General features: G+C 58.8%; 45 protein-coding genes and 1 riboswitch (1 of these 46 running past the window's edge). Of the genes, 26 read left to right on the plus strand and 19 right to left on the minus strand.

Annotation, left to right across the window (positions count from 1 at the left end):
• From TBK1r_RS00005 to TBK1r_RS00025, 4 genes are all read left to right on the plus strand, one after another.
• Positions 1-1,110, plus strand: a complete 1,110-nt coding sequence (locus TBK1r_RS00005) for a helix-turn-helix domain-containing protein (RefSeq protein WP_419580796.1) — start codon at positions 1-3, stop codon at positions 1,108-1,110.
• 712 nt (positions 1,111-1,822) lie between these two features.
• Positions 1,823-2,941 (plus strand): DNA polymerase III subunit beta, encoded by a 1,119-nt coding sequence (gene dnaN, locus TBK1r_RS00015; protein WP_145206945.1) that lies wholly within the window; start codon positions 1,823-1,825, stop codon positions 2,939-2,941.
• A 154-nt stretch (positions 2,942-3,095) separates the two neighbouring features.
• Entirely contained in the window at positions 3,096-4,082 is a 987-nt protein-coding gene (gene tal / locus TBK1r_RS00020) for a transaldolase (protein ID WP_145206946.1), read from the plus strand.
• A gap of 9 nt (positions 4,083-4,091) precedes the next feature.
• Positions 4,092-4,412 carry a DciA family protein gene (locus TBK1r_RS00025; RefSeq protein WP_145206947.1) on the plus strand — a complete coding sequence of 107 codons (321 nt, stop codon included), beginning with the start codon at positions 4,092-4,094 and terminating at the stop codon, positions 4,410-4,412.
• A gap of 30 nt (positions 4,413-4,442) precedes the next feature.
• Here TBK1r_RS00025 and TBK1r_RS00030 read toward each other — a convergent pair whose 3' ends face one another.
• A complete protein-coding gene (locus tag TBK1r_RS00030) occupies positions 4,443-5,822 on the minus strand; it encodes a sodium:calcium antiporter (RefSeq protein ID WP_145206948.1) in 1,380 nt (459 codons plus the stop codon).
• A gap of 109 nt (positions 5,823-5,931) precedes the next feature.
• Between TBK1r_RS00030 and TBK1r_RS00035 the strand changes: the two genes are divergently transcribed.
• Complete coding sequence (locus tag TBK1r_RS00035) at positions 5,932-6,639, plus strand: class I SAM-dependent methyltransferase (protein ID WP_145206949.1); 708 nt, start codon at positions 5,932-5,934, stop codon at positions 6,637-6,639.
• Between the two features lie 638 nt (positions 6,640-7,277).
• On the opposite strand, the gene TBK1r_RS00040 is transcribed toward TBK1r_RS00035, so the two are convergent.
• Entirely contained in the window at positions 7,278-7,910 is a 633-nt protein-coding gene (locus TBK1r_RS00040) for a hypothetical protein (protein WP_145206950.1), read from the minus strand.
• 496 nt (positions 7,911-8,406) lie between these two features.
• Here TBK1r_RS00040 and TBK1r_RS00045 point away from each other — a divergent pair, with 496 nt between their 5' ends.
• Positions 8,407-10,014, plus strand: coding sequence for a sulfatase family protein (locus TBK1r_RS00045; RefSeq protein ID WP_145206951.1), 1,608 nt, complete (start codon positions 8,407-8,409; stop codon positions 10,012-10,014).
• A 16-nt stretch (positions 10,015-10,030) separates the two neighbouring features.
• Here TBK1r_RS00045 and TBK1r_RS00050 read toward each other — a convergent pair whose 3' ends face one another.
• From TBK1r_RS00050 to TBK1r_RS00075, 6 genes are all read right to left on the minus strand, one after another.
• Positions 10,031-10,861, minus strand: coding sequence for a hypothetical protein (locus TBK1r_RS00050; RefSeq protein ID WP_145206952.1), 831 nt, complete (start codon positions 10,859-10,861; stop codon positions 10,031-10,033).
• 217 nt (positions 10,862-11,078) lie between these two features.
• Entirely contained in the window at positions 11,079-12,482 is a 1,404-nt protein-coding gene (locus TBK1r_RS00055; protein WP_145221845.1) for an aminotransferase class III-fold pyridoxal phosphate-dependent enzyme, read from the minus strand.
• Between the two features lie 203 nt (positions 12,483-12,685).
• On the minus strand, positions 12,686-13,429 hold the full coding sequence (locus TBK1r_RS00060) for a uracil-DNA glycosylase family protein (RefSeq protein WP_145206953.1): 744 nt from the start codon (positions 13,427-13,429) through the stop codon (positions 12,686-12,688).
• A gap of 4 nt (positions 13,430-13,433) precedes the next feature.
• Positions 13,434-14,144: a hypothetical protein gene (locus TBK1r_RS00065; RefSeq protein ID WP_145206954.1), complete on the minus strand. Its 711-nt coding sequence runs from the start codon at positions 14,142-14,144 to the stop codon at positions 13,434-13,436.
• Positions 14,145-14,779: 635 nt separating this feature from the next.
• On the minus strand, positions 14,780-16,174 hold the full coding sequence (locus tag TBK1r_RS00070; RefSeq protein ID WP_145206955.1) for a DUF1501 domain-containing protein: 1,395 nt from the start codon (positions 16,172-16,174) through the stop codon (positions 14,780-14,782).
• A gap of 58 nt (positions 16,175-16,232) precedes the next feature.
• Positions 16,233-18,890 (minus strand): PSD1 and planctomycete cytochrome C domain-containing protein, encoded by a 2,658-nt coding sequence (locus TBK1r_RS00075; protein WP_419580798.1) that lies wholly within the window; start codon positions 18,888-18,890, stop codon positions 16,233-16,235.
• A gap of 359 nt (positions 18,891-19,249) precedes the next feature.
• Between TBK1r_RS00075 and TBK1r_RS00080 the strand changes: the two genes are divergently transcribed.
• On the plus strand, positions 19,250-19,915 hold the full coding sequence (locus tag TBK1r_RS00080; RefSeq protein ID WP_145206956.1) for a carbonic anhydrase: 666 nt from the start codon (positions 19,250-19,252) through the stop codon (positions 19,913-19,915).
• A gap of 404 nt (positions 19,916-20,319) precedes the next feature.
• Here TBK1r_RS00080 and TBK1r_RS00085 read toward each other — a convergent pair whose 3' ends face one another.
• The gene (locus TBK1r_RS00085) at positions 20,320-21,678 is read right to left on the minus strand and encodes a sigma-54-dependent transcriptional regulator (protein ID WP_145206957.1); all 1,359 of its coding nucleotides are present in this window, start codon (positions 21,676-21,678) and stop codon (positions 20,320-20,322) included.
• Between the two features lie 369 nt (positions 21,679-22,047).
• On the opposite strand from TBK1r_RS00085, the gene TBK1r_RS00090 reads away from it, so the two are divergent.
• The 3 genes from TBK1r_RS00090 (at position 22,048) to TBK1r_RS00100 (ending at position 27,169) form a co-directional block, all read left to right on the plus strand.
• Positions 22,048-24,045: a SulP family inorganic anion transporter gene (locus TBK1r_RS00090; protein WP_145206958.1), complete on the plus strand. Its 1,998-nt coding sequence runs from the start codon at positions 22,048-22,050 to the stop codon at positions 24,043-24,045.
• A 52-nt stretch (positions 24,046-24,097) separates the two neighbouring features.
• A complete protein-coding gene (locus tag TBK1r_RS00095; protein ID WP_145206959.1) occupies positions 24,098-25,942 on the plus strand; it encodes a chloride channel protein in 1,845 nt (614 codons plus the stop codon).
• Positions 25,943-26,098: 156 nt separating this feature from the next.
• A complete protein-coding gene (locus tag TBK1r_RS00100) occupies positions 26,099-27,169 on the plus strand; it encodes a thiamine phosphate synthase (RefSeq protein ID WP_145206960.1) in 1,071 nt (356 codons plus the stop codon).
• A gap of 41 nt (positions 27,170-27,210) precedes the next feature.
• Here the strand turns inward: TBK1r_RS00100 and recJ are convergent, their stop codons facing one another.
• Together recJ and rpmG are read right to left on the minus strand one after the other, a co-directional pair.
• Positions 27,211-28,974, minus strand: a complete 1,764-nt coding sequence (gene recJ / locus TBK1r_RS00105) for a single-stranded-DNA-specific exonuclease RecJ (protein ID WP_145206961.1) — start codon at positions 28,972-28,974, stop codon at positions 27,211-27,213.
• A 126-nt stretch (positions 28,975-29,100) separates the two neighbouring features.
• Positions 29,101-29,265: a 50S ribosomal protein L33 gene (gene rpmG / locus TBK1r_RS00110; RefSeq protein WP_095736658.1), complete on the minus strand. Its 165-nt coding sequence runs from the start codon at positions 29,263-29,265 to the stop codon at positions 29,101-29,103.
• Positions 29,266-29,452: 187 nt separating this feature from the next.
• On the opposite strand from rpmG, the gene TBK1r_RS00115 reads away from it, so the two are divergent.
• Positions 29,453-31,351, plus strand: a complete 1,899-nt coding sequence (locus TBK1r_RS00115) for a sulfatase-like hydrolase/transferase (protein WP_145206962.1) — start codon at positions 29,453-29,455, stop codon at positions 31,349-31,351.
• 195 nt (positions 31,352-31,546) lie between these two features.
• Here the strand turns inward: TBK1r_RS00115 and TBK1r_RS00120 are convergent, their stop codons facing one another.
• Positions 31,547-32,377, minus strand: coding sequence for a 3'-5' exonuclease (locus TBK1r_RS00120; RefSeq protein WP_145206963.1), 831 nt, complete (start codon positions 32,375-32,377; stop codon positions 31,547-31,549).
• Between the two features lie 88 nt (positions 32,378-32,465).
• On the opposite strand from TBK1r_RS00120, the gene pepT reads away from it, so the two are divergent.
• The 8 genes from pepT (at position 32,466) to TBK1r_RS00155 (ending at position 39,951) form a co-directional block, all read left to right on the plus strand.
• Positions 32,466-33,713: a peptidase T gene (gene pepT / locus TBK1r_RS00125; protein ID WP_145206964.1), complete on the plus strand. Its 1,248-nt coding sequence runs from the start codon at positions 32,466-32,468 to the stop codon at positions 33,711-33,713.
• A 7-nt stretch (positions 33,714-33,720) separates the two neighbouring features.
• Positions 33,721-34,698 (plus strand): 4-(cytidine 5'-diphospho)-2-C-methyl-D-erythritol kinase, encoded by a 978-nt coding sequence (locus tag TBK1r_RS00130; protein ID WP_145206965.1) that lies wholly within the window; start codon positions 33,721-33,723, stop codon positions 34,696-34,698.
• 30 nt (positions 34,699-34,728) lie between these two features.
• Positions 34,729-35,280 carry a SpoVG family protein gene (locus TBK1r_RS00135; RefSeq protein ID WP_145206966.1) on the plus strand — a complete coding sequence of 184 codons (552 nt, stop codon included), beginning with the start codon at positions 34,729-34,731 and terminating at the stop codon, positions 35,278-35,280.
• A gap of 178 nt (positions 35,281-35,458) precedes the next feature.
• Positions 35,459-37,435, plus strand: coding sequence for an ABC transporter ATP-binding protein (locus TBK1r_RS00140; RefSeq protein ID WP_145206967.1), 1,977 nt, complete (start codon positions 35,459-35,461; stop codon positions 37,433-37,435).
• 367 nt (positions 37,436-37,802) lie between these two features.
• Entirely contained in the window at positions 37,803-38,894 is a 1,092-nt protein-coding gene (locus TBK1r_RS00145; protein WP_145206968.1) for a flotillin-like FloA family protein, read from the plus strand.
• Positions 38,895-39,008: 114 nt separating this feature from the next.
• Positions 39,009-39,251: a BON domain-containing protein gene (locus TBK1r_RS00150; RefSeq protein WP_145206969.1), complete on the plus strand. Its 243-nt coding sequence runs from the start codon at positions 39,009-39,011 to the stop codon at positions 39,249-39,251.
• Positions 39,252-39,371: 120 nt separating this feature from the next.
• Positions 39,372-39,494, plus strand: coding sequence for a hypothetical protein (locus TBK1r_RS38060; protein WP_372894983.1), 123 nt, complete (start codon positions 39,372-39,374; stop codon positions 39,492-39,494).
• 238 nt (positions 39,495-39,732) lie between these two features.
• Positions 39,733-39,951, plus strand: a complete 219-nt coding sequence (locus tag TBK1r_RS00155; protein ID WP_315860534.1) for a cold-shock protein — start codon at positions 39,733-39,735, stop codon at positions 39,949-39,951.
• Positions 39,952-39,989: 38 nt separating this feature from the next.
• Here TBK1r_RS00155 and TBK1r_RS00160 read toward each other — a convergent pair whose 3' ends face one another.
• Both TBK1r_RS00160 and TBK1r_RS00165 read right to left on the minus strand, forming a co-directional pair.
• Positions 39,990-41,441 (minus strand): DUF1501 domain-containing protein, encoded by a 1,452-nt coding sequence (locus TBK1r_RS00160; RefSeq protein ID WP_419580800.1) that lies wholly within the window; start codon positions 41,439-41,441, stop codon positions 39,990-39,992.
• Complete coding sequence (locus tag TBK1r_RS00165; protein ID WP_145206970.1) at positions 41,438-44,386, minus strand: DUF1553 domain-containing protein; 2,949 nt, start codon at positions 44,384-44,386, stop codon at positions 41,438-41,440. The genes TBK1r_RS00160 and TBK1r_RS00165 overlap by 4 nt, the downstream gene beginning before the upstream one ends.
• Before the next feature lie 389 nt (positions 44,387-44,775).
• Here TBK1r_RS00165 and TBK1r_RS00170 point away from each other — a divergent pair, with 389 nt between their 5' ends.
• Positions 44,776-45,855: a class I fructose-bisphosphate aldolase gene (locus tag TBK1r_RS00170; RefSeq protein WP_145206971.1), complete on the plus strand. Its 1,080-nt coding sequence runs from the start codon at positions 44,776-44,778 to the stop codon at positions 45,853-45,855.
• Between the two features lie 57 nt (positions 45,856-45,912).
• On the opposite strand, the gene TBK1r_RS00175 is transcribed toward TBK1r_RS00170, so the two are convergent.
• Together TBK1r_RS00175 and TBK1r_RS00180 are read right to left on the minus strand one after the other, a co-directional pair.
• Positions 45,913-46,635, minus strand: coding sequence for an SGNH/GDSL hydrolase family protein (locus TBK1r_RS00175; protein ID WP_145206972.1), 723 nt, complete (start codon positions 46,633-46,635; stop codon positions 45,913-45,915).
• 124 nt (positions 46,636-46,759) lie between these two features.
• Complete coding sequence (locus tag TBK1r_RS00180; protein ID WP_145206973.1) at positions 46,760-47,293, minus strand: hypothetical protein; 534 nt, start codon at positions 47,291-47,293, stop codon at positions 46,760-46,762.
• Between the two features lie 454 nt (positions 47,294-47,747).
• Between TBK1r_RS00180 and TBK1r_RS00185 the strand changes: the two genes are divergently transcribed.
• The 6 genes from TBK1r_RS00185 (at position 47,748) to TBK1r_RS00210 (ending at position 54,409) form a co-directional block, all read left to right on the plus strand.
• Complete coding sequence (locus TBK1r_RS00185; RefSeq protein WP_145206974.1) at positions 47,748-47,927, plus strand: Flp family type IVb pilin; 180 nt, start codon at positions 47,748-47,750, stop codon at positions 47,925-47,927.
• 632 nt (positions 47,928-48,559) lie between these two features.
• Positions 48,560-48,658, plus strand: a riboswitch (cyclic di-GMP riboswitch).
• Between the two features lie 160 nt (positions 48,659-48,818).
• Positions 48,819-48,998 carry a Flp family type IVb pilin gene (locus TBK1r_RS00190; protein ID WP_095736645.1) on the plus strand — a complete coding sequence of 60 codons (180 nt, stop codon included), beginning with the start codon at positions 48,819-48,821 and terminating at the stop codon, positions 48,996-48,998.
• 417 nt (positions 48,999-49,415) lie between these two features.
• Complete coding sequence (locus tag TBK1r_RS00195; RefSeq protein WP_145206975.1) at positions 49,416-49,973, plus strand: A24 family peptidase; 558 nt, start codon at positions 49,416-49,418, stop codon at positions 49,971-49,973.
• 278 nt (positions 49,974-50,251) lie between these two features.
• Positions 50,252-51,271 carry a Flp pilus assembly protein CpaB gene (gene cpaB, locus TBK1r_RS00200; RefSeq protein WP_145206976.1) on the plus strand — a complete coding sequence of 340 codons (1,020 nt, stop codon included), beginning with the start codon at positions 50,252-50,254 and terminating at the stop codon, positions 51,269-51,271.
• A 217-nt stretch (positions 51,272-51,488) separates the two neighbouring features.
• Positions 51,489-53,069 carry a type II and III secretion system protein family protein gene (locus TBK1r_RS00205; RefSeq protein ID WP_145206977.1) on the plus strand — a complete coding sequence of 527 codons (1,581 nt, stop codon included), beginning with the start codon at positions 51,489-51,491 and terminating at the stop codon, positions 53,067-53,069.
• Positions 53,070-53,197: 128 nt separating this feature from the next.
• Positions 53,198-54,409 carry a nucleotide-binding protein gene (locus TBK1r_RS00210; protein WP_145206978.1) on the plus strand — a complete coding sequence of 404 codons (1,212 nt, stop codon included), beginning with the start codon at positions 53,198-53,200 and terminating at the stop codon, positions 54,407-54,409.
• A gap of 112 nt (positions 54,410-54,521) precedes the next feature.
• Here the strand turns inward: TBK1r_RS00210 and TBK1r_RS00215 are convergent, their stop codons facing one another.
• The 3 genes from TBK1r_RS00215 to TBK1r_RS00225 all read right to left on the minus strand — a co-directional run.
• Positions 54,522-55,445 carry a DUF1559 family PulG-like putative transporter gene (locus TBK1r_RS00215; RefSeq protein WP_145206979.1) on the minus strand — a complete coding sequence of 308 codons (924 nt, stop codon included), beginning with the start codon at positions 55,443-55,445 and terminating at the stop codon, positions 54,522-54,524.
• Positions 55,445-56,470, minus strand: coding sequence for a hypothetical protein (locus tag TBK1r_RS00220; protein ID WP_145206980.1), 1,026 nt, complete (start codon positions 56,468-56,470; stop codon positions 55,445-55,447). Before TBK1r_RS00220 ends, TBK1r_RS00215 begins: the two co-directional genes overlap by 1 nt.
• A gap of 543 nt (positions 56,471-57,013) precedes the next feature.
• A protein-coding gene (locus TBK1r_RS00225; RefSeq protein WP_145206981.1) for a hypothetical protein crosses the window boundary here: on the minus strand, positions 57,014-57,671 show its 3' portion. Its footprint extends 287 nt past the window's final position; 658 of the gene's 945 nt are visible here — the last part of the coding sequence; its start codon lies off the right edge, out of view — the gene reads right to left on this strand; it ends in the stop codon at positions 57,014-57,016.

The raw sequence follows: 57,671 nt of genomic DNA on the forward strand, positions 1-57,671 counted from the left end.
GTGAACCTGTCTCCCGCCACCCCGAAGATCGAAACGTTTCCGTTGGAGCGCCCGTTGTTGCGCCAACGGTCGCGTGATGCGAAACTGGCGCGGAGCCGTGCGGCGGCGTCGCTGTCGTTCTTCATCAGCGGTGACGAGAACCGATTGGCGACCTATGTGGCTCAGTCGGAACCGACGATCGCGATGTCGCAACCGGTCTTGTTGATCGGTCCATCGGGATGCGGCAAAACGACGTTAGCGTTGCATTTGGCCGCTCGCATCGCCGCCTCGCTTTCACTCGGTGGTGACGCCACGGCCGTCAAGTATTTCTTGGCGTCGGACTTTGCCCGCGAGTATGCCGAAGCGGTTTCGGCGGACGATTTGCCACCGCTTCGTGAGTCGCTCGACGACGCCGCGATCCTGGTGATCGATGATCTGGATTCGATCGCCGGAAAGATGGCCGCTCAAGATGAATTGTCGATTCGCATCGAACGGCGGATTGCGGCGGGAAAGCCGACGATTTTCACCAGCAAACGGCTGCCTTCGGAAACTCGCGCGATCCGCCCCCAACTGGCCAGTCGGTGCGTGATCGGGCTGACCATCCCGGTCGCTTACCCGACCGGCCAATCGCGATTGACGATTCTTCGCGAACTCGCCTTGCTTCGCGGTCTGGAACTGTCCGACGACTTGATCGGGTTGCTCGATGCCGGGCTACGGACCGACATTTCGGTGCTGGCACTCGACTCCGCCATCAAGCAAGTCGACTTGTATTGTCGCATGAATCAATCCGCGGCCGATGTCGTGGCGGTTCAATCGGCGATCAACGCGGCGGGCCAACGCAGCGAAATCGATTTGGGAAAGATCACCCGTATCGTGGCCCGAATCTGGGGACATCGCACCAAAGACCTGCGAAGCGGTTCGCGAAAGCAATCCGTCGTCCGTGCACGATCATTGGCGATGTTGCTGGCCCGCCAATTCACCTCGTCCAGCCTGGACAAGATCGGCGAGTACTTTGGCGGCCGAGATCATTCGACGGTTTTGCACGCGATCCGCAAGACCGAGACGTTGCTGCAGCAGGACGCCGACCTGAGTCGCATGATGGTCGAAGCCACCGAAAAGCTGGCCGCGTAGGGTCTGCCGACCTTTGTCTTCGAGTGGATCTGATTGGATCGTTGCCCCTGAGCCGGATGTGAATGAGCCCACGGATGGCAGCGCGAACCCACGGATCACCAAGGCTGCATTTTATCCGTGGGTTCGCGCTGCCATCTGTGGGTGTTCTCTGTTGCTGTGCTCCTCGAACAACGGATCGATCGATAGCAGCCCAGGCACACGTACGATAGCCAGCCTGCAAGCGTCCCCTCGCTGCGCTTGACCCTCCCTGACAGGGTGGGTGACTTTGGGAACTGTGCGGCCTGCTCGCCCCGTTGCCGGCCTTCTTTCTCGATTTTTCTTGGCCGCTGGGAAGTGGAAAACGCGTTGGTGCCCCGTCGGTACCCGGATGACCGAATCGTTGATCGAATCGATCCCTACCTACCACGCTGTCGGCCACTGTCAGCAACCGGCGACTTCCCCGACATTGGACCGACACATTTCCGACGGCTTTTCCACCAACCCCTGTGTCGCGTAAGTGGTTCTGGCGAAGGTACTTATTGCTGCCAAATGGGATCCACTGACGGCATCTTCGGAAAGATTACGATAACGACGATAAATAAATACATCTAACCAGAATAAAAACCCATCGGATGAAACGTGGACGGCTCGTGGTGCCATGCTGCCGAAACCGACGGATTGCGTTAAAACATGGAGCCTGTAAATCGCTCCTCCAGCCGATTGCTTTGCATCCATGAAGATAACTTGCTCGCGTGAACCCCTGACGAATGCCTTTTCACTGGCGGCCAGTGTCGCCCCGGCTCGGTCTCCCAAGGAGATCTTGCAGAACGTGAAAATCACCGCGTCGGGCGGCAAGCTCACACTGACCGCGACCGATATGGAAGTCGGGATCCGATTGGAAGTCGAGGAAGGGGTGGAGATTGAAACCGAAGGCACCGCGCTGCTGCCAGTGCAACGCATGATGGCGATCCTGCGAGAAAGCAACGATGAGACGTTGACGTTGGAGACCGATGATTCGGGGATTCAGGTCAGCGGGGCGCGGAGCAAGTTTCGGTTGCCCGGCAGCAACCCGGACGAGTTTCCGCCGGTGGTGTCATTCGAAGAAGAGAAATACCACGTGATCTCGACGCGGTTTTTCCGTTCGATGGTGCGTCGAACCGTCTTCGCCACCGACACCGACAACAGCCGATTCGCCCTTGGGGGTGTGCTGTTGGAGATGAGTGGCAATTCGGTCACGGCGGTGGGAACCGACGGACGTCGGCTGGCCAGCATGCAGGGCGAAGGCGAATCGATCGGCGGGCACGAGACCAGCGGCACCAGCACGATCGTGCCGACGCGGGCGATTCAATTGATGGAACGGGCAGTCGACGAAAACGAAGACACGGTGGATGTCGCGGCGCGGCAAAGCGATTTGTTGCTGCGAACCAAAACGGCGGTGATCTATTCACGGCTCGTGGAAGGGCGTTATCCGACGTGGCGGCAAGTGATCCCCAAACGCGACGACGCGGTTCAATTGGACCTGACCGTTGGTCCGGTGTTCGCGGCGCTGCGGCAGGCGGCGATCGTGACCGACCAAGAAAGTCGTGGCATCGATTTCACCTTCGGCGACGGAACGTTGAAACTGGAAGCGAGCACCAAGGATGTCGGGCAATCGCAAATCGAATTGCCGATCGCGTACGACGGCGAACCGATCACACTGACGATGGACCACCGTTACCTGGCTGATTTTTGCAAGGTGCTCGACCGCGAGCAGAGTTTTCAAATCGAGATCGAATCCGGAGCCTCGCCGGCCTTGATGACCACCGACGATGGCTATTCGTACGTGATCATGCCGATGTCACGAGATCGATAAAGGCCGATTGGGGGGCAGGATCGGCCGTTACCCCCGAACGGCGGGGATGGGGGACGGATACGGTTTGGTGCTCCGAAGGCGGCCATGCTAGGCTACCGATGACAGAATCATCATCTAACGGACCAAGACCATTCCACTCAGGGGAACAGCGCTCGTGAACGACGTTTCAAATCCGGCCAGTCAGCTCGATCAACTCAAACAGTTCACCAAAGTGGTCGCCGACACGGGTGACTTCGAATCGATGCGGGAGTTCGCGCCGCAAGACGCCACCACCAACCCGTCGCTGATCCTGGCCGCTTCGGGCCAACCGCAATACGCTCACCTGATCGAACAAGCGATCGACGAACACGCCGGTGGATCGCTCAGCGGGCAAGAACGCATCGACAGCATTCTCAATCGCGTCCTGATCCTGTTCGGCAAGGAGATCTTGCAGATCGTTCCGGGGCGGGTGTCCACCGAAGTCGATGCACGACTGTCGTTTGATACCCAGGGCACCATCGAGCTGGCCAAGCGGCTGATCGACCAGTATGCCGGCGAAGGGATTGAGCGAGACCGCGTGCTGATCAAGATCGCGTCGACGTGGGAAGGCATTCGGGCGGCCGAGGTGCTGGAGAAAGAAGGCATTCATTGCAACTTGACGTTGCTGTTCTCGCTGCCTCAAGCAATCGCCTGTGCCGAAGCCAAGGTGCAGTTGATCTCGCCATTCGTCGGTCGTATCTACGATTGGTACAAGAAGTCGACCGGACAGGAATACAGCGGTGCCGATGACCCAGGCGTCCAGTCGGTCGGGCAGATCTATGAGTACTACAAGAAATTCGATTACAAAACGGAAGTCATGGGCGCCAGCTTCCGTAACGTCGGCCAGATCATCGAATTGGCCGGATGTGACCTGCTGACGATCAGCCCCAATCTGCTGGCGGAACTACAAGCGTCGACCGACCCGATCGAAAAGAAACTCGACGAAGCGGCGGCCAAGCAGAGCGACATCGAAAAGGTCACCATGGATGAGAACACGTTTCGGTTTGAATTGAACGAGGATGCCATGGCGACCGAAAAAACGGCCGAAGGGATCCGTCGCTTTGCCGCCGACATCCGCAAGCTGGAAACGATGATCAGCGAAAAAGCCGAGGCTGCTGTTTAAACGTTACCGATGAATAGACCGCCGGATCCGCCGAAACCCCGCGTACAATCGATCGGCTCGCTAGTCGGCCAATTGATCTCGCGACGCGGGTACGCACAAATCGCGGCCACCGACCGGTTCCACGAAGCGATCGCGGCGGCCGTCGGCAACGATCTGGCGGCCGAAGTCACCGTCGGCAAACTCAATCGCGGCGTGCTCAAAGTGTTTGCTAAAGACTCGGTCACGATCCAGGAATTGACGTTTCAAAAACGAACGATCATCAAGCACATCGCCAAACAGTTGCCCGACGCCAAGATCAGCGACATCCGCTTCGCCGTGCTGACCCGATAGTGGCGTAAGCTTCCAGCTTGCGGTATCGGGTTAAAACCCCAGCGAGCCCAACACCGCGTAGCCGATAAACACCAGGTACAAGCCGACCAAGACCAACGACTTTCGCAGTGTCAGTTGTAACCGGTGCGACAGAATTGCCAGTGTGATCACGGTCAAAGACAGCAACAGGACCTGCAGACCGAATAAACCCGGCATCGGCTTGCCGTCGATCAGTAAATCGATCGGTTGGCCGTTGTTGAGAAAGATGCCGGCGATCAGCGGCAGCGACAGACAGATGCAGATGTCAAAGATGTTGGATCCGAAGGCGTTGCTGACCGCACCGTCGTCATCGCCACGCTTGGCCGCTCCGATGGACAGCAACGTATCGGGAACACTGCTAGCCGCCGCGGCAACAATCACGGCGACAAAGAACACCGGGATGTCCAGTGTGGTGGCGATCGACACGGTGACTTCTACCAGCCAGTAACAGGCGATCGCGGTGATCGCGGTGGAGCCGACCAACAGGCTGTAGGAGATCGACGGGCGAAGCGGGATTTGGATCCGCCCGAACAACATGCCGGCCGAGTCGACTTCGTCGTCACCTTCCTCGTCATCGCTCTCACCCCGCAGCTCGCGAGCGACATAGTCGATCAGACTCGGCGTTGCGTTGATCCCATGCTCGGTCAGGGCGGATTGGATCTGTTGATCGCTGGGCTTGTCGATCGATTGAAGCGTCTCGATCGCCACCGATCGGGCAATCCGGTACTTGCGGGCATCGATCCACAGCCAGACCAAATACACCCCATAGAGGGCGAGTAAGATCGCCGCCAGGTGCCAGGAGAGTTGTTTGCTGAACAGAAACACGACCAGCACAATTTCACAGACCAGAAACCACAACCCGTCGCGGGTGATCACGGTGCGATGGATTTCGATGATCGGTTTTCGGTGCCGAGTCAACGCGATGGCGATGCCACAAAACGCCGGGATCAAGATCATGTTGTAGACCGCCGATCCGGCACAGGTCGCGATCGTCGCCCCAAATCCCTCGCCGGCGTGTAGACCGGGTTCCCCCGGCGGGGCCAGGACCGAAGCGTTCATGGCATACAGGACAAAGAAAAAACCCGTGAACAGTTCGGGCAGTGAGCTGGCAACCGCGTCCAACGTCGCACCGCGAACACTACTGGGGATCCGCCACTGTTCGCCCAAATACTGTGCGGCGTCGGCGAACGGATCGCACGCTTGCCAAATCACGATCGAAATCATTGTGATTTGAAACACCGCAAGTGTCAGGTTAGCGGCAACCGACGCGGGAGCCAGACTCGCCCATCCGTAGCTGGCACACAGCCCGAGAAAGCAGGCGGCGGTGACCCAGACGGCGAGGCCGAAGCGGGTATCGGAGGGGGGAGAATCAGACGGGGCGGAAGCAGACAATCGACTCTCGAGATGGGCGGGAACGGTGGCTGGACGAAACGAAGTGTAGTAGGGAGCGAAATGTTTGCGGATGGGGCGCAGGAAAACACGGTCATGTTAAATTGCACGCATGACACACACCGATACCACAGAAATCCACCCCGCGGATCTGCCCGCCGAACTGATCGCCACCGCCAACGGAGTGCTCGATTGGCGCTGGGAAGACACGTCGATCGCGGACAAAACCTGGCCGCTTGCGGTCGCAGCCGACCCCGATGCGATGCTGATCGATGCTTGCAAACGGCAGGACGACGGTGAAACCGGCGTCATCGACCCGTTTTGGGCAGCGACCTGGCGGGCGGCGTCCGGTTTGGACCGCTTTTTAGAGACTCTGCAACTGGACGGTCAATCGGTGCTGGAATTGGGCTGCGGAACCGGGCATGCGGGCATCTCCGCGGCGCTCCGGGGTGCTCAAGTGACGCTGACCGATGGAGTGGAAGACCCCCTGCATCTGGTCCGGCTGAGCAGTCACCCGATCGCGGACCGTTGTGAGATCCGTCGGTTGAGATTCGGAATCGATCGACTGGACAGAAAATTCCCCATCATCCTGGGCAGCGACGTCACCTACCTGCGTCAATTGTGGCCGGAGCTGGAGCAATGCTTGCTGGATCATTTGGCTCCCGGCGGCGTGGTCTTGTTGAGTGATCCGTACCGCATCATCGCCAATGAGTTCAGCGAGTGGATCGGCAAGCGTCCTTGGACCTACACCGAACACAAGCTGGAAATGAAAGACGACCCCGAACACCCGATCCGGGTGATGGAACTGCGAGCGGCATGAAGGTGTGAGCGAACCGAGTATCCCGAGGGACGTCGATCGTGTTACTGAACGACTTTTGGGCAAGCTCCGCTCAGCGGTGCACACCGCAGAGCGGTGCCACAACAAAGCCCGGAGTCGCGAAGCGCACTCCGGGTGGGGGCGCAGAGGACAGGGGAACCCCAGCGGGGTTCAACAAACGGCGCGGCACAATCCGGGGTGCGCAAACGGCGGCGTGAATCGGGCGAATCGTGTTGCTCTGTTCAACCCCGTTGGGGTTGGCGGCCTGTTGGCGACCGGAACTTGGGGTGCGCGGGCGCGACCCCAAGCTTTGATGTGGCACGCCGCTGGCGTTGCGGGCCGCAGGAGCGGTTGACGCTCGCGAGTCGTTCCCACAACGCGGTACGTTAAGTAATTCGTCAGTAATACAATCGACGTCCTCCGGGCATCATCCAGCCGTAGCGTTTGTTGCACTCGCTCACCACCCTCGCTTGTATCGTCCACCGTCGCTTTTCCCAACCATCCGCTTCAGGAGTCTTTGGCACGCAGTTCATCGGCACCGCGGTGCACGCCGCGTTTTGATCTCATTGGTGCACTTCAAACATCCAAAGGCGATCGACTCCCAAGGATCGGCGCTTCGAGCGTTCGATCGTTTTTGTCTTTTAGTCAAACACGTACGCTTGAATGCGATCGATCGACCACTGCGTTTGATCGATCGTTCGGAGCGGTGGGATTTGGGTGAGGTAGTCATCGGGTAATCCTCGGTCACGTAGGAACGATGCGGTCTTCTCGTAGTCGGCGTCACGAAAGTATTCCGCCCGCTGATAGAGCCGAATTCCCAAGATCGCATCGGCAATTTGAGTGATCGTGGTTTGCCAAGCCTGTTGATCGAGACTGTCGGCGGCGATCGTGGTCGGCCGATCGGTTTGGCATTGCAACGCATCGATCACACTCTGTCGCCACGAGCGTTCCGAATCGTCGGCCGAGCCATGATCGATTTCGATTTCAACCAGGTCGTTGACTTCATGGAAAATGGCGTCGACCGTGGCATCAAACATCGCCGCGGACGGCTCGATGATTTTAGCTCCCAACAGCGCCGCGGTGACCCGCTCGAGTAACCACAGTCGCTGATCTCCGTCCCACTGGTCAAACCAATCCACTGCGTACGTCCACGGTGGCTCGCCGTCGCGCAGCTCGGCGACGAGATGATCGGTCATCATCCCGATCGCCCCCCGCACCAAATCGGCTTCGGCGCCGATCAGGTTCCGCATTCCGCGTGTCGTCGGCCAAGGCATGTCGGCGGTTCACTCTGTCGGCCAAAGGCAATGGGTCACGTCCATATCGATTTTAGCTGCTATCCCCACTCGGGCGGTCGATTTAGTCGATGTTCTGAATTCAGCGCGACGATCTTAGCCCAACGCGTAAGCGAGGGGCGGCGCGTGGCCCCCAGCTAACGCATGCGTTCCTTAAATCAACAGCCCGCTTGCGGTGATGATCGTGCGGCTGGTGAATAGCGAAATCCCGAGTGGTGTTGAAATCGAGCACCGCAGCGATGTTACAATGGTGAGAGTCTTCGTAGGAAACCAAAATGATTGATCTTCATGATCGTCATTCAACCGTGACTCCGACCTTCGCTCCAACGCTGCCGCTCTTGCTTTCGGATTTATTCTTAGAAGACTGATTCAGCGAGCGACGAACGCCCTCCCGCCCACGACGCACCAGCGCCGATCATCCAGAGAGACTCTATCCGGGTGCACCATGATTCCCTCCGGCTATCAAGGAACTTGCAACATGAATCGAATCGTTCGCTTCGCTCTGGCGACGGCCATCGCGTGCATCACCCTGTCGTGCAGTACGCCGTCATGCGGCGCCGCCGAGCGGCCGAACATCGTGATGGCCTTTGCCGACGACTGGGGAAAATACGCCAGTGCCTACGCCAAGCTTCAGCCCGGTGGCCCATCCGATGTCATCTCGACACCCCACTTCGACGCGATCGCCTCCGAAGGCATCCTGTTCACCAGGGCTTATGTCAGTGCGCCGTCATGCACCCCCTGTCGCAGCTCGCTGCTTTCCGGTCAGCACTTCTGGCGCTGCGGTCGGGCGTCGATCTTGCAGGGTGCGATCTGGGACTTTTCCAATCCCGCTTACCCACTGATCCTGGAACAATCCGGTTATCGCATCGGTCATACCTACAAGGTCTGGTCGCCGGGTTCACCCCGCGATGCGCCCCACGGTGCCGAACGGACTTCGTTCAACAATCACGGCCGCAAGTTCAACGGGTTTTCGCAGAACGCGATGAAGGCTGAGGACCATGAGGCGGGAAAGGCGGCGTTGCTGGATGAAGTCCGCAACAATGTTCGTTCGTTCTTGGACGCCGACGGTGACGGCGCGGTCGATGGAGACGCACCGTTTTGCTATTGGTTCGGGCCGACAAACTGTCATCGAAAGTGGATCGCCGGAAGCGGCAAGACACTGTGGGGAATCGACCCGGACGACTTGAAGGGAAAGCTGCCGCCGTATCTGCCGGATGTGGACGTCGTCCGCGAAGACTTTGCCGACTACCTGGGAGAAGCCCAGGCGTTTGATGCATCGCTGGGTGTGATCCTGGAAGAACTGCGCCGCATCGGACAACTGGACAACACGATCTTGGTGGTCAGTGGCGACCACGGGATTCCGGGCGTCACCCGCGGCAAATGCAATCTGTACGACTTGGGGACCAGCGTACCGCTGGCGATCCGTTGGCCCCAAGGTATCAAGCATCCCGGTCGTGTCGTCGACGACTTCGTCTCGCTGCCCGACTTGGCACCGACGTTCTTGGAAGCCGCGGGCGAGCGTGTTCCGGATGTGATGACGGCGAAGTCATTGCTGAACGTCTTTGCGAGTGAACAAGGCGGACAGGTCGACCCGACGCGAGATGCCGTCTTCACCGGTCGCGAACGGCACGTCGCCAAAGCACGCGAGGGCAACAAACCGTACCCGCAACGTGCGATACGCACCGATCAGTACTTGTACATCATCAATTTCGCGCCCGACCGTTGGCCGATGGGTGATGCGGCAGGATACGGCAGACCAGACGGTCCGATGCCGTCGCTGGAGTTGCTGCGCGAGAACACGTTCAGCGCGTTTGGCGATCTCGATGCGAGCCCCACCAAAGCTTGGGTGGTGATGCATCGCGATCAGGATCCGGAATCGTTTCAATATGCGGTGGGAAAACGTCCCGAGGCGGAACTGTACGACATCCAAGCCGACCCGCATTGCATGGTCAACTTGGCAACGGATGTAAACCATCGTGCGACCCGCGAGGCATTGCATGAGCGACTGATGTCGCAGCTGGAACAGACCGGTGATCCGCGGGTTTCCGACGACGTCGTGTTTGAACGATCACCGTTTACGGATTAAATGGCAAGCAGGATGCTTACCCCACTTTGGTCAGGAGGAGGACGAGCTTTCGTTTTTGGCTGAGCCGGACCATGGCGTTGGGCGAAAGCTCGACACGGTTTTTGGCCTTGGCGATGTCGACACACAACAGTTTTGCGCTGTCATCGGAACCCGAATCATCGGGCAGGGTCTCGGCATGAATCATCATGCAGCGGTCGCCCTTGCGAAGCAGATAGATGGCGTCTGAGATGACATCCTGGGGATCGGTTAGCGGTTGAAAATCGAACCGGCCACTGACAAACTCGAGCTGTCGGTCACCGATCAGAACGGAAAACTGATTCAAGAATGCTTCGTCGATGGAGTCCTTGCTGACGATTTGGCGATCCTGCGCCACCGGCGGCGTGTCTTGAACGTCGGACGCGTCGTCGTCGTGTTGCTCGGCATGTTGCTCGGCATGTTGCTCGGCGTGTTGCTCGGCGGGGGTGACCGTGGCCGTCGCAGCCTTGCTTTCTTCCTTGGCCTTTTCTTTCTCCGCCAGCCGTTCTAGTTGCGGGAGATACGATTCGAATTTTTGAATGATCTCGCGTGCCTTGTCTTGTTTCCGCTGCAGACGCCTGACCTGTCGATCACGATCTTTGGCTTTGGCGTCGACTTCCTTTTCGGGATCCTGGCGAAGGATCCGTTGCCTGCTTTCGCGGTATTTTTCGTAGGCCTCGTTCAGTTTCGTGTGTGAATCGGCCCACTGTCGCTCGAGAAAAAAAGCTCGCGCGTCCATGATCGCCGGCGCCGAGCGGCTGCCGCGCAATTCACCGTACAGATCTTGCAGATCGTCGACCGTCATCGGCCGAGCTTTCGTCTTGTCGTTCAAGCAAGTTCACCGCCAAGAGGAAACAGAAGCGAGGAGACCAAAAGTTTAACAACCTTTGGTCCCGGCGTGTCAAGCTTTCGGGCAGGCAGGACAAGGGGTCAGCTACTAATCGCACGGGTAGACGCGGTGGTATTGGGCTTCAGCCGCCCACTTTCGCTGCGTCGCAGCGAAAGGGAATTTAGACACCAACGGGTGCTGAAACCCCAGCGACCAAGCACTACGGCAGCGTGGCGAGTCCCCGGTCGAGCAGCTCGATGGCGTGATCGATGTGTGCTTGGGTCGTCGTTGCCGGTGGCGGCAGAAACCGGATGCGTGTCGGGTCGCCGCCGCAGACGAACCCCAGCAAGCCGATGTCAAACAGGTGCATCATCAACTTCTTGGCGAAGTCGAAACTGCCATCACCGGGGGTGAACGCCACCATCATGCCTTCGCCATACGGGCCGCGGACCAGATCGGGATACTTTGTTGCCAGGCTCGCGAGCGCGTCTTGAAACGAGGACGCCAATTGCATGTTCTGGCCCGAGGGTCCGAAACAATTATTGCTTTCAAGGCGATTGAGCATTTCAATCCCGGTGGCGATCGACGCGGTCGCTCCGGTGAAGGTCTGGCTGAGGATCGGGCCGGTCGGTTTCATTTCGCTGCTGTACAGCGTCGCGCAGACCTGGGTGATCTTTCCGACGGTGACGATGTCGGCGAACGCGTCGAGCCCGTAATGTTGGAACGCGAAGGGGCGACTGGTCCTGGAGAAGCTTTGGACTTCATCAAAGATGATCGGCACGCCGGCGTCCTTAAGCGGCTGACAAAGCGCGGTAAAGAACTCGTGGCTGCCGGGGTAATAGCCGCCTTCACCGGCGATCGGCTCGGCCCAGAACGCGGCATAGCGTCCGGGATGACGTTTCAACAATCGATGCAGTTCATCGACCGCCCAGCGCGTGCTTCGCTCGGGATTGGCGGGATCACGAAAGGGCAAGTAGTCGACCGGGAACGTCAGCGGCAATCCCATGCGATAGTTCGGTCGGTCGGTCAGGGTCGCCATCGCAAAGGTGCGTCCGGCAAAGGCATTGTCGAACGCCAGGACGCGATCGGCGGGCGTCTTGTGATGCATCGCGATCTTCAGCGCGTTTTCATTGGCCATCGCGCCGCTGGTCGACAGCAGGCAATGCGGCAGCTCCGCCCCGGACGCCTGGGCCAAGGCCGTCAGCTTTTCCATCATCACGACGCTGGCCGGATTCTGTTGCAAGTTGCCTTGCATCACCGTGTCTTCGATCGCCGCATCGATCGCCGCGGCGACCATACCGGGGTCACTGTGGCCGGCGCCATGGACACCAATGCCGCAAATAAAATCCAATTTGACGCTGCCGTCGGCCAGTTCCACGTAGGCACCGCGGCCGAGACCGGAGGACAGGTAGGGCCAGATCGGTGGTCCGCCGCGAACGGCCGACAATCGGTCGATCAGATCGGCGAAGGTGGATTTCAAAGATTCGGCCGAGGGACGCACCGACAATCGACTGGCATGATCACCGATCGCTTCGGCGACCAAACGTTTGGCTTGGGCGAGGCGGGGGTCGTTTCGAAGGGCATCAGCGACCGTTTCGGTCGATTCGTTGGCGGATTGGCTCACGAAGGTCAGCTCGGCGGTGATCGTCGGTGAAAGAGGACAGAAAGGCACGTCGGCAGTAATGTAACCAAAGCCGGGCAACAGGTTCAGCCTTGGGTCACACGATGCGTTGAATTGGGAACAGCGACTCAATCAACAAACCGTTGGCGGCTTCCGCTACGATTCGAACGTAAGAATGTGCTGCGGCGGAATACTAGCCACAGCGGCTACCAGACCCCTGCCTTTTCCAATTGTTTGGTCACCTTGCCCGCCCAATCGTTGTTCGATGCCGGCGAGGCGGGGCTGGGGTGGAGGATGCGAGTCACGTTCGCGCGGCAGCCTTCGACCTGGACAGCCCGCTTGAGACAGGCTTCGGCATAGACGCCGACACCGACCAGGTGATCCGGGTCCAGCGTGCGGATCACGGTCAGCAAGTGCGCATCGCAGATCGCAGTGAGCCGTTCACGTTCCTCCGGCAGCAGTTTGTCGGGCGTGCGATTGCGGGCCGATTCTTCCATGAAAACCAGCGGGCAGTAATTGAGCACAAAGTGGTCTTGAAAGAAGGCGTCGGGCGTTTGGAAACGCTCTTGAAACAGGCCCCACAAGCGACGCCCGCTGACTTCGCTTCGCTGGCATTGGAATCCTTCGACCGGGCGTTTTTCGTGTTCGATCGGGGGTTTGCCGACCGGCTCGTCAATCAGCATCCAGTCGCGGACCGCGGCGACTTCACCGAATGGGACTCCCGTTTGGGCCATTCCCCAGGGTCCCGGGTTCATCCCCAACAGGACAACCTTGACGTCCTCGCTGACCTGCCCCAGATAGGCCTGGTGAGATTTCCAGGCGTAGGCGAGCGGATTGTAGACGTGGGTGACCGGCTCGGCGAAAGAAAGCAGGTCGACCGAATCAGAAAGCTCCCGTGCGGCCCGGACGAGTGCCCGAACATTGCTGTTTGTCGCGTTGCGGTTTGTCATCAGATCAGACCGCCAGGTACTCTTCGATCGCTTCGTTCAACACGTCGACCATCGGTTGCTTTCCCGTCCAGCGCTGGATGGATTCGAGCAGGATGCCGATCCGCGCTTGTTCGCGGCCGAGGACGGTGTAGCCGAGCGAGCGGATTTGATCGAGGTCGTTTTCCGGGTTGGCAAAATCCACCACCAGCGTCGCGTTCTGGCAGCGAGGCCACTGGGACACGTCGACTGTTTCGGCGATCGCGATCAATCGGGCGTGCTCGATCGCCTCGGTCGACGCCCAGGCGATCGGAGAGTGTGACTGTTCGGAAGCGATCTTGGAGGGGAAACTTGGATCGGGGGTTCCGATCCAAAGCAGCGGTCCGATTTCCGTTTCGAGTGATTCGAAGTGCTTGCGAATTTCGGTTTCCAGCCACGTCGACAGAACGTTTTCGGTGTGCCATCGGCTCTCCGAGGGGTTTCCCCGCCAGTACAGATCGGACCGCTCAGCCCCCTCGTCCAGACGGGTGACCAGATTTTGGTCCAGCAGCAATCCGCGAAAGCCGAGCACTTCGGCCCCCGCGATCGCTTCGTCGATGCGGTCCGGGGGGACGTCACAGGAGAAGACCCGCCAGCCGACATCCATCGACGCGAAGGCTCGCTCGAGGGCAAACTGGGCCGGGTTTCCGGCAATGGGATGCCCGAGGACCAAAACGACGGGCTCGGTGATGCCGTCCATGACGCAAGCGAATTCGCGAGGAGGGTGGATGCGGGTGTGATCGAACGCGGTCCGTAGTCTGACCGGCAGGCATGCGACTTGGCAAGTCGGGGTGATCGCCCCCTCGCTGCGGAGCAGCGAAACGGGCGGCTGAAGCCTGCACACCAGCGCAGGTTGGTGTCCAGCCTTGAGGCGCATCCCGGGGTCGCTGCGGAGCAGCGAAACGGGCGGCTGAAGCCTGCACACCAGCGCAGGTTGGTGTCCAGCCTTGAGGCGCATCCGGGTCGCTGCGGAGCAGCGAAACGGGCGGCTGAAGCCTGCACACCAGCGCAGGTTGGTGTCCAGCCTTGAGGCGCATCCCCCGGTCGCTGCGGAGCAGCGAAATGGGCGGCTGAAGCCTGCACACCAGCGCAGGTTGGTGTCCAGCCTTGAGGCGCATCCCCGGGTCGCTGCGGAGCAGCGAAATGGGCGGCTGAAGCCTGCACACCAGCGCAGGTTGGTGTCCAGCCTTGAGGCGCATCCGGGTCGCTGCGGAGCAGCGAAATGGGCGGCTGAAGCCTGCACACCAGCGCGTGTTGGTGTCCAGCCTTGAGGCGCATCCGGGTCGCTGCGGAGCAGCGAAATGGGCGGCTGAAGCCTGCACACCAGCAGGTGACCTAAGCGATGATATCCGTCGCCACGTTCCCGTAAACGTCGGTCAATCGGAAATCGCGTCCGGCATACCGATAGGTCAGGCGGGTGTGGTCCAGACCCAGCAAGTGCAACACGGTGGCGTGCCAGTCATGGACATGGCACGGGTTTTCCACCGCTTCGAATCCGTGTTCGTCGGTCGCCCCGTAGCTGAAACCGCCCTTGGTGCCGCCGCCGGCCATCCACAACGTGTAACCCTTGTTGTTGTGGTTGCGGCCATCTCCATTTTGGGCCGACGGCGTCCGTCCGAATTCGCCGCCCCACATCACCAACGTGTCTTTGAGCATGTCGCGTTGTTTCAAATCGGCCAACAGCGCCGCGATCGGTTGATCGCAGGCCTCGGCCCGCGCGGCATGGTCTTCGGTCAAACGGGCGTGCTGATCCCAATTGCCGTGCGTGACTTCGATGAACCGCACCCCGGCTTCGGCAAAGCGACGGGCCAGCAAGCACTGTCGTCCGAACGTCCGCGTCGGATCGGAATCGGCACCGTACATCGAAATCGTGCGCTGATCCTCACCCGACAGATCCATCAGTTCCGGCATCGCGTCCTGCATTCGAAACGCCAACTCATAGGACTGGATCACGCCTTCGACGTTCGCCCCGTCACCGGCCGGCATCTGGCTGCGATTGAGTGATTGGATGAAGTCGAGTTGTCGGCGCTGTTGATCGGTCGTTCGTTTCGGGTTACTGATGTCCGGCACCGCCTGGCCGCCTCCGGCATTGAACCGCGCCGCTTGGGCAAAGCGACCGCCCGATCCGCCGACTTTGGTGCCGCCATAGATCGCCGGCAAGAACGCGCTGCTGTAGTTGCGAGAGCTTCCCGCGGGTGGACTGAGCGAGACGAATCCGGGCAGGCTTTCGTTTTCGGTGCCCAGACCATACAGCGTCCAGGCGCCCAACGACGGCCGAACGAACTGCGCCGTTCCGGTGTGCATCTGCGTCATCGCGCCCGGGTGCACCGGTTGATCGCAATGCATCGACCGAATCAAACACATCTCGTCGGCGTGCTTGGCGACTTCGGGAAACAGATCCGAGATCCACAGTCCGCTTTCACCGCGTTGGCGAAACTGCCACGGTGACTTGAGCAGCGCGCCACCGTACTTGCCGCGTTTCCCATCGTCGGACGCCAAGGCCGGTTTGTAGTCGAACGTATCGACGTGCGACGGACCGCCTTGCATGCACAGGAAGATCACGCGTTTCGCTTTCGCCGGAAAGTGCGGCGGTTTGGGCGACAACGGGTTGGCCGCGACGTCCGCCCCTGCCCCCAGGGCGGACGAACGGGAAAGCGACGCCAGCCCCGCCAGCGCCAAGTAACCGAACCCGGCCGAGGTGTGTTTGAGTAGATCGCGACGTGTGTACATTGGATTTCCGAGGTGATTGAGGTTGAACCCCAACGGGTCAACACGATCATGACATGGACTAATTCAGGTATCGAAATTCGGCGGCCGCGAAGAGCGACTGACAAAATGCGGCGAGCGCCGATTTGGGCAACAGGCCCGACGAACTGAGAAAGCGATGCGATGCGGTGCGTTCAGCGGCCGTCGGCGGGCGTCCGTATGCCAAGACGAACGCCATTTCGACACGGTCTTTGGTCGATCGCCCCTCCTGGAGCAGCCGCTCGGCAAAGGCTTCGCTGAGTCGGATCGTGAGCGGATTGTTCAACATGTAGAGCGCCTGGTTGGGCGTGTTGGATGTTTCGCGGGTGCCGATCACCATGCTGGGGTCGGCAAAGTCAAACACGTCCAACGATCGTGGCACGAAGTCACGCACCACAGGCAAGTAAACACTGCGGTGATTGTCCGAGACACTGTCCAGCGAACCTTCGTCATAGGCCGTGGCGGCGAGTTCCGCCATCCGTTGGTTGCCGATCGCCGAGCGCAGCTGGTTTCGGGCCAGCGCTTGTTCGCGCGGATTGCCGTTTCGGATGCGATCAAAGATCGGCGCCAGTCCGCCGCGACGGCTGGTCAAGGTGGTTCGCCCGGTCAAGGTGGTTTGCATGGTACGGCGGATGGCATCGCGGGGATCGCCGAGTTGTCCGTCGCGGACACGGCTGTAACCGGCTTGGGCAACCTTGGATCCGGTCGGCGGCTCGGTTTCCAGCTCTCCGGCGATCACAAGCATCGCGTCGCGAAGCGACTCGGCGTTCAGCCGTTTCACGTTGGCCCGCCAAAGCAACCGGTTGTCCGGGTCCGCTTCGTGGCTGGCGACGTCAAAGGTGCTTTGCATCCGATAGGCCCGCGTCAGCATCATTTGACGGATCATGGTTTTGACCGACCAGTCCGACTCGATAAATTCGATCGCCAGATGATCGAGCAATTCGGGATGCGAGGGGGCCGTTCCGGTCATGCCGAAATCTTCGGTCGTCGGCACGATACCCTGGCCGAAGACATGCTGCCAAATGCGGTTGACCATCACGCGTGCGGCCAAGGTGTTGTCGTCGCTGCCGATCCAGCGTGCCAATTCCAATCGTCCGCTGGCTCCGGGCTTGGGTGAAAACGACACGTCGCTGAGTGCGGCGGGCAACCCGCGTTTGATTCGTCCGGCCGGCTGATCGATTTCGCCGCGAACCAACAGAGGCGCGTCGCCCACGGTGTCTGCGTCTTGAACGCCCATGCAATAGCTTCGCGGTTGTCCGTTTTCGTCGACGACTCCCAGCTTGGCCGACAGCGTGCCGAGTTCGTTGGTCAGGCGAATCCGCATCTGTTGGGGCGAGGCGCCCCGGCGGGTGCTCGTCGCGCTCTCGCCGCGGCGAAGTCCGACGAGTTCGGCTTGTCGATCACGGATGTCCTGATGCAACTGTTCAAGTTCTTCGGGGGAGTAAGAACGACCGGCCGGATCGGGATCGTCGGTCGGCAACAAGATCAAGCTGCTGATGCGTCGTTGCTGTGGACCGCCGAAGCTGCCATATTGCGACGGCGGTGTGCCGAAGAAGGTTTTAGTGCTGCGAAAGATCCCGGCCATCGCGTAATAATCGGTTTGGCGGATCGGATCGAATTTGTGATCGTGACAACGGGCACAGGCGACGGAGGTTCCGAGGAACACCCGCGTGGTGGCATCGATCTGTTCGTCGGCCAAATCGGCGGCAAATTGGGCGCCGCTCTGCTCGTTGACGTTTTTGGTGCCGATCGCCAGGAAGCCGGTCGCCACCAGATGCTCGGACCATTCGTCGTCATCGGCCGCGGGCAACAGATCACCGGCGATTTGTTCTTGGACAAACTCGTCGTACGGTTTGTCGGCGTTGACCGAATCGATGACGTAGTCGCGGTAGCGCCAAGCGTTCGGGTACGTCATGTTGACTTCACGTCCGGTCGATTCGCCATAGCGGACGACGTCCAACCAGTGACGTCCCCAATGCTCGCCGAACTGATGCGAATCCAACAATCGATCGACGACGCGGGCGACCGCGGCGTCGGGGTTCTGGGCGTAGGCCGCGGTGAACCACTCAAGCTGCTCGGGGGTGGGCGGCAAACCGATCAGATCAAAGCACAGTCGTCGCAAGATGTTTGCCGCCGGTGCGTCGGCGGCGGGCTGCAATCCGGCATCGTCGAGTCCTTTCGCCAGGAAACGATCGATCGTCGTCTTGGACCAGGCGGCGGCGTGCGTTGAGGCGGCGTCCGGTTCGGGCGGTCGGCTGCGGCGCGGTGCTTGATAGGCCCAAAAGGTCCGCTTGGCTTGAGCGATCATCTCGTCGTCGATCGTCTGCGCGGGCGTTTCGACCGGTGTGATGACACGGGGATCGGGCGCGCCGTCGAGGATCCAGGTTCGGAAATCGGCGATCTCGGCATCGGTCAATTTTCGCTTCGGCGGCATCACGAAATCGGTGTGCGTGATCGCGCCGAAAAACAGGCTCGCGTCCAGGTCGCCGGGCACGATCGCCGGGCCGCTGTCGCCGCCCTCGATCATCGCCGCCTGGGTGTCTAACCGGAGCCCCCCCTTGCTCTGTCCGGCTTGCTTGCTGTGACAGCCGTAGCACTCGCGAACCAGCACGGGGCGGATCTTGGTTTCAAAAAACTTCGATTGCTCGGGCGTCAGCGGTGTCGCGGCAACATCGTCGGCAGCAGCGGCAAAACCAGCCACCCCCACCAGCGAGGCCGCGCTTACAAAAAAAAGGACAGATCGCAAAATTCGCTGGAAAAACACCGGATTTCTCCCGGGACGAGCGAGCAGGAACAGAGACGAGCGACGGTAGTGTTCCAACCCGCGACGGACCACAAAGTTTCGCGTTTCGCGGTTCGCGGAGGGAACGATGGCAGGTCAGACAAGGGTCTGACCCAAACATAGTTCACCCGGGGACCGAAAATCTTACATCCGACAAGCGAATTGATTCCGATAGGATTACAGACGACAGGACCGAGCCATCTTTGATAAACTCGGGCGCCGGCTTCTCGGGAACCTTTTCAGGCGGTCTAGCCACTTCCGCAACCAGGATTTTGACGATGCAAAAACTAGTCGATGGAATTCACAAATTTCAGCGTGAACTGTTCAGCCAAGACCAGCAGTTGTTCGAGACGTTGGTCGAAGGACAAAACCCGCTGGCGTTGTTCGTGACCTGTTCGGATTCGCGGATCGATCCGAGTCGGCTGACCCAAACCCGCCCCGGCGAGCTTTTCATTCAGCGGACCGCGGGCAACATCGTGCCTCCCTACGGCAGCGTTCACGGTGGTGAAGCGGCGACGATCGAATACGCGGTCAGCGTTTTGAAAGTCCGCGACATCGTGATCTGCGGACACTCCCATTGCGGAGCGATGGCGGGGCTGTTGGATCCGCAGTCGATCGAACCACTACCCGCAGTCAAAGCGTACCTGGAGCACGCCGAGGCGACGCGCCGGATCGTCCAAGAGAACTATGGTCACCTGACCGACCCGGAGAAGCGGTTGACGTTGACCGTCGAAGAAAACGTATTGGTCCAACTGGAAAGTCTGCGGACGCACCCGTCGGTTGCCGCCGCGATCGGACGCGGGCAACTGAAGCTGCACGGTTGGGTCTACAAGTTCGAGACCGGTGAGGTGTTCGCGTTCAACCCCGACGAGGCTCAATTCTTACCGCTTCAAGACATCGCGCTGCCGGTCGATGCCCAGGTCCGCACGCTTCCGCCGATCTAGTGCTCTGTCGAGATCTGAATATCGGGTAGGCGGTAGTGGACGAGGCGACGAGTCCACCGGCAATTCAAATGATTGAACGAGACAACTAATCGCGGGACTCCTCGCGTCGTCCACTACGCTTCGCGGGACTCCTCGCGTCGTCCACTACGCTTCGCGGGACTCCTCGCGTCGTCCACTACGCTTCGTGCGTCAATCCATTCCTAGTCAACACCTGTCAACAATCAATCAACGAATCACGACGTAGTGGACGAGGCGACGAGTCCACCGACAATTCTAATAATTGAACAAGACAACTAATCGCGGGACTCCTCGCCTCGTCCACTACCCGAGATTTGAGCTGAGACGGAATCTAGCAAGCGGACTCGTCGCCTCGTCCACTACGCGAAATTTGAGCTGAGACAGAATCAGTGCAGTCCGTAGCGACTCATTTTGTAGTGCAGCGTGCGGACGCTGACGCCGAGGGCACGGGCGGTTTGTTCGCGATGGAACCCGCACGCGACCAGCGCCACCTTGATGGCCTCTTTCTCAGCCGACTCGGTCGCTTCGGCCAAGGTCCGAACTTCGGTCGGCCCGACGGCTTGGACGACGGTCAGCTCCGACGGCAGACTGCCCGCATCGATGCGGTCGCCGACATGGGTGACCACCAACCGCTCGACGACATTGCGGAGCTGGCGGACGTTGCCGGGCCAATTGGCCGCCGTCAATAATTCCAACGCGTCGTCGGAGAACTGTTTGTCGGGTCGTTTGTGCCGCTGGCAAAAATGCTTGACAAAGTGTTCGACCAACAACGGGATATCGTCGCGACGCTTTCGCAATGGCGGAATCACCAACGGGACGATGTTCAGACGGTAATACAGGTCGTCGCGAAAGACCCCGTCGTCGATCAGCGGCAGCGGGTCTTTGTTGGTCGCTGAGACGATGCGGGCATCGGAGCTCAACAGGGCTTCGCCGCCCACCCGCTGGAATTGTCCGGTTTCCAGGACGCGGAGTAAATCGACTTGGCTCTTGGTCGGGATCTCGGTGATCTCGTCCAAGAACAGGGTGCCGCCGCGGGCCTGTTCAAAGCAGCCCGGCTTTTGTCGTGAGGCACCAGTGAACGATCCCTTCTCGTGACCGAACAACTCGCTCTCCAACAGCGACTCGGGCAGCGCGCCCAAGTTCACGGCGACGAACTCGCCACTGGATCGACTGCTCAGGTCATGCAGGGCGCGGGCAACCAGTTCCTTGCCGGTGCCACTCTCGCCTTGAATGAAGACGGTGGCGTCGGTGTCGGCGACCTGCCGCAGTTGCTGAAACAATTCCTGCATGATCGTGCAATTGCCGATGATCTCGGAAATTGCGCCGGCGTCGGCCAGCCGGTCGCGGAGGACCCGGTTTTCGCTCTGCAGCCGACCGTGGTCCAAAGCCCGTCCGACCTGCTGGCGAATCAGATTTAAGTCGACGGGTTTGGTGATGAAGTCAAACGCGCCGCGGCGCATCGCATCGACGGCCGTCTCGACCGTCCCGTGTGCCGTGATGACCAACGTGTTGGTTTCCGGGCAGCGTTGTTGGATCCACGAGACCAGGTCCAATCCGTCGCGGTCGCCGGGCAGGCGGACGTCGGCGATCACCACCTGGTATTCCGCACGCTCCAATTTGTCCAACGCCTGATTGACGTCGCCGGCCGTGTCGATGACGTCTCCCGATTTGGCAAGACCTTTGGCCAGTCCGCTGCGGATGTGCGGCTCATCGTCAACGATCAGGATTCGGACGGGTTCTGTCATGAGACGTTGCTGGGGGATTCGAGCCGATCAAAGACTGCAATGGATTGCACGCCGCGTGCAACCACTTGCACGTTCATTGGGCGAGGAGGACGCGCCAGAACGCCAAAACACGGCGAAACAGACCAAATGCAGCGGTTGGCACAAACCCTGCTTGCATTTGCGGTGCCGATCCTCCGCCGAACTTAGCCAGCCGAGCTGGCCTGCCGTCGAAGTGCGAGGCTGATCGGGTTCATCGACCCCGACCACCCCATGCCTGGGGCACCGGCATCATTGGAGACTTGGAATATGCGCGGCACCCCCTGCCCGCACAAGCCCCGAGCCACGGTGTCTTTGTCCCGTTTCTGTTAAATCCTTCACCGAAAGACCCTGATGTCAGCCCCTCTGATCGACGACCAACCCCGCGGCAACTTGGCGGGATTTCGACGTTACTTCAAACAAGACATTGTCTCCGGGCTGCTGGTCTTTCTGATCGCGCTGCCGTTGTGCTTGGGGATTTCGTTGGCGTGCGGTTACCCGCCGATCGCGGGCATCTTCACCGCGATCATCGGGGCGATCGTGACGACGTTCATCAGCAATAGCGAGCTGACGATCAAGGGTCCGGCGGCGGGCCTGATCGTGATCGCCATCGGATGCATCGAAGACTTCGGCGGCGACGGATTGATCGGCGGCTGGACCGACGCCGACTTGAGCGCCTACAAAGCGGCATTGGCCGTGGGCGTGGCCGCCGCGATCCTGCAGATTCTGTTCGGGATCTTTCGGGCCGGGATTCTGGGCGAGTTCTTTCCGATCTCGGCCGTCCACGGCATGCTCGCCGCGATCGGGATCATCATCGTGATCAAACAGTTTCCCGTCGCCCTGGGTGTGACCGGAGCCAGCGGGGGACCGTTGGAGATGCTGCGACAGTTCCCCGACTATGTGATCCAAGCCAATCCGGCGATCGCCACGATCGGCGTGGTCAGTTTGTTGATCATGTTCTGTTGGCCGATGGCGGGAAAACGGGTTTCGATTCTAAAAAAAGTCCCTGCGCCGATGGTCGTCTTGCTGGTCGCCATTCCGATGGGCATGGGGTTCGATTTGTTACACGCCCACGCCTATCACTTGGCCAACCACGAATACCAGCTCGGCGAGCAATACCTGGTCAAGATGCCCGACCGGGCGTTCGGGATGTTCGACGACATCACGCTGCCCGACTTCTCGGCGCTGGGTCAATTCAAAGCCTGGAAGTGGGCGATGATGTTTTTCATCATCGGCAGTTTGGAATCGTTACTCAGCGCCAAGGCGATCGATCTGTTGGACCCCTGGAAACGCAAGACCAACATGGACCGTGACATCGTCGCCGTCGGTGTGGCCAACCTGTGTGCGGCGAGCATCGGCGGGTTGCCGATGATCTCCGAAATCGTGCGTTCCAAAGCCAACATCGACAACGGCGCCCGGACACGGTTTGCCGATTTCTGGCACGGCATCTTTCTGCTCTGCTGCGTCGCGTTGATCCCCACTGTGCTGCACCGGATCCCGCTGGCGGCCCTGGCGGCGATGCTCGTCTACACCGGCTATCGCTTGGCCCACCCGGCGGAATTCGTGCATGTTTGGCGGATCGGCAAAGAACAGTTGGCGATCTTTGTCACGACGATGTTCATGGTGTTGGCGACGGACCTGCTGATCGGCGTGGCCGCCGGCATCTTGCTCAAGATGATCATCCACGTCTCCAACGGCGTCCCGCTGGGATCGATGTTCAAACCCTATCTGGAAATCGAGGAAGTCGATCCGCAAACCAGCCGGATCATCGCCCGCCAATCAGCGGTCTTCAGTAACTGGATTCCCTTCAAGCGTCAGATCGAAGAGGTCGGATTGGTCCAGCGCCGCAACCTGATCGTGGATCTGTCGGACGCCAAATTGGTCGACCACAGCGTGATGGAAAAGCTAGTCGAGCTGGAGCGGGATTTTGAGCAGGAAGGCTTACGATTCGAGGTCCGCGGCTTAGATTTTTTGAAGCCGCTTGCCGACAATCCGCACGCGGCGAGAAAACGCAGCCTGCCACGAATGCGAAGGATCACCGTGACGGCATCGGAGTCACTCGAAGACACGTTGATCGAACAATTCATTGCCTGTGGGGCGTGTGGTTACACCGCGATCCCCTGCCGCGGAGCGGGGCGGCACGGTCTGCAGACGGGCTTGTCCAAGCAGGATCAGGTGCGGTTGGAATTGGTGGTGTCCGCCGCCGTTTGCGACTCGATGCTGGACATGCTGCGGCGTGAATTTGTGGACCGACATTCGATCACGATTTGTGTGGAGAATGTCGAGGTCCTTCGCGCGGACGATTTTATGCCCGACGATATGGCACGAGCCGAGGTGGTCGCCCACGATTGAATCGGCTCGGATCGCCTCCGACTCGCCATTCGCTCCGGGAAAACGCTTTCAAGTGAAACGTCTGCAGAAATTGCTAAAGCGTTTTGAGCTGCATTCGCTGGGAAAATGGATCTTGCTGGCGTCGTTGATCGGCTTCGTCGCGGGGCTCGGGGCGATCGCGTTCGATGTGCTCGGCCAGTTCGTCGTCCGCTATTCGCTGACCGAGTTCGCCGGTTATCAACCGCTCGATGCGGCCGGTGAATACAATCGATTTGAACACCGCTCGGACTTCTTTTCGCCTTGGATGATCGTCGTCGTGATGGCCGTCGGCGGTTTGCTGTCGGGGACGCTGGTTTACGCGTTTGCCCCCGAAGCGGAGGGTGCCGGGACGGATGCCGCCATCGACGCGTTTCACAACAAACGGGGCAAGATTCGCGCGCGGATCCCGTTCATCAAGACGCTCGCCTCGGCAATCACGTTGGGGACCGGCGGATCGGGTGGTCGTGAAGGACCGATCGCGCTGATCGGGGCCGGGTTCGGTTCCTGGTTAGCGACGCGATTAAAACTTTCCAACCGTGAACGCCGCGTCCTGTTGGCCGCCGGAATGGGCGCGGGCATCGGGGCGATCTTTCGTGCGCCATTGGCCGGCGCCGTGTTCGCCGGTGAAATCCTCTACAGCGATGCCGATCTGGAAGCCGACGTGATTGTCCCTGCGGCGACCGCTTCGGTGATCGCCTACAGCGTCTATGTCCAATCCGTGCCGGTCCAATCGCGTTTCATTCCGTTGTTCGGCGCCGACTTGGAACACACCTTCGTTTCGCCGTTGCAGTTGCCCGCCTATGTGGTGCTGGCGGTGGTGTTGTTCGTGGTCGGGGCGGTTTACGTCAAAACACTGTTCGCCAGCCAAGCGGCGTTCGGGCGATTGCCGATCATCCCGCACCTCCGTCCGGCCATCGGCGCCACCCTGGCCGGAATCTTTGGCGTCAGCCTGTACCACTGGTTCGATCGTGATCTCAACCTGCTCGGTTCCTTGGGCACCGGTTATGGGGTGCTGCAAATCGCGTTGACGACGGCCGACCAGTTGGGCATCGCCTGCGTCCTGCTGGTCGCGATGGCGAAGATCCTGACCACCGCGCTGACGATCGGTTCGGGTGGCTCCGGCGGGGTCTTTGGGCCCTCAATGGTGATCGGCGGTTGCACTGGGGCGGCCGTCGGTCTGACCCTTCAGCGATTCTGGCCGGAACTGTTCAGTGAACCCGAAGCCTTTGCCGTGGTCGGCATGGCCGGGTTCTTTTCCGGCATCGCGCGGGCTCCCATCTCGACCATCATCATGGTCCGTGCGCTGACCGGCGATTATGGGCTGCTGCTGCCGACGATGTTGGTTTCCACGTTGACGTTCATGTTCAGCCAACACTTCCGGCTCTATCGCAACCAGCCCGCGACCCGGATGGAATCGATGGCCCACCGCGGTGACTTCATCGTCGACGTGCTGGAGGGTTTGATCGTCGGCGACCTGTATCAAAAAGACCGCAAGCTGATCTTGATCCCCGAAGGCATGACGCTCGATAGCATCGTGCATCGATTGGCCTACACCAACCAAGATTACTTTCCCGTCGTCGACGCCGATCAAAAGATGGTCGGCATCTTCAGTGACGACGACGTTCGCGCCTACTTGTACGACGACACGCTGTGGAACCTGGCGGTCGCCCGCGACATCATGGTGGACAACTTTCTGTATCTGACGCCCGAAGACGATCTGAATACCGCGCTGCGCCGCTTCACGTCGCACAACCTGGACGAATTGCCGGTTTTGGATCCCGAGCGTCCGGGCGTCTTTCTGGGCATGCTGCGACGGAAAGAAACCATCGCCGCCTACAACCAACGGCTGATGGAACTGAAGCAGTCCAGCGAAGACTAACGAGTGAACGTGGTACGTTCGGTGTGAGAATGGGAATCACAGGATGGACCAGAGCGGGATGTGGCTCGCTCGACAGGGTGACCGGAATGCGAGATAACTGTCGTCCGCCGACGCCCGGTTTTTGTTTTCATTGCCTTGATTGTTTGGACCAAGCCGTTGAACGACTCGCGACAGATCAGCTACCGAATTCTCGATGCGTCGGCGAATCGGGCGGCCGAGGGGATTCGCACGATCGAAGAGTTTGCCCGTTTCGGTCTGGAGGATTCCGACAGTGCCGGTGCGGCGAAGGCACTGCGTCATGAACTCGCCGCGGCGCTGTCGCAGTTGAACCGCACGGAATTGCTCACCGCCCGCGATACCGACGCCGATGTCGGCACCACGCTGCAAACCGCGGCCGAGTACTCGCGGACGGAGATTGCCGATGTGATCACGGCGGCGGCCGAGCGGGTGCAACAATCGTTGCGGGTTCTGGAAGAGTACGGAAAAACGATCGACGTTGAATTCGCTCGGCGGATCGAATCGCTGCGTTATCGGGCCTACACGCATCATCGTCGCATCGAACTTCAGGCGATGGCCCATCGCAGGACACGGCGACTGGCCGAAGCGGTGCTGTATCTGTTGATCGATTGCGGTTCGTCCGAATCAATGTTTGTCGAAACGATCCGGTCGTTGTCGCAAGCTGGTGTCGATGTCTTTCAGTTACGCGACAAACAGGCTTCCGATCGGGAGCTTTTTGAGCGGGCCAAAGTGGGCGCCGCGATTGCCAAGGATTGCGATGCGTTGTTTATCGTCAATGACCGTGCCGACATTGCATTGTCAGCAGACGCCGATGGCGTTCACGTCGGACAAGACGAGTTGCCCGCGACCATGGCGCGACGTGTGCTCGGCGGCGGGCGTTTGGTCGGTGTGTCGACGCACGACATCGCCCAGGTTCATCAAGCGATCGCCGACGGTGCGGACTACATCGGATGTGGACCGACATTTCCCAGCACCACGAAGTCCTTTGATGCCCACGCCGGGACGGCGTTTTTAGAACAGGTGCATGCGGAAACCCGTCAGACGCCTCGACCCGCATTCGCGATCGGCGGCATCAACCCCCAGAATCTCGATCAGGTGACCGCGTGCGGGTTTCACCGAATCGCCGTCACCGCCGCGATCAACGACGCCGATGATCCGGCGGCCGCGGCGAGGGCATTGCGGCGAAGGTTGGACGCTTCAGCGGGATAGGTTGCCGGGCGGTTCAAACGTAACGCCGTTCAGTCGATAATTCAGCCGGTAGCCACGCCGACGTGCACGGGTTTCCAATCGACGACGTGGATTTCAACGCGACGGAAGCCACGAAACTCGTTGATCACCGGGCGATAGGCGATTTGAATCGGTCCGTCACAGGCGTTGAGTTCATCGCACCAATCGCCGGCGCCGAAGGCGACGCCGCGGACGGTCTTGCCGCCTTGATCCAGCCGCACCGTCAGATGGCGATCGCCACTGCCCATCCGACGGGCCGGTTCGGCCAGCGTGACGTTCTGGCAGAGCAGCGTGGGGCGTGGGTTGCCCGCACCGAAGGGCTCAAGGGTTTCGATTTGTTTGATCGTGTTCAGATTCAATTGGCCGAACGACGCTTCGGCATCGATCACAATCTCCGGTTCGATTTCACCGGCCGTCCATTGTTCAGAAATCGCTTCGCAAAAGTCTTCGCGGAACCCATCGATTTGGCGTTCGTCGATCGTCAGCCCCGCGGCGGCTTTGTGTCCGCCGAACCGGACCAGTCGGTCGGCACAATTGGCCAGTGCGGCGTGCAGGTCAATCGCCGTTCCACCGACGCGACCCGATCCGACCGCTTCCGCTTTCCCGGAGGCATCCATCGACAGGATGATCACCGGCTTGGCGTACTTGTCGCTCAGCCGACCGGCGACCACTCCGATCACGCCCTGGTGCCAACCGACACCGGCGAGCACCAGCGCGGGGTCGTTTTCGGCGTCGAAGTTCTCTTTGATTTGTTTCTGCGCGGCCAGGGTGACGCTGCGCTGCAAGCTGTCGCGGTTCTTGTTGAGCTGGTCGATGTATTCGGCCAGGGCCGTGGCCCGTTCTGCGTTGGTTGTCGTCAACAACTCCACGCCCAACTGGGCTTGTCCGAGTCGACCGGAAGCGTTCAACCGGGGCGCCAGGTTGAACGCGATGCTCTCGGTGTTCAGTGTGGTTGCTTCGTCCAGTTTGGTGATCTTCATCAACTCGGCCAGACCGGGCAACGGTTCGCTGCCGAGCATTCGCAAGCCGTGCGCGACCAGAATCCGATTTTCGTCGACCAACGGGACCACGTCAGCGACGGTTCCGATGGCGGCCAACGACAGCGACTGCATCAAATAGCGCCGTAAGGGTTCGGTCACTTTCTTAGATCCGCAGATCTTTTGACACAGTGACCAGGCCAATTTGAAGGCCACGCCGGCGCCACAGAGTTCGCCGAAGGGATAATGCGTACCGGGCAGTCGCGGGTGCACGATCGCGTCGGCGTCCGGCAGCGTGTCGTCGAGCGTGTGGTGATCGGTGATGATCAGTTGCACGCCCAACTCTTTGCAGAGTTCGGCGCAGGCAACGCTCGTGATGCCGCAGTCGACCGAGATGATCATTTTCTTTCCGCGATCGGCCAGCTTGCCAATCGCGTCGGCATTCAACCCGTACCCTTCTTCCAATCGGTTGGGGACGTGGTAGGCGACGTTACCGCCGAGCAGTTTCAAGCCGTTGTACAGGATCGCGGTTCCGGTCATCCCGTCGCAGTCATAGTCGCCGTAAATCGCGATCGGCGTTTTCGCTGCGATTGCCTCGGCGACCAATTCGGTCGCTTCGGGGACACCGGGCAATTCTTGGGGGTCGCGAAGTCCCGTCAGTTTGGTCGACAAGAAGGCGTCGGCGGCTTTGCGATCGTAGACGCCGCGGCTGACCAGAAGCTGAGCGACGACGGGCGGCAATCCGGATCCACGGATCAGTTGGTCAACGCGGGCGGCATCATGGGGAACGATCCGCCATTTCCGTTTCATCCTTGGACTCACTTACGTTGGGGCGCGTGACGCGTTCTGAGATTGGCCTCTCATGAAAAAAGGCCGTGCGCAGCGGCGAGTGAGACGATCGCAAGATCGCCGCTGCCCAGTTGTCCAGAGTCGGACCTACTTTTTCTTTTCGCCGTGCCACGTGTGGCGGCGCAGTCGCGGGCTGTATTTCTTTAGACGAAGCTTTTCGCCGCCGGGCTTACGCTTCAAGGTGTAGTTGTAGTCGCCGGTTTCTTCGCAAACCAGGAAGACCGTTTCAGCCTTTTTCTTGCTCTTAGCCATCGGAAGTCAATTCAGACAGGTGTGATTGTGGGGATGCATGCCGTTTTTTCGGGTCGCGGATTATGCCCGCTGGCCCCCTGTTTCGGCAAGCCTTGTTTCCAGAAACCTGCTCCGGAGGGCGATTCGGGTTAGAATTACCACCACCAAGGCCTCCTTCTTTGATCATTTTGCACTGGATTCCTTCCTGATGACGCGTTTCATCCCCCCCATTTGTCTCTCTGCGGTCGCTGTTCGTTTCGCCCTCAGCCTGGTTCTGCTGACGCAGCTTTCGGCCACCGTGGCCGCGGCCGACCCTCCCGGCCGACCCAACGTCGTTTGGATCATGTCCGAAGACAACTCGGCGGATTACCTTCGGCACTTTGACCCCGCCGGGGCTCCGGCACCCAACATCGAAGCGCTGGCGGCCCACGGCGTGACCTTCGATCGCGCGTTCTCCAATGCACCGGTCTGTTCGGTCGCCCGCACGACTCTGATCACCGGATGCTACGCCCCGCGGATCGGCACGCAATTCCATCGTCGTCATGTCGCGATGCCGATGCCCGAAGACCTGCAGATGTTTCCGGCCTACCTGCGAGCCGCCGGATACTACACGACCAATAACAGCAAAGAGGACTACAACGCGGTCAAGGGATCCGATGTTTGGAGCGAGTCGAGTCGAAAGGCGAGTTGGAGAAACCGCCCGGACGCATCGATGCCGTTCTTTCATGTTCAAACGTTCGCCGATTCGCACGAAAGCCGATTGCACTTCAGCGAAGCACAGATGCAGGAAAAGACGGTCACCGATCCGGCCGACGTCAAGCTCCAAGATTACTTTCCCGATACGCCGCTGTTCCGTTACACCCGCGCCCGATATCACGATCGGATGATGAAAATCGACGAACTCGTCGGCGGCGTGATCGACCAACTGCGCGAAGACGAACAACTGGAAAACACGTTCGTGTTTTATTTCGGCGACCACGGCGGTGTGCTGCCACGATCCAAAGGGTACCTGTACGAATCCGGCTTGCACGTTCCGCTGGTCGTTCGCGTCCCGCAGCGTTTTCAATCGCTGGCCGCACGTCAACTCGGTTCACGCACCAACGGGTTTGTGGAATTCGTTGATTTCGGGCCGACCGTGTTGAGTTTGGCCGGACTGGAGCAACCCGAAGGTGTCGACGGGAAACCGTTTCTGGGGATCGACGCCGACCCGGACAAAGTCGATCGACGCGACGAAACATTGGGGTACGCGGATCGGTTCGACGAAAAATACGAACTCGTCCGGTCGCTGCGGATCGGCGACTTCAAATACATCCGCAACTTCGAGTCCTTCTATCCCGACGGGCTGCAGAACAATTATCGCTACAAGTGTTTGGCGTACCAGCAGTGGCGCGAACTGTTTCAGCAAGGAAAGCTGACCGGTGCGGCAAAACAATTCTACGAAGCCAAGGCGCCCGAGGCGTTGTACGACTTGGCGGCCGATCCGTACGAGATCAACAACCTGGCGTCCGATCCAGAGCACGCCCAGCAATTGAAAATGATGCGTGATCAATTGGACGATCGACTCAAGTCGCTGCCCGATCTGAGCTTTGTGATCGAAGCGGTGATGGTCGATGAAGCGATCAACAATCCGACGGTGTTCGGCGAATCACACAGCGGACAAATCACCAAGTACATCGACACGGTGAACTTGGCATTGCTGCCGAGCGAACAAGCATTGCCGGGAATCCAAGCGGCGCTTGACGATGCCGATCCGTGGGTCCGTTACTGGGCCTTGGTCGCCTGCAGTTCATTGGGTGAAGCCGCCAAACCGCTGATTCCGGCCATCGAAAAATTCCTCGTCGACGTCGAACCGTTGGTCGTCATGCGAGCCGTCGAGTATCTGGCCGTGCATAGCGACATCGATACCCTACCGTTCCTTTATCGATCGCTGCAACGTGCGACCAACGAACCGGAACTGTTGCAGATGCTCAACACGATCGTCTTCCTGCACGACTTCCACGGCTACGAGGTGGACCCGGACAAGTTTCAGTTCCTGCCGGTCTTGTTGCCGATCGATCCCAAAGGGGAAGTGATTCGCCGATTGCAGTACTTGAAGGGCGAGATCTGATTTCTTCAGTAAGATTCGCATTGTCGTGGATCGCTCCGCCGATCCACGACACTAATTAATCGCCCGTTGCTTAACGAGACGGGAGTGGCAGAATGATGGAGTCGCGAAATGATTCGAGGACCGCGGTCTGAGCGGTCTGAATATGATTCTGCCCCGGATCATTCTGCCGAACTTCCGGCTGCACTCGTCTGCTCTCTATCCCTCCGCGTCGGCTGACTCACTCTCCCAGGGATCGGACCAGTCTTCCCAGTGTTCCAGGTAGGTCGCATAGGCTTCGCAGTCGGCGGCTTTGGCTTCGATCCATGCCTTGCTCTCGGCCGTGATCTCGACTTCTTTCTCCAGCGTCATCTTGCCGCTGAGCACCATCGAGCGGAGGAAGACGAAATACGTGTCCAAGACATCGCAGCGGCAGTAGTCGCTGATGCCCTTGAGGTCACCGTCATCAAATTGTTGTTGGACCTGGTCGCCGGTGACCGACATTTTGCCGGGTTTGCCGAGCAGCTTGGTCGCCAGATTCAGTCCGCCGTTGAAGCGTGAGGCGCTGAAATTGGTCAACAGATCTTGCAGGTCCAGGTGCGAATCGACGCTGAATCGATTCCGTGGCGATCGATACCCGTCGTTCTTGAACCAGGGCGCGATCGAGATGCCGAAGCGATAAGCAGCCAGTTCCATCAGCGGCAGATCAAACGTGCGGCCGTTGAAGGTGACCCATTGGGGACGCTTGTAGATCTCCCAGCCCTTCCAAAAATGGGCCGTGATCACGTGGCTGCGAAAATTCGGTTCGTCCAGGGAAACAATATCGATCAGCCGATAGTCTTTGGAAACCTTGGCGACCACTACCGCAATGGGAACCTGAAACGTGTAGGGGATAAATGTGGTCCCTTTTTCTTCCATCAATTCCGATTGATAACGCGCAATGGCCTCCTGCGGCGAAAGCGACTGGCCGGGGTAGCGGACTTTCGCGATCAGCGCCCCATCGGCGATACTTTCGCAGTCAAATACCAGATGGGAAACGTCTTCGCTCATCAATCACCTTGATCCCGGTTCAAAAAACGTGTTTGGGGTGTGGATCCGTTTCCGACCCCTGCCGCACGAGCTTAACACAAAACGACACATGTTCGAAATCAACCGCCGCCGATTGTTGGACCGTTTTCTACGGTACGTTCGCATCGCCACCACCGCCGATCCCAACAGCGGGACGTATCCCAGCAGCGAAGGCCAACGGGAACTCGGCAAACTGCTCGCCGCCGAACTTGAGGCGATGTCGGCGGCGGACGTCTATCAAGACGAACACGCCCTGGTCTATGCGAGCGTTCCGTCCACCGTCGGTGATGCCGAGGTGCCCGTCGTCGCACTCGTCGCTCACGTCGATACATCGCCCGACGCACCCGGCGAGAACGTCTGTCCCAACGTGATCGAAAACTATCCCGGCGGCGACATTGAATTGGCCAACGGCGAAGTGATCCGTGTCGACGCCTGCCCGGCGCTCCGTGATTTGGTCGGCGCCACGTTAATCACCACCGACGGTACCACGCTGCTCGGTGGTGACGACAAAGCCGGTGTCGCCATCATCATGGAACTGGTCGAAACGCTGATTGAGAACCCACACCTGAAACACGGTCCGGTCAAAGTCGTGATGACGTGCGACGAAGAAATCGGACATGGCACCGACAAGATCGATTTGCAGAAACTGGCCGCCGATGTGGCATACACCCTCGACAGCGGCGGGGCCGGTATCGTCGACGTGGAAACGTTCTCGGCCGATGCTGCCACGGTGCGCTTCATCGGAGACAACATTCACCCGTCGATTGCCAAAGACCGTATGATCAACGCGGTTCGTGGCGCCGCCGATTTCATTGCCGCACTGCCTCGCGAAACCGACACACCGGAAACCACCGACGGCCGGCAAGGGTTCATCCACGCCAATTCGATCAGCGGCGGAGTTGGTGAAGCGACGGTCGAATTGATCCTGCGATCCTTTGATGCTGCTGACTTGGAAACGTATGCGGAAACCTTGCGACAGATCGCCGGCACCGTGGAATCGCAATGGCCGGGATTGAAAGTCGAAGTCAAGACGCGGCGGCAATATCGCAATCTGGGCGATGGCCTGGCCAAGCTGCCCGAGGCGGTCACCTTGGCCGAACAAGCGTTTGAAAACCTGGGCCGCCGCTGTCAAAAAGAAATCGTTCGCGGCGGGACCGACGGAAGCGTGCTGACCGAAAAAGGTCTGCCGACGCCCAACCTGTCCAGCGGCCAACACAATATCCACAGCGTTCGTGAATTCGCGTGCCTGGACGAAATGGTTGCCGCCACCGAACACTTAGTCGAACTGCTTTCGCTTTGGTCGAACCAACGGGCTTGAAACCATCATGACGATCGCCCGAACCTCGCCGCCGGCAAAACTGAATCTGTTCCTGGAGATTCCGGCCCGCCGTGATGATGGGTACCACGAGATCGACACCGTCATGGCCGCGATCGACTGGCGCGACGAACTGGAGATCGAATCGATTCCCCAGCCGCGAATCGAATTGACGGCAGATTGGTTGCCCTCGGTCGAATCGGTTGCCGGCGAGTTGGGGTTGGACGCCGGCGCTGGCCGCGTGCCCGAGTTGCTGCGGATTCCGACCGACGACTCCAACCTCGTTGTCCGCGCCCTGGCGGCGTTTCGGGCCAGCTTTGGCGTCAAAACGGGCTTCCGGGTGCGACTGGGCAAACGGATTCCCGCCGGAGCCGGGATGGGCGGTGCCAGCAGTGACGCGGCCCACGCGATTGACTGTGCTGCCCAGATTCACCAATTTGACAACGTGTCAGAAGTGCTACACGGGATCGCGTCGTCGATCGGCAGCGATGTTCCGTTCTTTCTCGCGACGGCAGACAGCCAGTCGCCCATGGCTGCCCATGCGACCGGTCGCGGCGAATTGTTGTCACCGCTGAAGACCTGTCCATCGATACACTTTGTGGTGGCCTATCCCTCGACCAGCCTGTCGACAGCGGGCGTTTACGCACAGTTGAACGTCCCCCAGCAACCGGTTTCGTCCGCGTCTTTTTTGCAGGCGTTTCGGCGTGGTGATCGCGAGCGGATGGGCAAGGCGATGATGAATCGCCTGACCGAGCCGGCCTTGAAAATTCTGCCACAGCTGAACGAATTATTAGAATCACTGTGGCAATGCGGACTCCAACCGTGTCAACTAACCGGTAGCGGTTCGGCATGTTTTGGTCTTGCCAAGGATGCCGAACAGGCCAAGGAGATCGTGAAGCGTTTAGAGACCGAGTTGCAACCTGGTGTTTTGCTTCGAGTGGCGCAAACGGTTCCTGCTGCGACACCCATTGAAATCGAGCCGAGCTAGAACGCAGTCCAAAGCGAGGGAGTTCAGATCGTGGAGATAACGGAGATTCGAATCAAGTTAATGGAGTCGTCGGAAGACCGGCTGCGAGCCTTTTGTTCAATCACGATCGATGGCTGTTTCGTGGTCCGTGATTTGAAGATCATCGACGGTGCCAACGGACCGTTCGTGGCGATGCCGAGTCGCAAGTTGACCGGTCATTGCAATCGTTGTCACCACAAGAATCATTTGCGCGCCAGCTACTGTAACCATTGCGGAAACAAGCTTTCTTTCGACAGCGACGGCGCGCTCGACTCGCCGCAAAAGCTGTATGCCGACGTCGCCCATCCGATCAACAGCGAGTGCCGCGAACTGATTCAGGACGCGGTGATTCGCGAGTTCGAATCGGAATTGAGTCGTTGCCAACAACCCGGCTATCGTTCGCGATACGACGACGACTTTGCCGATGCCGGCGAAGACGTGGACACGGCGTTGATTGATCCGCCCCACGCCTCACCGGGTCCGTCCAAACAACGAACATCGAGCGAGCAGGAAGAGAAACGCGTCGGCGGCGACGATACCGCATTCGGTGCCGGGATTTTTTGATCGACGGCGGCCGACCACTTCAATGATCTTGAGTTTCCAGAACGGACTGGCCACGGCCAACGCGTTTCGCTAAAACGCGGTTGTTTCCCGCGCGGATCGACAATCATCCTCGACATTTCCGATTCGTCGACCGACCCATTTGACAGCATCGCCCACGACGGTGACCAAGGACGGCCCCGTGAACACGCCTTTCGTTCGAGTATTAAGACTGGCTTTTCGACGTCACTGGGCCATCGCCGGGATCGCTGTTTCCTCGCTGGCGATCGCGCTGTTGTGGAGTGCCAACATCAGTGCGGTGTTGCCGATCGTCGATGTCGTCTTCGCCGGAGACACGCTCTCGGAATACGTTCAGGAGTCGATTGAAAAAGCGGATCAGGCGGCCGAAACGTACACCGCCCAAATCGCCCAGATCGAGTCCGGCGCGGCGACCGGAGGGGATTCCATCGACGAACTCCGCGCGCAGGCGGCGCGTCAGACCAGCAAGTCTCATTGGTATCGCCAAGCCAAACCCTGGGTCGACGCGTACGCCCCGACAACTCCGTTTGGCACGTTGTTGGCCATTTTGACGTTCTTGGTCGTCGGCACGGCACTGAAATTGGTGGCGCTGACCGCCAACATGATGTGGGTGCAGTACGTCGGTGGACGGACGGCGATCGATTTGCGTGCGATCTTCTTTCGCAAGGCGCTCCGTTTGGATCTGGATGCCTTTGGCGAAAACGGCTCGGCCGATTTGACGGCGCGATTGACCAATGATGTCGCGCTGGTCACCGCGGGCGTGTCGACCTTGCTCGGCCGCATGATCCGCGAGCCGCTGAAGATGATGGCTTGTTTGATCGGCGCGGCCATCGTTTGTCACCGGCTGCTGTTCCTGGTGCTGATCGTCTCACCGATCCTGGCGGTGGTGATGCAACAACTCAGTCGCGCCATCCGACGGGCCAGCAAGCGGGCGATGGAAGAGATGAGCCAGTTGTACGGGATGCTCAATGATTCCTTCGCCGGGATTCGATTGGTCAAAGCGTCCAACACCCAGGCGTTCGAGCGCGCCCGACTGCGCCGCGGCACGTTCGCCTACTACCAGAAAACGATGAAGATGGCGTTCTACAACACGCTGGCTCGTGGGACGACGGAATTGATGGGCATGACCACGGTGTCCCTGGCGATCTTGGCCGGCGGCTACCTGGTGCTGAACAAACAGACGCATCTGTTCGGTTTGCAGATGACAACTGAACCGCTGGAGCAAGGCCAAGTCTTTCTGTTCTTTAGCTTCTTGATCGGTGCGTCGGATCCGGCTCGCAAGTTGGCCGACGTCTGGAGCGGATTACAACGCGGCATCGCGGCGGCGGTGCGTGTGATGGAAATCGTCGACATGCCCGTCCGGGTCGAAGAGCCGACCGTCGCCCGTTCGCCCCAGCGACCGCATGCGAACATTCGGTTCGCCGGCGTCGAATACCAATATCCCTCCGGCCCCAAGGTGCTCCGCGGCATCGATCTTGAGATCCCGCACGGCGAAACAATTGCCATCGTCGGCCCCAACGGTTGTGGCAAAAGCACGATGATCAGTCTGCTGTGTCGCTTCGACGACCCGCAAGGCGGACAGGTGCTGTTGGACGACGTGCCGATCGATCAAATGCGGACTCGCGATCTGCGCAAGCGGCTTGCGTTGGTGACCCAGCGGACGATCCTGTTCGACGACACGATCGAAAACAACATTCGCTACGGCAGCCCGGGTGCCGATTCGCACGATGTCGTACGGGCGGCCAAACTGGCCTTCGCCGACGATTTCATTCGCAAAAAGACGCCGGAGGGCTACAAAACGATCCTCGGGACCGGCGGGATGCGACTTTCCGGGGGACAGATGCAACGAATCGCCTTGGCCCGGGCGTTCTTGCGCAACCCCGATATTCTGATTCTCGACGAAGCGACCAGTCAGATTGACATGGAAAGCGAGCAGCTGATCCATCAGGCGCTCGAAAGGTTCCTGGTCGGGCGGACCGGGGTGATGATCACTCACCGGCCGAGCACGTTGGCGATGGCGCACCGCGTGGTCGTGATCGAACAGGGGCAGGTCGCCGCCAGCGGAAAACACGAGGAATTGATCGGTAAAAACCGGTTCTACCAGAGTTTGTGTGGAGCGGACCAACCGATCGCGGCGTGATGGCGGCGGACGCCCACGACGCCTCTATTCTCACCGAATGCGAACTTTCTCCATTGCGGGCGGCGGTGGCAGCGGTAGGATGGAATGATGATTAGCGACCGGTGATCCATTGCGATACCGGTCGATCGGTGACGCGTGTCGATCAAACCGACCACGCGAGCCCCCCCGCACCCATCTAATCGTCGGTGCGGTCAATGATCTAAAGAGCGTCAGCATCACTTGGATGAACGTCCTTGGGTGAGCCTCGGTGGAGGTGAGCCGGAATGTGAAAAAGCTGTGTCGAGAGCAATTGTTTTCTCGATGAGCGAAACGATAGCTGCGCGGTAAACATTTGGCGTTCTTGTTGGAACCCGTCTTGAGCATTGGGATGCCCTCCCAACTGCAACTTCTGGTCGGCGCTGCGCTGGTCGGGAGTGTGATCGCGATCGCGATGTTCTGGGTGCTCAGCAGATGCGGGGCGTACTGGATCCAAGCTTACATGTCCGGCGCGGACATCACGATGAAGAGCTTGATCGTGATGTATCTGCTGAAGCTGGATCTGCGGATGATGGTCACGGCAAAAATCATGTGCCGACAGGCCGGGTTGCGGGTCGATCGTCAGGGCGGCATCCGGACCGCGGACTTGCAAATTCACGCGCTTGCCGGCGGCGATGTCATGAATGTCGTTCAGGCGATCATCGTGGCGCACCGCGCCGGGATCGAGCTGGATTTTGATCGCGCCGCCGCGATTGATCTGGCCGGCCGCGACGTGCTTCACGCGGTGCAGACCAGTGTAACGCCGAAAGTCATTTATTGTCCCGAAGCCCGCGAGGGCCGACCGCTGCTGAGCGCGATCGCAAAGAACGGCGTCGAATTACTGGTCGGTGCACGGGTGACCGTCCGCACCAATCTGGATCAATTGATCGGTGGGGCGACCGAAGAAACGATTGTCGCCCGTGTCGGCCAAGCGATCGTCAGCGCGATCGGGTCGTCGGAGACGCACATGGACGTCTTGGAAATGCCGCTTCAGATTTCCGAGGCCGCCATGGCCCACGGACTCGATTCGAACACCGCATTCGCCATCGTCTCAATCGATATCGCAGACATCGACGTCGGCGAAAACATCGGCGCCCGGTTGCAACGCGACCAGGCCGATGCCGATGGTCGCATCGCCCGCGCCCGGGCCGAAGCACGCCGCGCCGACGCGGTGGCCCACACGCAACAGATGCTCGCCAAGGTCGCCGAGAATCGAGCCTACTTGGTCAACGCCGAGGCCCAGGTCCCGCAAGCGATGGCGGTGGCGTTTCGCAGCGGAAATCTGCGCGGGAAAGTCGTCCGTTCGATTCCTGGTGTGGATCGCAAAGAACCGCCACGAGGCAACGGCATCACCGATCGCAAAAACAGCCCAACCAAACCGGGCGATGCCAAACCGTCGCCGGCCAATCCCTTTCCCGGACCTCGGGAGGAACGCGACGGATGAAACGTTTCCTCCCCCTTCGGGATTTCCAATTCAATACCCGGTGCATTCATTCGGCGCAACTATTGATCCGATGCCGCTGGTATTTGTTACATCCGCTTCACCTAGGAGTGAACGATGGCCCTCGGTAATCGAATCCCAGACAAAACGCTGCTGAAGAACGTTCAAAGCCGCCTGTCCAAGAAATGTTCCAGTTCACCCAGAGTGAGCGGTGATGTGCGCAGCGGCGAAGTCACGCTCAACGGTACGATCAAAAACGAAGTCGAACGCAAGCAGATTCTCAGGGCGGTTTCGTCCGTCGAAGGAATCTCTCGCGTCATCGACCGGATTAAAGTCGAAGTACGACCGAAGACGGTTTAACGTCGGGTTCACTCGGCCGCAACGTCCTCGCCAGCCGGGGACGTGCATCACATTACTAGTTTAAGAGGAGTCGATCAAATTACGAAAAATCAAAACACCTTCGCCAAACGACAGCGCGAGATGGAAAAGAAACGTAAAGCGGAAGAGAAACGACAGCGCCGCAACGAACGCAAATCCGCCGTTCCCGAACTCGCACCCGACGCAACCGATGTCGTCGATCCCAACGATTCAGCCTCGTCATAAACTTCAAATCAATCAACGACTTCGCCCCTGTTGAAGGGCGGATACTCAAGATCACGTAAGCACCGGCGCCGCATCAACGCGGTGCGATCCTGTGAGCCGAGCACATTCGTGTCGGGTTCCGATTCGTGTGCTTTGACGCCGGTTCCGATGAACCGGCAACGTGATGCAACACCCACCGTGTCTCTGAGCTTGCGTGAACGTTTCTCGCAACGCATCGAGACACAACTGTTTTTTAACAATGGATACGGAAATGGAAAAAGGCAAGATTAAACGCGTGACCGACAAAGGTTTCGGATTCATCTCGACCGACGGAAGCAACAACGACATGTTCTTCCACAGTTCGTCTGTCGAAGGCGTCGAATTCAATGATCTTCGCGAAGGTCAAGAAGTGACGTACACCGTCGGACAAGGCCCCAAGGGACCTCGTGCCGAAAACGTTCAGTTGGTCGGACACTAACACGCGATCACGCGACGAAACTCGTGACGAGTTTCGACTCAACTGATGATTTCTTCAATCACGCGGCCGTAAACGTCGGTCAGGCGAAAGTCTCTGCCGGCGTGACGATACGTCAATTGCTCGTGATGAAGACCCAGCTGGTGCAGCAGTGTCGCATGCAGATCATGCATGTGGACCTTGTTCTGAATGCTGGCGAATCCGAACTCATCGGTTTGGCCGTAGGCCATCCCCGGACGAAAGCCGCCACCGGCGAGCCAGACGGTAAAACCGCCTGGGTTGTGGTCGCGGCCGGTGCCGTTGCTCTGTGAATACGGCGTTCGACCGAATTCTCCGCCCCACCAAACGATGGTGTCCTCCAACAGACCCCGTCGTTTGAGATCCGCCAGTAGCGCGGCAATCGGGCGATCCACCGCCTTGGCGTGTGTGGCATGTTTGGGCAGATTCGAGTGCTGGTCCCAGGCGGGGTTGGCCGAGTTGTCGCCGTAGTTGACTTGCACAAATCGTACGCCGGCCTCGCAAAGCCGTCGGGCCAACAGACACTTTCGGCCGTAGTCTTGGGTCGTGGGATCGTCGATTCCATACTCGGAAAGCGTCGTCGCCGATTCGCTGGACAAATCCAAAATGTCCGGAGCGACTTGCTGCATCCGCCAAGCGAGTTGGTAGGATTGCTGCATCGCTTCGAATTCACTGTTGCGAATCCCGCGTCGCTGGATCTGACGTCGGTTCAATCGATCGATCAATTCCAGTTGAGCTTTCTGACGCTCGATCGAAGCATCCTGGCGGACCAGGTTGTCGATCTCCAGATCGCTGCGGCCGGCTGTTCCGATCGGTGTCCCCTGGAATCGCGCGGGCAAGAACGCACTGCCATAATTTCGCGGCCCCCCGTTGCCGATCGAGGGTGCAATCGAAACAAATCCCGGCAACGCGGCGTTTTCTGTGCCCAACCCGTAATAGATCCAAGAACCGACCGAGGGACGGACGAAGTTGGTTGAGCCGCAATGCAGAAACAGCGTCGCCGGTCCGTGTGCGACGCCATCGGTATGCATCGAATGGATGAAGCACAGGTCGTCGACGTGACGCGCCGTCTCGGGGAACAGATCCGAAACGTAACGCCCGCACTGGCCGTAGGGTTTGAATTCCCATGGCGATTTCATCAGCCGTTGCTCGATGCCGCGCTGGCCGGATCGGGCGAATTCGCGGGCATCGTCAAACGGCATCTTCTTGCCGTCGTGGGTTTTCAGTGCCGGCTTATGGTCGAACGAGTCGACTTGGCTGACACCGCCTTGCATGAACAAAAAAATAATCCGTTTGGCGCGGGGCATCCAATGCGGACCCGGCGGCATCGCCGGGCCGGCCGAACATGACGCCGGCGCCGTGAGCGAGCTGGCGGCCATCGCGCCGCAGGCCAAGGCACCAAAACCGCAGGCCGACTGCTGCAGCATCATGCGTCGCGCGATCAGTTCCCCGTCGTGTGTCATGTCGTTATTCATTCCAAATACCGAAAGTCGATGGAGGCGAACAGGGATTGAATCAGGTCGGCGAGACGATCTTCACTCGGCGATGCGTTTTCACCACCGAGGTAGTCGAGACAGAATTGCAGTTCCTCCGCATCCGGCCGCCGACCGTAGCAGCAGAGGTAGAGTTGCTCGACAATTGATTTGGCTGCGACCGACTCGTCCTGACCGCCAGCGGACGCGTGCAGCCATCGCTTGCCGGCCTGCCGGGCGCGCTCGATGATCCAGGTGTGGTTCATCATGGCCAGCGACTGCGGTGCGACGGTGCTCTGCCCCCGCTGGCCCACCGAGACGCTGGAGTCGGCAAAGTCAAACAGCCCGAACAGCGGAGGCAGCGAATTGCGAAACACCGGCAAATAGAGACTGCGCCGTTTCAGGTCGTGTTTGTAATTGTAGTCCGACGACGTGCCCGGCCGGATCGTCGAGCCTCCGTAGCGATGTTCGATTTCGCCGCTGACGCACAACATCGCATCGCGAAGGGCTTCCACCGGAAGACGCTTGACGCTGGCCGATGCGTACAGTCGATTGTTCGGATCAACCGCGATCCGTGCGGGGTCTGCGGTGACGGCACGGCGATAGGTATCACTGCAGACGATCGTTCGAACCAGCGATTTGGTCGACCAGCCGTGTTCGATCAGCGTGCCGGCCAACGTATCCAACAGCTCAGGGTGCGATGGAGACTCGCCCGTCGTTCCAAAATTGTTCTCCGTCGCGACCAAGCCCTCGCCCATCAACCACGACCAAACGCGGTTGGCATACACCCGTGCCGTCAGCGGGTTGCTCGGATCGGCAATCCACTCGGCCAGTTCGACGCGACCGCTGCCGTCGGTGCCGATGCGGTCGGCGTAACGCTGCGCCGGTCCGATCGCGGTGAGAAAACCACGCCGGACGGTGTCGCCCAACTGATGCACGTTACCGCGAACACGGACCGCGATTTCCTCGCGCGGTTCACTCTCGGAAACCGTCAGATACTTGGGACGTCGATTCAGCTCGGATTGCAACTGCTTCAATTCGGCGGACAGTTCTTTGCGTCGTGCGGCGACCGCGGCCAGATCGACATCGTCGGCTTTCGCGTCGGCCGACGTCTTCGCCGCAGCCGGCTGACCGTCGATCGGCAAGAATTGAATCGCGTCGACGATGACACAACCGTCGGCGTTTTCGTTCGAGACGATGACGAACGATTGGCCTTCCTTTTCAAACGGAAAAACGCCCAATGAAATCCAAAGTCCGTCGATCGGCGGCCGGCGTCGTTGGTTCACGCGAACCTTGGTCGACTCGTTTGCGCTAAAGACCTTGACGATCGCGTTGGTGGCTCGATTGTCATGAGACGTGTACGACATGCGGACTTCGTAGCGTCCGGTGGGCAGGTCGACCGGGTCGAACGTGACCGACTTGCTGCCTTGTCCGGTCGTGCCGTCGTGCCGGTAGCCCGCACCGACATAGGGTTTGACAAATGTCGACTCGGTCCAGGCACCGACGTAACTCGCGTCGGCGTCGTCCATCACGACACCCGCCAGCGAGTCGACGGAAACCATGCGGGTGTCTTTGCCGGCGTTGCCTGTTTCTAGCGACTGCAACGTCTTCAATTCGGCCGCAACGACATCCGCGCGGGACTGGACCGCTCGATAGTGCGCTTCGTCGGACGGATCCAGCGGCAGCGGTTTTTCGATCCACTTGGACAGGTTGGCATGTTTCAACGGCGTGGTGGATCGCATGATCCCGGCTAACGCGTAATAGTCGCGTGTCGGGATCGGATCAAACTTGTGGTCGTGACAGCGGGCGCATCCGATCGTTTGCGCCAGGAAAGCGCGGCCGATCGTTTCGAGCTGCTCGTCGATGTGATCGAATTCGAGTTTCGTTTTGTCTTGGTCTTCCAAGTTCGAATTGCCTAGCGCCAAGAAACCGGTCGCAATCGCTCGCTGTTGGGTTTCGGTGATGTCATCGCAAGCCAACAGGTCGCCGGCGATCTGGTCGCGGATCATCTGATCAAAGGGTCGATCGTTGGCATACGACCAGATCAGGTAGTCGCGATACCGCCACGCTTCGGGAAGAATAAACCCGCGCAGCGTGATCGATTCGGCATAGCGCACCACATCCATCCAACGTCTTGCAAAGTGCTCGGCGAAGTGTGGGGATGCCAGCAATTGATCCACCAGCCGCTCGTAGGCCAGCGGAGAGGGGTCGGCCAAAAAGGCGTCAATGGTCTGCGGTGACGGCGGCAGCCCGTGCAGGTCGAACACCAGGCGTCGCACCAACGCTCTCGGCTCGGCCGGCGGAGCCGCGGTCAGTCCGTGTCGGGCCAGATTTCGGTCGATCAAGGCGTCGATCGAGGCACTGGAACGGGCGATCGGCCGATACGCCCAGTGTTCGTGGGCACGCTCGACGGGAAGCCCCGTTTGCCGTGTCGGTTCCCCGCCCGCTGGACTCGGTTGTCGGGGATCCACGGCACCGTTTTCGACCCATCGCCGAAACGCCGCGATCGTGGCGTCGTCGAGCTTCCCGTCCGGAGGCATTTCCAAGGCCGGATCTTCGTACGCGATCGCTTGGATCAAACGACTTGCCGCGGCGTCACCGGGAACAATCGCCGGACCGAGATCACCACCGGTCTGCCATCCGTCACGTGAATCCAGCACCAGTCCGCCGCTGGCCTCAGTCTCCGTCGAATGGCATTCCAGGCAGTGCTCGATCAATGCCGGTCGAATCTTGTTTTCGAACCACTGGATGTTTTCAGCGTCCGTTTCCAGTGGCAACGACGCATCTTGTCCGTTCTCGCCGGCCGCAACGCCGGGGCCGGCTTCCATCCACGCGACCGAGACGACGCACGCCATCACGACGCACCACAGGTTCGGCAGCGGACGGAGAAACAGGACAGTGAGAAACACGGCCAGGGGATGGCTAACGCGTCGCGGTGGATCTGGCATAGGTGGGAAAGTGCCAAGATTTGGAAGGGAGCGGACCTGAGAAAAAGGATCGCGGGGGAAGTCCAGTCTACTCGGAATCCACCAGTGGTGGCAAATCCGCACACCACGGCGGATCGCACGCGAGCCTCGTGCCTGGCCAACTCACACGACGACACGGCAACATTGCCGGTTTCGGTGAAGTTCCGTTCCCCGATGCCCTGCTGGCCCAAAACTTGCGAGCGAAACAAAGCGCGCCACAAGCGGACCGGTCCGAGACTGAAATTGATTGCGAGTGACGGTCGGAGTCCCAATTGCTGCACTTCGCGTGACCGTCGCACGGTCTGCTTTGTGACGCAGCCGCGCAACGGCTGTGCAATACCGCCCAACTTTTTTGAACTGGATGATCCCTGATGACAACCAAAACCAAGACCAATGTGCTCGATCTACTCGGTAGCGATGGGGAAGCGTTGCTGAGCCATCAATGCGAAACGATTCCCGCATCGCAATTGCATCTGCCGGGTCCCGATTTCGTCGACGAGGTCTGGGCGCACTCCGACCGCAGTCCCCGCGTGCTTTGCGCGATGCAGTCGTTGTTCAATCACGGTCGGCTGGCGCGGACGGGCTATCTGTCGATCTTGCCCGTCGATCAAGGCGTGGAACATTCCGGTGGTGCATCGTTTGCCCCCAATCCGATCTACTTTGATCCCGCCAACATCGCACAATTGGCCGTCGAAGCGGGTTGTAACGGAGTCGCATCGACGTTTGGTGTGCTCGGCGGGATCGCGCGAAAGTACGCACACCGCATCCCGATGATCTTGAAGCTCAACCACAACGAACTGATGACTTATCCGGCCACCTATGACCAGGTTCCCTTTGCCCGCGTCCGCGACGCTTGGAACATGGGATGTGTCGGTGTCGGAGCGACGGTCTATTTCGGTTCGCCGGAATCAACGCGACAGATCCGAGAGATTTCCGATGCCTTCGCCGAAGCTCACGAACTGGGCATGTTCACGATGCTGTGGTGCTACCTGCGCAACTCGGCATTCACCGTTGATGGCGTGAACTACGAAGCCTCGGCCGATTTGACCGGGCAAGCGAACCATTTGGGATCGACGATCAATGCCGATTTCATCAAACAGAAACAACCCACCAACAACGGCGGCTATCGGGCGCTCAACCAAGGCGGCAACAAATACGGCAAGTACGACGATCGGATCTATGAGGGGCTGTCCACCGACAATCCGATCGACCTGACCCGCTACCAGGTGCTCAACTGCTACATGGGACGCTGCGGCCTGATCAACTCCGGCGGAGGATCCGGTGCGAACGACTTCCAACAAGCCGTCCGCACCGCCGTCATCAACAAGCGTGCCGGTGGGATGGGATTGATCAGCGGTCGCAAGACATTCCAGCGTCCGATGGGCGAGGGCATCGAGTTGTTCAACGCCATTCAAGACGTCTACTTGGATCCCGACATTACCGTGGCGTAAATCGCGCGACGTGCCGTGGTTGGGGCGTCGAGCGTAGCCGGCGGGTCTGGCGGCGTTTCAGTCAGCCAGCGCGGACTCGATCACTTCGGCGACGTGCTCACCGAGCAGCTTCGACCCTTCGGCGGTGTAATGGACGTTGGCGGGCCGTTGGTGTTGTTTGACCGATTCGGCGAAGGCAAAGAACGGATCGGTCTGGATCCCGCCGACTTTGGCGATCGCTTTTGCCGCAGCGGCGTTGTACTTGACCGAGTCACCGACGACGCGTCCTGCGGCGCCCTCGGGAACAGGCGTCGTCTCCCGCCAAATGACGAGTTTGGCCTGTTGCTTGATGCGGCGGGCCAGCGTTTCGATATTGGACTGGTACTCGTCGATCGGCACCTGTCGGTGCGAACCCTCGGCTTTGGGGTCGGCCAGATTCTGACCTTTCGGCCCCATGTACTTCAGGTCGTGCAGTCCGAAATTCCAATGAACGACATCCCACTTGCGATCGCCGAGCCATTGATCGATCTGATCTAATCCACGCGTGGTGGGCCCGCAGTTGGTCGGCGGTCGAAACACATTGGCCTTGCCTTGCATCGCCGCCCGCGCGGCGACCATGTAGCCGATGGAGATCGAGTCGCCGATCAGCAGCACATTGGGAAGCTTGGGATTGACTTCCGGGGGTTGGAAGGCCGGATTGACCTTCTTGGGGGCCGGCGTTTTGGCAGCGTCTTGGGCGGGGACCGAAACGACGTGAGCGAGCGCAACGATCAGGCAGAGTCCGAGTCGGATCATGGTCATCGGGTTCCATGGCATGGGGATTGGATTTCAATTCCCCTCATGATATTTGCCCGATGCCGGCCCGTGCCTCCGTCTCGGACCCACGGACCGCACTTTTGCCGTATTTGTCGACGCCGGCGACGTCTTATTTGCCGCCCTTTTTGGACACGTTGCGAACGGCGAAGGGATTCTGTTGCGGGCGGCCGATCCGTTGTTCACCTTCCATCGTTTCTTTGCTGATGACGACCGACGCGATCGGCAATCCGTACTTGTCTTCGAGAATGTATTGAATCGCGAAGTCATCCTGCTCCAGAATTTGGATGACTTGCTCTGGCACGTTACAGTCGTCCAAATCAAGTTTTTCGATGTTCTCTCGCATCGCTTCTTCGATTTTGACATTCCCAATTCGTCGAAGCTGTGCGGTCAATTCGTCACTGACGGTGTACCAACCGTTGAGCGTTCCGCCGTAGTCCATCGTGATTTTGGTCAACGTGAAATTCTCGTCCAAGCGGTGAGGAAGGTCTTTCTCACTCTCCTTGATCATTCGTTTGATCTCCGCTTTGCTCAGTTTGTTGTCGCCGGACTTCTTGTTGAACAAGGATTCGACGTAGCTGCACCCTGACGAAGCGACAAGGACGAGGGACAGGACGGCGGTGGTGAGTCGAGAATTGAATTGCATCGTTAAACCTTCCAAGTGAGTTCATCCACTGACAATTTGAGTTCGATTCCATCGTCTGAGACTACGGCGCAGTTGGATTGCAGAACCCATCGAGTCGTGCTCGGACACTGAAACAGGGTGTGCCGGCAGGGTTTGGCTCATGCTGACCGTTACGACCGTGACAGGCACACCCGGATCGGCCGACGATGAGATTTCGTTGCCACACAATTTTGCTTCACCAGCTTTCTGACATACGGTCCAGGTAGAGAACGTGTCCGTGACGACGCGTTTCTGAAACCCCGATCATCGCTGCGAGAGCAGAGTCGATCGGACACGGTTTCGGACGGTGGCTGGCTCCACTTTTTCGGTGCCGGTGCTGCTTCTCTTCCGGGTTCCTTTTCACGTTGAAACGGCCCATTAAGTCATCAATGGATGTCTTCGATCTTCGAAGGCTCCCCACATATGAGATTGAAAAATGAAAAAGTTCGCTAATAGCATCGTTGAGTTCTTGAAGGAAGAAGATGGCCCCACCGCAGTGGAGTACGCTGTGATGTTGGCCTTGATCGTCGTCGTTTGCTTGGCCGCTGTCGGCACGATCGGCACCGAGTCGAACAAGAAGTTCCAAGAAGTTGGATCTGCAATCGCCGCTAACTAAGCGGACGATCGTTGCCCGAAGCGAGATCGCTTCAGCGGCACAGCCCAAACACGTCCCGGCGTCACCTATCAGCGGCGCCGGGGCGTTTTTTGTTGCGCCGCATGACAAAACGGGCCGACCACTGATTGTCCGATGGTTTCTTGCTACCGGTTTCGCAACGGTAGGAGTTCGCCGAACGGCGACAGCGGCCTGTCGAGTTAATTGAGAATGCGAAACGAATCGTGATCCGCTGGCCGTGAGGCCTCGGGCGTTGCGCTGGGCCCGGCCGCTCACGCGTCGCCGCTCACGCGTCGCGGCTCACTCAAGCAACAGGTCGCGAGCCCAATAGGGCTTAATCGACAAGGTGCGGTCGATCATCATTTGATGTCAGCAAGTTCATGCCCGCGCAAACGGCGTCTTCATCGTCCGAGGGTGCTGAGCCAGAGGCGATCCCGCTGCAGGGGGCAAAGCTTGGTTTATCTGTTACATCCAGACCAACGTCACCCTTTGCCGATGCAGAATGCCTTGTCTAACTGCAGTTTTTTGACTCGTCAGATTCCTGACATAGGTTTCTGTTGAGAGCGGGTCACGATGATCTGCTGCCGAGGGTTCGACCAATCGACGGTCACCAGAACGCTCGGACGGCCTGGCTCCCCAGAGAAAGGCAAACCGCATCGAAAGGGCGGGGCGCAAAGCTACGGGTCCGTGGGCAAAGCAACTCGCTTTGCTCGAAGGATAGCCGAGCTGCCAAGGGAACAGTCGAGATCGTGTTTCAGATGCGATCCCGATTGCCTAGGCAAGTCTTTTGGAGACGTGGCTGCTTCTTTTCCGGGATCCTATTCACGTTGAATCGGACCAGTAAGTCATCGTCGGGAGTCATCGCAAATGACATCCCACCGAGGAGTTTGAATAATGAAAAAGTTCGCTAATAGCATCGTTGAGTTCTTGAAGGAAGAAGATGGCCCGACCGCAGTGGAATACGCTGTGATGTTGGCCCTGATCGTCGTCGTTTGCTTGGCTGCAGTCGGCACGATCGGTACCGAGTCGAACAAGAAGTTCCAAGAAGTCGGTACGGCAATCGCTGCCAACTGAGTCGGTGTTGGCGAAGTTCTCGCTCAGAAGTTTCGCCGACAACCACCCCGAGAGATTCTCGACGATTGGCCGGTGTTTGGCTTAGTCGCATTCACATCGGTCACGTCGAGTCTCTTTTTTTGCGCCCATCCGTCTCGGGCGACCACGGAATCCACCATGAACTATCCACTCCTTCCCACTGATGCGGCAGAGCACGTTTGGCAGCTTTCGTGCTGCTTTATCACGTTGCTCTTTGCGATGTTCAGTTGGATGTTGGGACCACGCTGAATCCTCGCGTGATCCACTCGCCGCATGCCGCAGGTCGGCATGCTCCCACTCCTGCCTACTACGCTGCGGCCGGCGTCTCATCCGATTCCGCCGCGCCTTGACTCGACCACCAACACACCTTTCTAGAGAATCGTCACGGGGAACTAAGCCATGGAAACCATCCTCCAGGGTCTGACAGAGAATTGGGCCGTCTGGTTTGTTACGGTCGTCTTGATCGTTGCCGCGGTCATCGACGGAGCCATTTTGAAGGTTCCCAACTGGCTGACCTTTCCATTCATCATCTGCGGTTGGGTTCACTGCACCATCCAGGGCGGCATGGCCGGACTGGGATGGAGCCTGTTGGGCACATTTGTCGGAATGATGTTGTTGCTCGTTCTGCGAAATGTCGGCGGAATGGGCGGCGGCGATGTGAAACTGCTCGCCGGCGTCGGTGCCTGGCTCGGAACCGTGGTGACGCTCTACGCGTTTGCCGCGACCGCAATCGTGGGCGGCATCATGGCCGTGTTCATGATCTGGAAGAGCGGGAACTGGACCAAACACTACGCGATGGCGCTGCAAATTTTGGAAGAATGGAAGACGGTGAAGAAGCCTTCGGAGCTTTCCAAGATCGCCCGCGAGCGAAAACCGACCATGTATTTGCTGCCATACGGAATACCGATGGCAATCGGATCGATTCTCTATTTTGCCTACGCCGGAATGCTTATCTGAACGGAAGGTCAGACGTCTGTTTTTGGACACCAGGAAATCCACCTGAATGAGGGTGGATTCCCTCCACAAGACCTACTGTTTTTGGGAATTTATCCTAGTTAGCTCATTCTTGGCGACTAGAGAAAGCAACCCTATTACACCAGCCCTACGCCTGCGGCTTGCGCGGTTGCAGGCAGGGGCTGGTTGTAACCGAGTGAAGTGAGTGGGTCGACAGCCTCCTCCCAGCTCAGTCCTCCACACCCGAAACGTAATCATCTGGTCTGGTACCAGCACACGCCATGCGAAACAAATCACTTTTCTTGCTACTTGCCGGCATCTGCGGCACCGTTGCGGCCGTCGGAGTCGGACAGTGGATGCAGGCACAAAACGGCACCCCCACCGAGATGGCGGAGATCTTGGTCACCACGGTTTCCATCAATCCCGAAGAACAAATCACGGCCGAGAAGCTACGGCTTGAACAGTGGCCGGCCGATCGGATCCCCAAAGGTGCCTCGGCGGAGCTGAGTCAGTTTGAGGGACGATTCGCCAAGGTCCCGCTGTTCGCCGGCGAGCCGATGTTGGACCTGAAATTAATGAACGAAGTCGAAGACAAGGTGGTGCCGAAAGGCTACGCCGTGGTCTCGTTGCCGGCCGGTCGCGACGGAACGGTCAACCTGGTCAGTCCGGGCGACCGCGTCGATATCCGCGGCTTCTTCACCAAGGGCGAGATGTTTGCTCGTGACATGGCCTTGGATGTGTTGACGGGCATCAAGGTTTATGGAATCGATGGGATCACCAAGTTTGATCCGGACCAACCACGCACACGATCCGCTCGCGACATCCAACTGCTGATTCGCAAGGCCGACGTCGAAGCCTTTGACTTTGCCAAGAAACTCGGCGAGATCTCATTGTCGCTGGGCAGCCCGACGGCCGATGACGAAAGCATTCCCGAAGGGGAACCGAGCGAAGCGGCCCGCAAGTTCTTGCGAGATCTACAGGACCGTCGTGACGAACAAGAGCGGCTGCGAAAGCTTGCCGCGGAAGAAAAACCCGTAGAAGTAGAACAGGCGGAAGCCGAGCCCAAGAAAGCCACCTTCCGCACTACAAAAATCATCAACGGAAGAATGATTGTTTACGAATGGGTGGAAGGGGAGCCGTTGCCGCGTGTCGTCGGAGACACTGGAGCGCTTGACCTGGCCACCACGGATGAATCGGCCGAGCAATCCGCCGACCAAAACAAACCGACTTCCGACGATTATCTACGAGGCGCCGACAGCCCCTTCTTTCAGCCCGAGGGCGGAGAAGAGTCTGACGAGTGAACCCTCGATAGATGAACAAAGTAAATCAAGACTCGCCGTTGTAGGAAAGATCTGGCTTCAGACTCTGAAACCAGACGGACCGAAACGGCGAGCGTGACCCGTCCCCTTTTTTATCCCGACGTTACTCGCAACGAACTGATGTATGTCGATGGTGAAAGTCATCGGCATCATGTTTCGGAAGGATCCGAGACGAAGGTTCTGCAAGGATGCACCTGCGATGCAAATGTTCCGAAATGCGGTCCGCCCAGCCGCGCTAAAGTTGATCGCCCTTTTCTCGGTGGCGTGTCTCGCGACTCATGCCGGCGCGCAAGACGTCGACGACACTCAACTGACTTCTGCCGCTGCGACAGCCGGCGCCGCCAACCACACGATCACACGTGCGGTTGAACGGATGCAAATGCTGGTCAAGTCGAGCAGCATTCTGACCTTGGAGGCGAAGATTCCGCGGTTCCAAGTGCACAATGAAGAAGTGCTCGGGGCCACACCGATTTCGCAGAATCAGTTGCAGGTGTTCGCCAAGACCCCCGGGACCACGCAAATCAACTTGTGGGACACCGAAGACAAGCAATACACCGTGGACATCACGGTGATCGCCGACGCCCGCGAGATCGAAGGCATCTTGTCGTCCCAGTTGCCGCTGGCGACGCTGAAGGTGATGCCGGTCAATGCCTCGGCGATCGTCTCCGGTTATGTCACCAGCGTAGACGATGTCGATCGGGCGATTGCGATCGTGGAACAATACTATCCGACCGTCGTCAACAACATTCGCGTGGTGGGCGTCCAGCAGGTGTTGTTGCACACCCGGATCATGGAGGTCTCTCGGACCAAGCTTCGCGAGCTCGGCGTCGACTGGGACTGGGCGGGGGATACGCGTTCCTTCACAAGTTATCCGGCCGCGATCAGCGCGTCCGACGCGACGAACATTTTTCAAGGTGAAGAATTCAATGCCTTCATCTCCGCTCTCCGTCAGCAGGATTTGGTCAAGTACCTGGCCGAGCCCACGGTGATCGCAACGCACGGTCGTCCGGCACGCTTCACCGTCGGCGGTCGAATCCCGTTTATCGTGCCGTCTGGACAAGGCCAAGTCACGGTCAGCTACGAGGAGTACGGAACGTCGGTTGACTTCTTGCCGTTCGTCGTCGGACCCGGTCGGATTCGATTGGAAGTCCGTCCGGAAGTCAAAGAACCGGACGAATCGCGTTCGCTCGTCATCGCCGGTGCAAACGTGATCGCGTTCAGTCAGCGATACGTCGAAACCGCCGTGGAACTGCAAGCCGGCCAGACGTTTGCGATCGCCGGATTGCTGCAGAGCCGCACCGAAGCGACCACGCGGGCCACGCCCTTGCTCGGAGAGCTGCCGGTCATCGGCACGTTCTTCCGTAGCGTCCGCGAACAACGCAATGACATCGAACTGTTGATCACGGTGACTCCCGAACTGGTCGACGCGATGGATCCCTACCAAGTGCCGCGAGGCGGACCGGGCCTCAACAGCATGTCGCCCAGCGACCGCGACCTGTACATGAACGGCCACATCGAAGTCCCCAACCTGTTGGGCGGCGACGGTTGTTCGATGAACAGCGGACCGGGTGTATCGGGCAACGCCTCGATGATCCACAGCAACGTGATGCAAAACGGTGCCATGATGGCCCACGGAAGTCTGCTTTCACCGGGCGTGGGATTGCCACCCGGTGCGACGTTGGACCGTGGATCGGCACTGCCGCCGGGAGCGATCCTTCCGGGTAGCGAACCGACCGTCGTCGGTGAGGGTGTCATCATCAGCACGCCTGACGAGTATTGAGGTCTGGGATGCTGGCCAGGGGCATATGGTTGTCGGCCACCCCACCGACAATGCCTGCGATCGACGGCAACGTGGCCGTCGAAGGGTGGCAAGAACGGAATTGAAATGAGCGATCGGATACATCTGCAATGACAAACGTGCTACGAATCGCATTGGTCGACCCCAATGATGACACGCGTGATTCACTCAAGTCGATGCTCTTGGGCATGGACACCGTGTGGCTGGAAGCCGATTGCTCGCGGTACGAATTCTTTCCCGATGTGATCGAGCAAACCGCTCCCGACGTGGGCGTCATCTCGCTGGACAACGACACGGAGAAATCAATTCGGCTGGTCGAACGACTCGCCAGCGACGCGCCCGACACGGTGATTCTGGCGGCCAGCGAAAGCACCGACGGCCACCTGATTCTGCAAACGATTCGCGCCGGGGCGCGGGAATTCCTGACCCTGCCGATGTCTCACGAGGACCTTGCCGCTGCGCTGACGCGGGTCAGTCAACACAAATTCGGAACCAGCGAGGGCGGCGCCCGGGGATGCGAAGTCGTCGCCATCGCCGGAGCAACCGGCGGCGTCGGGACCACTAGCGCCGCGGTCAACTTGGGCTGCATCTTTGCCGCCGACAACCGAAACAGTGTCGCCCTGTTGGACCTTGACCTGGCACTCGGCGATGCCGACGTCTTTCTCGATGCGATCCCCGACTATACGCTTGCCGACGTCGTTCAAAACGTCTCGCGGTTGGACATCCAATTGCTCAAGCAATCGTTGACCAAGCACAGCAGCGGGCTGTACCTGTTGCCCCGCCCGGTCGAACTGCACGACACCCTGGGGATCACCGACGAGAGTCTGCGAAAAGTCATCGGGCTGTTGAAAGCTTCGTTTACCCACCTGGTGATCGATCTCTCCAAGACCTACAGCGCGGTCGACATGGCGGCCATCGAAGCGGCTTCCAAGGTGTTGCTGATCACCCAATTGGATCTTCCCTGTCTGCGCAATGTCGTGCGTTTGATGATGAGCTTTGAAGAGATCGAGGGGCTGCAGAGCAAGATCGAAATCGTGGTCAATCGCGCGGGGTTGGAATCGGGTCAGATCAGCTTGAAAAAGGCCAAGGAAACACTCGGTCGCGATATCTATGCGCTCCTGCCCAACGATTATCGCACGATGGTGGAAGTCCGTAACAACGGCGTGCCACTGATCAACCAGGCGCCCAAAGCACCGATCACCCAAGCGCTCCGCGACCTGGCCGCCAAACTCCAAGGCAAAGAAACCTCGGCCGAGACCGGCGAAAGCAGCAAGTCGAGCGAGAGCAAGTGGAAAATGTTCTGGCCCGGCGCCAAGTCATGACGTCATCCGCCTGATCTTGAGGTCTCATCAATGCCAGGGCGACCGTGTCGCAGACGGCGGCTCTCAAAAAACTCTATCGCCACCGATCGAACGAACGAGCGTCCGCACGAGGTCAACGGGACCAATCTGGTCCCACAGACCGATCGTCGATGTCGCCCAGCGCCGCCCAAACGGACAAGTCCACTGAATCGGTTTTCGTATGGGTTGATCCGTCCAACATGCCGACGACCACTAAGCCACGGTGCGTACTCGAAGCACCGACAAATCCGACCTGAGCTTCGGAACTAAAGCCCCCCGAGAACGTGCAACTCTGTGGATCATTCGGCGTCAGAGTATGGTTGTAGACCGCCCGGTGATAACCGTATTCCGAAGGGTTGGTACCGGCCGTATCGAAGGTCGATACCACGACGGAGTCCCAGTTTAGCCGCATCCATTCGGATTCGATGGCGTGATCAGTACGGTGATGAGTCCCGAAGGCTCGAAAAGAGGGTCCGACCAGGATCGACCGCAACTTTGTCCGATAGCCGATTCCACAGAGCCGCTCGGAAACAACGGCTGTATTCGACAATCCATCCATGACATCGGTCGGCCGAACTGAATTGCCGAAAATAACAGGTCCATTCGCTGCATCCTGAAAATATTGAGTCAGGCTTTGCGTCCACGTGATCGAGCTACCGTGATTGAAACGGTAGTTCGAACCGTCAACCGGATCGCTCGGGCACGAGTAAATGACAGGCGTCTGTTTCGTCAGCCAAAGACTCAGTGAACGTCGTTGATCCGACAGTTCCAGGTAGGGGTCAAGGTCGGCCCACGGATCACCAACGTGATTCGTTTCAGAATCTCTAATCGTAGGAAACTCGTTCCAAGAACTCGCGTGTTGCTGAACCGCAAGTGAAATTTGTCGAACTTTGTTCGTGCATTCCACCAATCGTGCACTCTCCCGTAGCGAACCAATTCCCGACATCGCCAATCCTGAGAGCAGGGCCAGGATCGCAATGACGACCAACAGTTCGATTAGAGTCAGGCCGCGAGTCATCAACTTTCATTCTCAGTGAAAGACCATTCAATAGGGAGTCTAACTTCCGAACCATCGAGAATTAGCTTGAGACTCTTCACAACTCTCGGCGTATTGCCTGACGCCGTTACACACCCGCTAAGGCGATAGATCTCCGGAGAAATCTGATCGAGAGACCATGTGTCCAAATACAAACCACATTCTTTAGCAACATGGATCTCATCTACAACATCCTGCACCTCAAGAATCGCAACAAACTCTCGGTTTTCCTCACTTAACATCAGTGCACTGGGTGTGACAGACACTCTTGATTCGATCTCCCAGGTAATCCCCGTCATTTTCGTCAATTGTCTTCCGAATTGATCTTCAACCCATACGTTGCGATAAGACAAGCCTGGCGTTCCACTAACGTCAGTAATTACTGCAAACGTATCGTCACCTAGGTATGCCGCCCTAGTCGGCTGCGGTGACGCGATTTCTGGATTTGATGGAACGATATCACCCGCAACAACATAAAGATCTCGCTGGTCGTTTGCTGCCCGAATAATCTTGCATTCAAAGATCAGATTTGCACCTTCCGTCACAATACCAAAATCTCTCTTGCTGAAAGCAAGTTTTGCTTCATTTGCCACCTCGTATCTGAGTACGACAGAGTCATATCTGCGACCATTCACATTTGACAATACAATTGATGCATGATGAATTCCAACATTAAGTCTATCTAAACGCAAATTAACGGCAGCCGGGCTGTCGGTTGCCTGCGACTCGATGATTTTCGCGTCAACGCAATTGCATGATGTCATCACCGAAAGTGCTGCAACATCGATGGACCCCATATCTTTAATCGGAAGTTCCAGTTCCGCTCGTTCGTCAGAGGATTCAAAAACCGGAGTGTTTGTCGGCAATTCAATTGTGGGAACATCGACGACCGGCTTTGAACTTCCCGAACCGTGCCCTGCGTTTGGTATGGGGCCATTGAAGCATCCTGCAAAGATTGCCAACCCGAGAACGCAAAAAGAAATCAATTCTGAGTTAACTTTGAACATTGTGTCGTAGTACTCTGAACGCGATTGCTGCCACAAGAATGAAACAGATGAAACAAGTACCCCAGAATGTCATCGCGCGTCCCTCGGTCGACGTCGCTGATTGAGTTATCGCGGGCCCTTGGATTCTAGATGCGTCAAATGCCAAAAAGTTAATGGGCGTATTGCCGGGGATAAACACGTATCCGTCAGAAGGTGACGTCCGATGAATCACGCAAAACTGGTCTTGGTCCAGAATTGCGATCGTGATTCCGATTGGCGCGGGCAACTTCCCTTGAAGATTCTCACTGACAGTTGCATGGAAACCGCATTCGAGGAGAACAATGAGGGCGTCTTCCAGGGAGCCCGACTTTGCGTGGAACAGTGGGTATCGAGCTGCGAGTTCGCCCAACGAAGGTGCATTCGGGTCCTCAAGCAGGAGTGCAAAATAGATGCACGCGCCCAAATCGTTGGCGGCTGGGTTACGTTCATGAACCCTTCCCGTCACCTGAAACAGCAACAAGGCTATACAAAGTGTGTGCATTACCATTCGCCCCTTGAGCGATCTTAACGATCGTTGACCTGCGTTCCACGCATCTGCTTCGCCATTCTTTTCATTAAGAACTGCTGTTTCCCCAATTCGCCGCCGACGAATGACTCTCGACGAATTGCCCCCCGTTCATCCGTGACTCGGATGCCGAACGGCAAATCCTTGGGTGGAAAACTAAAATCGACGCCGTCCACTCTGTTCTCAAAAGCCTCGATTTCCATCTGCAGCATGATCTCGCGTTTGGAACGCTCTGACGCTTGAATCCTCTTGACGTAACGCAAAGGTCTAGGGGGATTAAAACTCTCGTCCCAAGTGACATCGATATGCAACCTGCCTTGCTCCGGCAGTGCAGAAAGCGTTTGGGCTGACTCCAGCAATCCGTGTTTTGTAAACAAGACGCGGAATGTTGACTCCTCCTTGCCGGAAAGAGTCAATTCCCAACGACCACGCTCAATGGACCTACATTCAATATTGGTTTCCGCATCATTTGACTGAGCGTTCAGCCACTGTAAGATCGTCTGACCCGGCGTGATTTCATTCCAAATTTCGGTGGGCAGCACCCGAAGCGGTTGGCTGGGCGCATCAGCATCACTGGAACGTTTGAGCACCGCGATTTCGTTTCTTTTGTCACAAAAGAACGCCCAGCGACGATTTCGCATGGAAATCAAATCAAAT

The sequence above is a fragment of the Stieleria magnilauensis genome, from assembly GCA_007753675.1.
Taxonomy (GTDB): Bacteria; Planctomycetota; Planctomycetia; order Pirellulales; family Pirellulaceae; genus Stieleria; species Stieleria magnilauensis.

Excerpts from the sequence above, each read along its gene's own strand:
- dnaN (WP_145206945.1), top strand. The coding sequence starts at position 1,823 with ATGAAGATAACTTGCTCGCGTGAACCCCTGACGAATGCCTTTTCACTG.
- TBK1r_RS00025 (WP_145206947.1), top strand. The coding sequence starts at position 4,092 with ATGAATAGACCGCCGGATCCGCCGAAACCCCGCGTACAATCGATCGGC.
- TBK1r_RS00035 (WP_145206949.1), top strand. The coding sequence starts at position 5,932 with ATGACACACACCGATACCACAGAAATCCACCCCGCGGATCTGCCCGCC.
- TBK1r_RS00040 (WP_145206950.1), bottom strand. The coding sequence starts at position 7,910 with ATGCCTTGGCCGACGACACGCGGAATGCGGAACCTGATCGGCGCCGAA.
- TBK1r_RS00045 (WP_145206951.1), top strand. The coding sequence starts at position 8,407 with ATGAATCGAATCGTTCGCTTCGCTCTGGCGACGGCCATCGCGTGCATC.
- TBK1r_RS00060 (WP_145206953.1), bottom strand. The coding sequence starts at position 13,429 with ATGACAAACCGCAACGCGACAAACAGCAATGTTCGGGCACTCGTCCGG.
- TBK1r_RS00065 (WP_145206954.1), bottom strand. The coding sequence starts at position 14,144 with ATGGACGGCATCACCGAGCCCGTCGTTTTGGTCCTCGGGCATCCCATT.
- TBK1r_RS00070 (WP_145206955.1), bottom strand. The coding sequence starts at position 16,174 with ATGTACACACGTCGCGATCTACTCAAACACACCTCGGCCGGGTTCGGT.
- TBK1r_RS00080 (WP_145206956.1), top strand. The coding sequence starts at position 19,250 with ATGCAAAAACTAGTCGATGGAATTCACAAATTTCAGCGTGAACTGTTC.
- TBK1r_RS00085 (WP_145206957.1), bottom strand. The coding sequence starts at position 21,678 with ATGACAGAACCCGTCCGAATCCTGATCGTTGACGATGAGCCGCACATC.
- TBK1r_RS00090 (WP_145206958.1), top strand. The coding sequence starts at position 22,048 with ATGTCAGCCCCTCTGATCGACGACCAACCCCGCGGCAACTTGGCGGGA.
- recJ (WP_145206961.1), bottom strand. The coding sequence starts at position 28,974 with ATGAAACGGAAATGGCGGATCGTTCCCCATGATGCCGCCCGCGTTGAC.
- rpmG (WP_095736658.1), bottom strand. The coding sequence starts at position 29,265 with ATGGCTAAGAGCAAGAAAAAGGCTGAAACGGTCTTCCTGGTTTGCGAA.
- TBK1r_RS00115 (WP_145206962.1), top strand. The coding sequence starts at position 29,453 with ATGACGCGTTTCATCCCCCCCATTTGTCTCTCTGCGGTCGCTGTTCGT.
- TBK1r_RS00120 (WP_145206963.1), bottom strand. The coding sequence starts at position 32,377 with ATGAGCGAAGACGTTTCCCATCTGGTATTTGACTGCGAAAGTATCGCC.
- pepT (WP_145206964.1), top strand. The coding sequence starts at position 32,466 with ATGTTCGAAATCAACCGCCGCCGATTGTTGGACCGTTTTCTACGGTAC.
- TBK1r_RS00130 (WP_145206965.1), top strand. The coding sequence starts at position 33,721 with ATGACGATCGCCCGAACCTCGCCGCCGGCAAAACTGAATCTGTTCCTG.
- TBK1r_RS00145 (WP_145206968.1), top strand. The coding sequence starts at position 37,803 with ATGCCCTCCCAACTGCAACTTCTGGTCGGCGCTGCGCTGGTCGGGAGT.
- TBK1r_RS00150 (WP_145206969.1), top strand. The coding sequence starts at position 39,009 with ATGGCCCTCGGTAATCGAATCCCAGACAAAACGCTGCTGAAGAACGTT.
- TBK1r_RS38060 (WP_372894983.1), top strand. The coding sequence starts at position 39,372 with ATGGAAAAGAAACGTAAAGCGGAAGAGAAACGACAGCGCCGCAACGAA.
- TBK1r_RS00155 (WP_315860534.1), top strand. The coding sequence starts at position 39,733 with ATGGATACGGAAATGGAAAAAGGCAAGATTAAACGCGTGACCGACAAA.
- TBK1r_RS00160 (WP_419580800.1), bottom strand. The coding sequence starts at position 41,441 with ATGAATAACGACATGACACACGACGGGGAACTGATCGCGCGACGCATG.
- TBK1r_RS00165 (WP_145206970.1), bottom strand. The coding sequence starts at position 44,386 with ATGCCAGATCCACCGCGACGCGTTAGCCATCCCCTGGCCGTGTTTCTC.
- TBK1r_RS00170 (WP_145206971.1), top strand. The coding sequence starts at position 44,776 with ATGACAACCAAAACCAAGACCAATGTGCTCGATCTACTCGGTAGCGAT.
- TBK1r_RS00175 (WP_145206972.1), bottom strand. The coding sequence starts at position 46,635 with ATGACCATGATCCGACTCGGACTCTGCCTGATCGTTGCGCTCGCTCAC.
- TBK1r_RS00180 (WP_145206973.1), bottom strand. The coding sequence starts at position 47,293 with ATGCAATTCAATTCTCGACTCACCACCGCCGTCCTGTCCCTCGTCCTT.
- TBK1r_RS00185 (WP_145206974.1), top strand. The coding sequence starts at position 47,748 with ATGAAAAAGTTCGCTAATAGCATCGTTGAGTTCTTGAAGGAAGAAGAT.
- TBK1r_RS00190 (WP_095736645.1), top strand. The coding sequence starts at position 48,819 with ATGAAAAAGTTCGCTAATAGCATCGTTGAGTTCTTGAAGGAAGAAGAT.
- TBK1r_RS00195 (WP_145206975.1), top strand. The coding sequence starts at position 49,416 with ATGGAAACCATCCTCCAGGGTCTGACAGAGAATTGGGCCGTCTGGTTT.
- cpaB (WP_145206976.1), top strand. The coding sequence starts at position 50,252 with ATGCGAAACAAATCACTTTTCTTGCTACTTGCCGGCATCTGCGGCACC.
- TBK1r_RS00205 (WP_145206977.1), top strand. The coding sequence starts at position 51,489 with ATGCAAATGTTCCGAAATGCGGTCCGCCCAGCCGCGCTAAAGTTGATC.
- TBK1r_RS00210 (WP_145206978.1), top strand. The coding sequence starts at position 53,198 with ATGACAAACGTGCTACGAATCGCATTGGTCGACCCCAATGATGACACG.
- TBK1r_RS00215 (WP_145206979.1), bottom strand. The coding sequence starts at position 55,445 with ATGACTCGCGGCCTGACTCTAATCGAACTGTTGGTCGTCATTGCGATC.
- TBK1r_RS00220 (WP_145206980.1), bottom strand. The coding sequence starts at position 56,470 with ATGTTCAAAGTTAACTCAGAATTGATTTCTTTTTGCGTTCTCGGGTTG.